The sequence below is a fragment of the Mycobacterium ahvazicum genome (assembly GCF_900176255.2).
Taxonomy (GTDB): domain Bacteria; phylum Actinomycetota; class Actinomycetes; order Mycobacteriales; family Mycobacteriaceae; genus Mycobacterium; species Mycobacterium ahvazicum.
The window spans coordinates 1,356,714-1,410,793 of the sequence record NZ_FXEG02000002.1; the positions used below are offsets into that span (position 1 = coordinate 1,356,714).

Consider the following 54,080-nt stretch of genomic DNA (forward strand, 5'->3'; position numbering starts at 1 on the left):
CGCGTCGACGTGGTGGACACCGACCAGTAGGTCACCAACTCATGGAGCTGCTCGTCGGGCGCGTCGTGAAAGCGCACGGCATCACCGGCGAGGTGGTCGTGGAGGTTCACACCGACGACCCTGCCGATCGCTTCGCGTCGGGTATTACCCTGCGCGCCAAGCCATCTCGCGGCCACGGAGCAGAAGGCAGCTACGTGGTCGCCGGTGCGCGCGAACACGGCGGCCGGCTGTTGGTGCGGTTGGCCGGTGTGGACGACCGCGACGCCGCCGACGCGCTGCGCGGCAGCCTGTTCGTGGTGGACTCCGGCGACCTGCCGCCGATCGACGAGCCGGACACCTACTACGACCATCAGCTCGAGGGACTGCGGGTGCGGACCACCGCGGGGGAGGATCTCGGCGTCGTTGCCGAGGTGCTGCACACCGCCGCCGGGGAACTACTGGCGGTGCACCGCAGTGACGGCGGCGAAACCCGGGAGGTACTGGTGCCGTTCGTGAATGCGATCGTCACGTCGGTGTCGCTGGACGACCGGATGGTCGAAATCGATCCGCCCGAGGGCCTGCTGGATCTGGGATAGCCGGTGCGCATAGACGTCGTGACGATCTTTCCGGCCTACCTGGATCCGCTGCGGCAATCGTTGCCCGGCAAGGCAATTGCGTCGGGCCTGGTCGACCTTCGGGTGCACGACCTGCGGGCGTGGACTCACGACGTGCACCACTCGGTGGACGACTCGCCCTACGGCGGCGGCCCGGGAATGGTGATGAAGGCGCCGGTGTGGGGCGACGCGCTGGATGAAATCTGTTCTGGCGAAACGCTATTGGTCGTTCCCACGCCGGCCGGCGCACTGTTCAAGCAATCCACCGCCCAGCGCTGGAGCGCCGAGCAGCATCTGGTGTTCGCCTGCGGCCGCTACGAGGGCATCGACCACCGCGTCGTCGAGGACGCCGCGCGACGGATGCGGGTCGAGGAAGTCTCGATCGGCGACTATGTGCTGCCGGGCGGTGAGTCGGCGGCCGTCGTGATGATCGAATCCGTGCTGCGGCTGCTGACCGGGGTGCTGGGCAATCCCGCGTCCCATCGCGAGGATTCGCACTCCGACGTGCTGGGCGGCCTTTTGGAGGGGCCCAGCTACACCCGGCCGCCGAGCTGGCGGGGGCTCGACGTCCCCGAGGTGCTGCTGTCAGGCGATCACGCCCGCATCGCGGCCTGGCGCCGGGAGGTTTCGCTGCGGCGTACGCGCGAGCGCCGGCCCGATCTCGGGCCGGGCGATTCGCCCTAGAAGGTCGTCGGCCCGATCCGGCCGTTGGGGAACATCGTCTTGACGGCCTGCGTGATCGTGTCGCGCGCCGTCGCGTCGTCGGAGGACTGCAGGGACTCCACCACCACGATGTAGCGGCGGTCCGCGCCCACCACGCCGGTCGACAGATGCATCCACTCCGTGCCGATGCAGCACATCCAGCCTTGCTTGACGGCCACCGGCTCCGCGAACAGCCCGTCGGGGATGCCGAAGCGCTGCGGGTACCCGTCGACGCCGTTCGGGGTGGAATGGGCCAGGTCGTTGACGATGATCTTGGCCCGGTCCGCCGAGAGCCCGCCGGAACCGTCGAGCAGCTTCTCGTAGTAGTGGATCAGGTCGGTCAGCGAGCTCGTCGTGTTCCACCAGCGCCCGTCCGAGGGCGGAGCGGTGGACGACAGCCCGTAGCGGCCCGCCACCTGCGTGATGATGTTGTCGCCGCCGTCCTGACCCCAGAACCTCTCGGCGGCGCCGTCGTCGGACGACTGCAGCATCAGGTCGAGTGCCTGACGGTCGTCGGGGGACAGGGCGGTCCGGCCCTGGGATTCGGCCAGCAGCAGGTCGTCGGCGATGAACAGCTTGGCCACCGAGGCCGTGCCGATGATCTGGCTGTTGCCGTTGGAGATCAGCTCGTGGGTCTTGCGGTCCAGGATGCCCACCGAGAGGGTGGCCCCGCTGGCGGCGGCCTGCTCGGTGGCCTGCTGAATGCGGGCCTGCAACCCGCCCCATCCGGCGCCGGGCAGCGCGTCCAGCGTCTTGGGCGGTGCCGCCGGCAACCCGGATGTGTCGATGGTGTCCAGCAGCAGCTGAATGAGCTGCGGTTGGTGATCGGGCGCGCCGGAGGCGTTGCTGGACGCCTTAACCTGGGATTTTGCCGCTAGTCGTGCCTCGTCGCACCCGGCCAGCACCAGCGTCACCGCCGCGACGGCGGCGAGTGCGGTGCGCGGGCGTACACGCATCTGTTCTTCTCCCAAGTCCTCTGACGTAAACCTGTGTGGGCGCCGTACCGCAATCTGCCCGGGCGTCTTCGAGTTCGGGTAGTGACTAGCGTGTGCTGACCCCAGTCATATGTACCATTCACCGGTGCCTCAGGCGCGCCATGAATCGCAGCGTTTACATGTGATTTTCAATGCACGCGGGGTGTCTGGCACAATTGACCAGTTGTCTCCAGCGGCACCCGGCCGGCCGGGCCGCATTCCGCCCGCTGCGAGATGCCACCCAAAGCCCGAATCGGCTTAACGACCACCCCTGCGTGCGGGCAGTTTCCGCACGCCGCGACCTCAAGGAAGTGTCTCCACATGAACAGGCTGGACTTCGTCGATCAGGCGTCGCTGCGCGACGGCATCCCGGCCTTCAGCCCGGGCGACACCATCAATGTGCACGTGAAGGTCATCGAGGGCGCCAAGGAGCGTATCCAGGTGTTCAAGGGCGTGGTGCTGCGCCGGCAGGGCGGTGGCGTCCGCGAGACCTTCACCGTGCGCAAGGAGAGCTACGGCGTCGGCGTCGAGCGGACCTTCCCGGTGCACTCGCCGAACATCGACCACATCGAGGTGGTCACCCGTGGCGATGTCCGCCGCGCGAAGCTCTACTACCTGCGCGAACTCCGCGGCAAGAAGGCCAAGATCAAGGAAAAGCGCTGACCGCGCGCGTCTCGACGATCACTGCGGCACGCGCGTTCGGTTTCGAAGACGCTTTACGGTCACCCACACCGCGCTGGCTACTCTGATCTCGTGACGGATTCCACGGACTCGCCCGAGCCCCAGTCCGAGCCTGGTCAGTCGGAGCCGAAGGTCTCCACTCGCGTCCCAGACGCGCCCACGAACGAACGGGCCGACGCGGTCGAGCCCACCGCCGCGCCCGAACCGGGTGCTGAGTCGCACGACGCGGACGAGCCGGAACCCAAGAAGAAGTCCGCGCTGCGCGAGCTGACGATCCTGGCGGTTACCGCGATCGTCCTCTACTACGTGATGTTGACATTCGTGGCGCGTCCGTACCTGATTCCGTCCGAGTCCATGGAGCCCACGCTGCACGGCTGCTCGGGTTGTGTCGGCGACCGGATCATGGTCGACAAGCTCACTTACCGGTTCGGGTCGCCGCACCCCGGCGACGTGATCGTCTTCAAGGGACCGCCGAACTGGAACACCGGATACAAGTCGATCCGGTCTCCCAACACCGCGCTGCGATGGCTGCAGAACACGTTGTCGTTCATCGGTTTTGTGCCCCCCGACGAGAACGATCTGGTGAAGCGGGTGATCGCGGTCGGCGGGCAGACCGTGCAATGCCGGGCCGATACCGGGCTGACGGTCGACGGCAAGCCGCTCAAGGAGCCGTACCTGAAGCCGGCCACGATGATGGCCGACCCGTCCGTATACCCCTGCCTGGGCAGCGAATTCGGTCCGGTCACCGTCCCGGACGGGCGGTTGTGGGTGATGGGCGACAACCGCACCCACTCGGCGGATTCGCGTGCCCACTGCACGAGCACTCCGACCGACGCACTCAAAGGCATTCTGTGCACCGGTGATCCGATGTCGGGGACGGTGCCGGTGGCCAACGTCATCGGCAAGGCCAGGTTCATCGTCTGGCCGCCGACGCGATGGGGTGGAGTGGGTTCGGTGAACCCCCAGCAAGGCCAGTAGTCGTGGCTCGGAAATGACCCTGACGTGGCCGCCGCGGACGGTGATCCGCAAATCGACCGGACTGCGCACCCTGGAGTCCGCGCTGCATCGCAGCGGCCTGGGGCCGGTCGCCGGAGTGGACGAGGTCGGCCGTGGCGCCTGCGCCGGGCCGCTGGTGGTGGCGGCCTGTGTGCTGGGACCGAATCGCCTGGAAAGCCTTGCTGCCCTTGATGATTCGAAGAAGCTCACCGAGAAGATGCGGGAGAAGTTGTTCCCGCTGATCTGCCGCTACGCGGTGGCCTATCACGTGGTGTTCATCCCGTCGGTCGAAGTCGACCGGCGCGGGGTGCACGTCGCCAATATCGAAGGCATGCGGCGCGCGGTGGCGGGGCTGTCGGTGCGCCCCGGCTACGTGCTGAGCGACGGCTTTCGCGTGCCCGGGCTGCCGATGCCGTCGTTGCCGGTGGTCGGCGGGGACGCGGCCGCGGCCTGCATCGCCGCGGCCAGCGTGCTGGCCAAGGTCAGCCGCGACCGGCTGATGGTCGCGATGGACGTCGATCACCCCGGCTACGGTTTCGCGGACCACAAGGGCTACAGCACGCCCGCGCACAGCTCGGCGCTGACGCGGCTGGGGCCTTGCGCGGAGCACCGCTATTCCTTCATCAACGTCCGGCGGGTGGCCTCGCCGACCGGGGACGGCTCCCGCACCCGGTTGGTAGCCGAATGCAAACCGGACCCTCCGGGCGAGCGTGGCGAACGCCCGTGAGGAAAGATAGATGCGGACTGCTCACCCGGCGACCGAGCTGTTGGGAACGGGGAGTCAGGAAAACGGGCAGGGAAAAGGACGTCTGAGCAGATGAGTGCCGAAGATCTCGAAAAGTACGAAACCGAGATGGAGCTCTCGCTCTACCGCGAATACAAGGACATCGTCGGCCAGTTCAGCTACGTCGTGGAAACCGAACGGCGCTTCTACCTGGCCAACAGCGTCGAGATGGTGCCGCGCAACGCCGACGGCGAGGTCTACTTCGAGCTACGGCTGTCGGACGCCTGGGTCTGGGACATGTACCGCCCGGCCCGGTTCGTCAAGCAGGTGCGGGTGGTCACCTTCAAAGACGTCAACATCGAAGAGGTCGAGAAGCCCGAGCTGCGGCTCCCCGAATAGCTATTTGTCGGACGGCAGCTCTTGCTCGCCGTTGGACGGCAGGCCACCGCGCCGCTCGATGACCTCACGCGCGACGTCGGCCAACTTGATGTTGAGCGCCTGTGAGTGCCGCCGGAGCAGGTCGAACGCCTCGTCTTCGGTCAGGTCGTGCAGCAGCATCAGCATGCCGACGGCCTTGCCGATTTCGCGGTTGCTGAGCAGGCCCCGCCGCAGGCTGGCGGCGTCCTCACCCTTCGCCACCGCGTTGATGGCCACGCTGGCGAACGAGGCCAGCACCGCCGCGCGCCCAGCCGACTCGGCGTCGAACATGTTCGCAGTGTCGCTGAACAGGTTCAGCGCGGCCCCCTTGCGCTTGTTGACCTGCAGCCGAAACCCCATGGCACCGCGCACCGGGGTCTCCTCGAGCAGCCGGGCCGCCAGCTTGGGCCAATGCGACGGCGTGGTCAGATCCGCATCGATCTGCGGCGTCTCCTCCTCGATCGCGTCCAGGCAGGGGCCGTCGCCGGCTTCCAGTTCCATCTGGTCGATCCGCTGGGCGAGCGCGTCGCTCGCGCCGACGGTGACATAACGATCGTTTTCGAGCATCAACAGGCTGGCGTGGTCGCAGCCGCGGATGGCCAGGGTCGCCGCGACGCAGATGGCGGCGTACATCTCTTTGGCATCCGAGCCCTGATAGATGATTTCGGCGAGGGCGGCGAACACCGTCGCCGGATCGGCCTTCTCCCCGCCCGGCATCGACGCGTCGCCTGGTGTTTCAGCTGCCATGTTGTGCCTCATTATGTCCGCGGTATCGACGACGTGATTCTTACGCCGGTCGTTACCACCTTCTCCCCATACCCGCCTATTACAGACCTGCGCAGGTGCGGTGCACTGCTCAGGCGCGACGAGCCATGTCGACACTAGAGCAATCGCGACGGCACGGTGTCGGAATGGCCGCACGTCGGACGTCTTCCGGGCGGCCGATCGCCGCATGGGCGGCGGGCCGCGGGCCAATGTAGTTTGGCTTGATGAGGTTTCAGCGCTCGGCCGGAGTTCCGATCCCGTGGGGAACGTAACCGCACGCCGGCGCGCCACACACGTCAACGCAGGTCAGGCCGTCGTCCGGCCGGAGACCCTGGCCGTCGAGGAGCCGCTGGAGATCCGCGTCAACGGCACACCGGTCACCGTGACGATGCGGACGCCGGGCGCGGATATCGAACTTGCGCAAGGCTTTCTGCTCACCGAAGGCGTGATCGTGCGCCGCGACGACGTGCAGACCATCCGCTACTGCGGCGGCCGCGGCGACGACGGCGCCAACACGTACAACGTGCTCGACGTGACACTGGCCCCCGGGGTGAACCCGCCCGACCTCGACGTGACCCGCAACTTCTACACCACCTCCTCGTGCGGGGTATGCGGCAAGGCATCACTGGATGCGGTCCGGGTGATCAGCCGCTTCACGCCCGGCGCGGATCCGGTCACCGTCGGCCCGGCCACGCTCAAGGCCATGCCCGGCCAACTGCGCAGTGCGCAAAAGGTTTTCGACAGCACCGGTGGGCTGCACGCCGCGGCGCTGTTCGACGGCGACGGCATGATGCTGGTGGTCCGCGAGGACATCGGCAGGCACAACGCCGTCGACAAGGTCGTCGGCTGGGCCCTGGAACACGAGCGGATACCGCTGGCCGGTTCGGTGCTGTTGGTCAGCGGGCGGGCGTCGTTCGAGATCACGCAGAAGGCCGTGCTGGCCGGGATTCCCGTGCTGGCCGCGGTGTCGGCGCCGTCGTCGCTGGCGGTTTCCCTGGCCGAGGAATCCGGGCTCACGCTGATCGCGTTCCTGCGGGAGGACTCGATGAACGTCTACACCCGCGCGGACCGCGTCACGTAGCCGATTTCGCTGCGCGGCAAACCAGTTCCGCCGTTGCGCTGTGGATGAACACCCCGCTGGGGATAACCGGCCGTGATAGCGGGCGCTCGGCGTCCGTCGCGGCACGCCGTGTCGGGCGCGTCGGCCAGATTGGCCGCATGACGATCGCAAAGACACGCATTGAGCTGGGCGCGATGGGTGAGGCCCTCGCCGTGGAATACCTGACGCGGATGGGGTTACGCGTCGTGGACCGCAATTGGCGCTCCCGCTACGGCGAACTCGACGTGATCGCGGCCGACGACGCCACCCGCACGGTGGTGTTCGTAGAGGTCAAGACCCGTACCGGCGACGGGTATGGGGGCTTGGCGCACGCGGTCACACCCCGCAAGGTCCGGCGGCTGCGCCGGCTGGCGGGGCTGTGGCTGGCCGCGCAGGACGGGCGCTGGGCGGCGGTCCGCATCGATGTGATCGGGATCCGTGTCGGGAACCGGCGCACCCCGGAGATCTCGCATCTGCAGGGAATCGGCTGATGGCGCTGGGACGTGCGTTCTCGGTCGCGGTGCGCGGACTGGACGGTCATATCGTGGAGATCGAGGCCGACATCACCTCGGGTCTGCCCGGCGTCCACCTCGTCGGCCTGCCCGACGCCGCGCTGCAGGAGTCGCGGGACCGGGTGCGTGCGGCCGTCACCAACTGCACAAACAGCTGGCCGCAGGCCAGACTCACGCTTGCGCTGTCCCCGGCGACGCTGCCGAAAATGGGTTCGGTCTACGACATTGCGCTCGCGGCGGCGGTGCTGTCGGCGCAGCGAAAGAACCCGTGGGAACGCCTGGAGAAGACGGTGCTGCTGGGCGAGTTGTCGCTGGACGGCCGCATCCGGCCGGTGCGCGGGGTGCTGCCCGCGGTGCTGGCCGCCAAACGCGACGGGTGGCCCGCCGTCGTGGTGCCGGTGGACAACCTGGCCGAGGCCAGCCTGATCGACGGCATCGATGTCTGGGGCGTCCGCACGCTGGGGCAGCTGCGGAGCTGGCTCAATGGGTCGGCCCGGTTGGCCGAGCGGATCAGCGCGACGGCCACCGGCCCGGAGCCGGTAGGGGATCTGGCCGACGTGGTGGGACAGGCGCAGGCACGGTTCGCGGTCGAGGTGGCCGCCGCGGGGGCGCATCACCTGATGTTGACCGGACCGCCTGGTGTGGGCAAAACGATGCTGGCGCAACGCCTTCCGGGATTGCTGCCCAGCCTGACCGACAGTGAGGCCTTGGAGGTCACCGCGATCCACTCGGTGGCCGGGTTGTTGTCCGGGGACACACCGCTGATCACGGCGCCGCCGTTTGTGGCGCCGCACCACAGCTCCAGCGTTGCCGCACTGGTCGGGGGAGGCTCGGGGATGGCCCGCCCGGGCGCCGTGAGCCGGGCGCACCGCGGTGTGCTGTTCCTCGACGAATGCGCCGAGATCAGCGTCAGCGCTCTGGAGGCATTGCGAACACCGTTGGAGGACGGCCTCATTCGTCTGGCGCGCCGCGACGGGGTGGCGTGCTACCCGGCCCGGTTTCAGCTGGTGTTGGCCGCCAACCTGTGCCCCTGCGCGCCGGCCGATCCGCAGGATTGCATCTGCCCGGCCGCGACGAAACGCCGCTATCTGGGCAAGCTTTCGGGCCCGTTGCTGGATCGGGTGGACCTGCGGGTACAGATGCACCCGGTGCGGACCGGGGCCTTCGCCACCGTCGAGGGTGAATCCTCCGCACAGGTGCGCGATCGGGTGGCGCGGGCCCGCGCCAAGGCCGCGGCCCGGTGGCGCCCGCACGGTTTCAGCACCAACGCCGAAGTGAGCGGGACGCTGTTGCGGCGCAAGTTTCGGCTCAGTAGTCAAGCCATGCATCCGCTGCGCCTGGCGGTGGAGCGTGGGCTGCTCAGCATCCGCGGGCTCGATCGCACGCTTCGCGTCGCGTGGAGCCTGGCCGACTTGGCCGGCCGCGGCTCGCCCGGCCTGGACGAGGTGGCCGCCGCGCTGAGCTTCCGGCAGCCGGGAGAACAACGATGACCGCGGTGTTCCACGATCCCGCCTGGCCGGCCTGGGCGTACCTGTCGCGGGTGGCCGAGCCGCCCTGCCCGGAGCTCGCGGCCCTGGTGGGATGCGTGGGCCCGGTCGAGGCGGCCGACCGCGTCCGGCGTGGGCTGGTCAGCGAGGAGCTGGTACGGCACACCGCCGCCAGGCGGGAGATAGACCGGGCCGCAGCGGATCTCGAGGTGCTCGCTCGTCGCGGCGGCCGGTTGATCACGCCCGATTGCCCGGAGTGGCCGCTGGTCGCGTTCTCGGCATTCGCCGGCGCCGGGTGCAGGCCGCGCGGCGGGCCGCCGATGGTGTTGTGGGCGTTGGGTCCGATGCGTCTGGACGAGATCGCCCGGCGCGCTGCGGCGGTGGTCGGCACCCGTGCGGCCACGGCCTACGGCGAACAGGTGACCGCGGATCTGGCGTCCGGTCTGGCCGAGCGCGACGTCGCGGTCGTTTCGGGAGGCGCCTACGGAATCGACGGTGCGGCCCATCGCGCGGCGCTGGCCAGCGACGGAATCACGGTGGCGGTGCTGGCCGGCGGCATCGACATCCCTTATCCGGCCGGGCACTCGGCGTTGCTGCATCGCATCGCCTCGCATGGCTTGTTGATCAGCGAATATCCGCCTGGCCTGCGGCCCGCTCGGCATCGGTTCCTGACCCGCAATCGTCTGGTCGCCGCGGTCGCAGGGGCCGTCGTGGTGGTGGAGGCGGGTCTGCGCAGCGGCGCCGCGAACACCGCCGCCTGGGCGGGGTCGTTGGGCCGGGTGGTGGCCGCGGTGCCCGGACCGATCACCTCATCAGCGTCGGCGGGTTGTCACGCGCTGCTGCGCAACGGGGCCGAGCTGGTCACCCGGGCCGACGACATCGTGGAATTCGTGGGACACATCGGTGAACTCGCCGTCGAAGAGGCCCGGCCCGCGACGGCGTTGGACGGGCTGGGCGAGCCCGAGCGTCAGGTGTACGAGGCGTTGCCCGGGCGAGGTGCCGCAACGGTCGACGAGATCGCCGTCTCCTCCGGGCTGATGCCCGAGCAGGTGCTGGGACCGTTGGCGATCCTCGAGGTGACCGGACTGGCCGAGCGTGACGGCGGACGGTGGCGCCTCGTTCGCCGGGGAACGCGTCCCGTCGCGGGCGGCCGACCTGCGACGACGGCCCCGGCTCGTATAGTCGGCTGGGGCCGGGTCTGAACAGGAGGACACGTGGCAGGTCGACCACTCCAACGTTTTGAAGTCGTCGGTACCCAACAACTCGCACCGCACATGAAGCGTGTGACGCTGGGGAGCAATCAGTTCGACACGTTCGTGCCGAGCAACTTCACCGACTCCTACGTCAAGTTGGTATTCGTCGCCGCCGACATCGACGTAGCCGCGTTGCCCCAGCCCCTGACCCAGGACAGCTTCGCCGTGCTGCCCCCGGAGAAACGGCCGGCCGTGCGGACCATCACCGTTCGCAAGGTCGACGCCGCGGCCCGCCAGATCTCGCTGGACATCGTGGTGCACGGCGAACACGGCGTGGCGGGAGTCTGGGCGGCCCACGCCCAACCCGGACAGGTGATCTATCTGATGGGTCCCGGCGGGGCGTATACGCCCGACCCCGCGGCAGACTGGCATTTGCTGGCCGGAGACGAGTCGGCGCTGCCGGCCATCGCCACCGCGTTGGAAGCATTGCCTCCCAACGCAATCGGCAAGGCTTTCATCGAAGTGGCCGGGCCCGACGACCAAATCGAGTTGACCGCGCCCGAAGGCATGCAGGTGAACTGGGTTTATCGCGGCGCCCGCGCGGACCTTGCCTCCGATGATCGCGCCGGCGATTTCGCGCCGCTGATCGAGGCCGTCACCACCACGCTGTGGCTGCCCGGGCAGGTGCACGTCTTCATCCACGGCGAGGCCCAAGCCGTCATGCACAATTTGCGGCCCTACATCCGCAAAGAGCGTGCAGTGGACGCGAAGTGGGCGTCGTCGATCTCCGGCTACTGGCGGCGCGGCCGCACCGAAGAGACATTCCGGCAGTGGAAGAAGGAACTAGCCGAGGCGGAGTCGGCAAGCTCGTCAGCCTGACGGCCGGCTGGCATTCTCTATCCCATGGCATTCGGCGCTTACCAGAACGAGATCTACTTCCAGGGCCTGGCGGGGGTCGTACCCGCGCTGCCGATGGCCTTCGCAGAGTTGGAGGCCCGCGCCGAGAAGGCGATGCCGCCGTCGGTGTGGTCCTACGTCGCCGGGGGCGCCGGCGACGAACGCACCCAGCGGGCCAACCGCGAGGCGTTCGATCGCTGGGGCCTGATCCCGCGCATGTTCGTCGGGGCCGCCGAGCGCGACCTGTCGGTGCAGATGTTCGGCATGAACCTCCCGTCGCCGTTGTTCATGGCGCCGATCGGTGTGATCGGCATCTGCGCTCAAGACGGCCACGGCGACCTGGCCACCGCCCGTGCGGCCGCGGCGACCGGGGTCCCGATGGTGGTTTCCACCCTGACCGCGGACCCGATGGAAGAGGTCGCCGCGCAGTTCGGCGGCACCCCCGGCTTCTTCCAGCTGTACACGCCGAAGGATCGCGACTTGGCCGCCAGCCTGGTGCAGCGGGCCGAAGCAGCCGGCTACCAGGGCATCATCGTCACCCTGGACACCTGGATCCCCGGCTGGCGACCGCGCGACCTCAGCACGGCCAACTTCCCCCAGCTGCGGGGGCACTGTCTGAGCAACTACACCAGCGATCCGGTCTTTCGCGCCAGCCTGCAACGCCCGCCCGAAGAGGACCCGCAGGGCACGGTGCTGCAGTGGATTACGACGTTCGGCAACCCGCTGACCTGGGATGACCTGCCCTGGCTGCGGTCGCTGACCGACCTGCCGATGATCATCAAGGGCATCTGCCATCCCGACGACGCCCGGCGCGCCAGGGACGGCGGCGTCGACGGCATCTACTGCTCCACCCACGGCGGGCGCCAGGCCAACGGCGGTCTGCCCGCGCTGGACTGCCTGCCCGGCGTGATCGAGGCGGCCGAAGGCTTGCCGGTTCTGTTCGACTCGGGGATCCGCAGCGGCGCCGATATCGTCAAGGCGCTGGCCATGGGCGCGACCGCCGTCGGGGTCGGTCGCCCGTATGCCTACGGTCTGGCGCTCGGCGGCGTCGACGGAATCGTGCACGTGCTGCGCAGCCTGCTGGCCGAAGCGGATCTGATCATGGCCGTCGACGGCTATCCGACCCGCAAAGATCTCACCCCGGACACGCTTCGGCGCGTCGGCTAAGGGGCAGCGGGCCGGGCCTGCGACCGTGGGGGAGTGCAGGCGATTCTCGACGAGTTCGACGAGTACCTGGATCTTCAGTGCGGGCGTTCGGCGCATACCCGGCGCGCGTATCTGGGCGACCTGCGCTCGTTGTTCGCCTTCCTCGACGAGCGCGGGGTGGCGCTGGACGCGCTGAGCCTGCCGCTGCTGCGGACCTGGCTGTCCAGCGGGGCAGTGGCCGGGGCCGCGCGTACCACGCTGGCGCGGCGCACCTCGTCGATCAAGGCGTTCACCGCGTGGGCGGTGCGGCGCGGCCTGCTGAGCGTCGATCCCGCCGCACGGCTGCAGGTGCCCAAGGCGCACCGCACGCTGCCCGCCGTGCTGCGTCAGGATCAGGCGCGCGACGCCATGGCCGCCGCGAAATCCGGTGCCGAGCAAGGAGACCCGCTCGCCCTGCGGGACCGGCTGATCGTCGAGATGCTGTACGCGACCGGGATTCGGGTGAGCGAGCTGTGCGGCCTGGACATCGACGACGTGGACGCCGGTCACCGGGTGGTGCGGGTGCTGGGCAAGGGCAACAAGCAGCGCAGCGCGCCGTTCGGGGTGCCGGCCGCGGACGCGCTGCGGGCGTGGCTGGACGACGGGCGTCCCGCCCTGGCGAACGCGGATTCCGGGCCGGCGCTGCTGCTGGGCGCGCGGGGCCGCCGCCTCGATGTGCGCCAGGCCCGCACCGTCGTACACCAGACGATCGCCGCGGTGGACGGCGCGCCCGACCTGGGCCCGCACGGGCTACGGCACAGCGCGGCCACCCATCTGCTGGAAGGCGGCGCTGACCTGCGCGTCGTCCAGGAGTTGCTGGGACATTCCAGCCTGGCGACCACCCAGCTCTACACCCATGTCGCGGTGTCGCGGCTGCGGGCGGTGCACGACCAGGCCCACCCGCGCGCCTAGCCGCCGCCCGACTCGTGGCGGCCCCGGGTGCGGCGCAGCAACCGCCCTCGCTTGATGTCCTTGCGGTCCGCGGCTTCTTTCTTTTCCACCTCGCGCGTGTCTTTGGGCGGAAGCTGCAGCTCCCGTTCGGCGGCAATGCCGGCCTGCAGCTGGCGCCCCCGCTCGAGTTCGGCGTCCAACTCCGCCCCGAACAACAGGGCCAGGTTGGTTATCCAGAGCCATAACAGGAAGACGATGACGCCGCCCAGCGCGCCGTAGGTCGTGTCGTAGCTGCCGAAATCGCGGACGTAGAAGCCGAATCCGACGGAGGCGAGCGCCCAGACCACGATGGCGATCGCCGAACCGATGCTGAGCCAGCGAAACCGCGGCTGCTGCACATTTGGGGTGACGTAGTACAGGATCGCCACGACCAGCGTGACCAACAACAGGATCAGCGGCCATTTCGCGATCGACCAGGCCAGCTGTGCGCCCTCGCCGAGTCCGATCACCCTGCCGATCACCCGAGTCAGCGGACCACTGGTCGCCAGCATGAAAGCCACCGCCGCCGCCAAGATCAGTGCGGCCATGGTGAGCAGCAGCTGCAGTGGGCGCAGCTTCCAGAAAGGCCGCCCCTCGACGATCCCGTAGACCCGGTTCATGGCGCGTCCGAATGCGCCGATGTATCCCGACGCCGACCACAATGCCGCCAGGACGCTGAGGATCAGCGCCGAACCAGCGGAACGGTTGTCGACCAGTTGCTTGATCGGCTGGCGCAGGATGTCGAGCGCGGATGCGGGGACGAGACTTGCCGCCGCGTCGAGTAGCGCATTGGTGGTGTGCGCGCCGTCGCCGACCACACCGAGCAGCGAGACCATCACCAGCAGCGCGGGAAATACGGATAGCACGGCGTAGTAGGTCAGTGCGGCGGCCAGGTCGGTGCACTGGTCATCGGTGAATTCGCGGGCGGTCTTTCGCAGCACGTACCGCCACGAGGCTTTGGTCAAGTCGTCCGGGGAATCGGGTTTGCTCGGGTCGTCAGGAGCGGGCGCGGCCTTCCGGTGCTCGGTCGGCGCATCGTCGGTCTCTGCTGCGGTCATACCCAACGATTCCCGTGAATCGGCCAGTCCACACTGCACACTCAACCCCCCAGCGGCTTGAGCCGGACCGGGGTCGACGCCAGCAGGCCCAGCGGGTCGACGTACCGAGCACCCGACGACGGCCCCCACATCGCGCCCCAGTGCAGGCACGCCGACGCCCGGCACCCGCCATGCCCGGTGATCAGCTCGCCGATCACCGTCTGCTCGCTCACCTGCTGACCGACCCGGACCGCGGCCCGGACCGGCTCGTAGCTGGTGTGCAATCCGCCCGGATGAGCCAGGGCGACCACCGGCCGTCCCGCCAGCAACCCGGCGAACACCACGGTCGCGCTGCCGGCGGCGTACACCGGCTGACCTGCGCGTCCGGCCAGGTCGACGCCGCGATGCCCCGGCTGCCAGTTGGGCGACGGCGCGTCGAACGTACGCACGACGGCCGGAGCCGGCCGCAGCGGCCAATCCAGCCGGACGTCCCCGGCGGCCGCCGGGACCGCGCTGAACAGCGTCATACCCACGACCAGCGCCGCCCACCGCACCCCATGAGTTCAGCGTGGCGTCGACGACACGGCCACCCGCGTTTGCCCAATCTGTGCACGCGGACCGCACTGTGGACATGTGCTGGAAAAATCACCAGCTGAGTCGGTGTAAACTGCTCGTCGCAGCTCGTTCGCGGGCTGACTTCGCGCGTCTGCCTCGCGTCTCCCGTTCCACTAGGAGTTCGCAGCGCATGCCGGGCGGTCCCGTAACAGGGTCCGGCAGCGCAGCAGGCGCCAGGGCCTGGCCTCACCCGATGCCAGGCGACAACCGACATAAAGGAATGGCATCACCATGGCCGTCGTGACCATGAAACAGCTGCTCGACAGCGGCACCCACTTCGGGCACCAGACCCGTCGCTGGAATCCCAAGATGAAGCGGTTCATCTTCACCGACCGCAACGGCATCTACATCATCGACCTGCAGCAGACGCTGACCTTCATCGACCAGGCGTACGAGTTCGTCAAAGAGACCGTCGCTCACGGTGGCAGCGTGCTGTTCGTCGGCACCAAGAAGCAGGCGCAGGAGTCCGTCGCCGCCGAGGCCACCCGCGTCGGCATGCCGTACGTGAACCAGCGCTGGCTGGGTGGCATGCTCACCAACTTCTCCACCGTGCACAAGCGCCTGCAGCGCCTCAAGGAGCTCGAGGCGATGGAGCAGACCGGTGGCTTCGAGGGCCGCACCAAGAAGGAAATCTTGATGCTGACCCGCGAGAAGAACAAACTTGACCGCAGCCTCGGCGGTATCCGCGACATGTCCAAGGTGCCCTCGGCGATCTGGGTCGTCGACACCAATAAGGAGCACATCGCCGTCGGTGAGGCCCGCAAGCTCGGAATCCCGGTCATCGCGATCCTGGACACCAACTGCGACCCCGACGAGGTCGATTACCCGATCCCGGGCAACGACGACGCGATCCGCTCGGCGGCGCTGCTGACCAAGGTGATCGCCTCCGCGGTCGCCGAGGGCCTGCAGGCGCGTGCCGGTGTCGGTCGCGGCGACGGCAAGCCCGAGCCTGGAGACTCGATGTCCGCCGAGCCGCTCGCCGAGTGGGAGCAGGAGCTGCTGGCTTCCGCGACTACCGGGGCGACCACGACCGCGACCACCACAGCCACCACCGACGCCGCTGGAGCTGCAACCGAAACAAGCACGGAAGGCTGATATGGCGAACTTCACCGCTGCCGACGTCAAGCGTCTTCGTGAGCTCACCGGTGCCGGCATGCTCGATTGCAAGAACGCACTGGCCGAAAGCGACGGCGATTTCGACAAGGCCGTCGAGGCACTCCGGATCAAGGGCGCAAAGGACGTCGGCAAGCGCGCCGAGCGTGCCACGGCCGAAGGTCTGGTAGCGGCCAAGGACGGCGCGCTGATCGAGCTGAACAGCGAGACCGACTTCGTCGCCAAGAACGCCGAGTTTCAGCAGCTCGCCGACGAAATCGTCGCCGCCGCAGCCCAATCCAAGGCCGCCGACGTCGACGCGCTCAAGGCCGCTTCGGCGGGTGAGAAGACGGTCGAGCAGGCTGTCGCCGACCTGTCCGCCAAGATCGGCGAGAAGCTGGAGCTGCGCCGGGCCGCCTTCTTCGACGGCACCGTCGAGACCTACCTGCACAAGCGTGCCGCAGACCTGCCCCCGGCGGTCGGCGTGCTCGTCGAGTACGGTCCGGGTGCCGACCCGGACACCAGCTCAGCGGCCGCGCACGGGGTCGCGTTGCAGATCGCCGCGCTCAAGGCGCGCTACCTGACCCGCGAGGACGTGCCCGAGGACGTGGTGGCCAGCGAGCGTCGCATCGCCGAGGAGACCGCGAAAGAAGAAGGCAAGCCGGAGCAGGCGCTGCCCAAAATCGTCGAGGGCCGGCTGAACGGCTTCTTCAAGGACGTGGTGTTGCTCGAGCAGCCGTCGGTGTCGGACAACAAGAAGACCGTCAAGGCGCTGCTCGACGAGGCCGGCGTCACGGTGACCCGGTTCGTTCGCTTCGAGGTAGGCCAGGCCTAGCCGACAAACCCGAGCGGCTAGCGTCAGTCCTATGCGACGCGTGCACGCTTTCGGTGACGACGCCCTCGGTGATCTCGACGCCACCGGCCTGGCCGAGGCCCTCCGGGCCGGCCGGGTCGGCAGAACTGAGGTGGTCGAAGCGGCGATCGCTCGCACCGAGGCCGTCAACCCCGCGCTGAACGGCTTGGCGTACAAGGCATTCGAGCAGGCACGGGCGACCGCGTCGGCCAATCCCGCGAGCGATCGGTTTTTCGAGGGCGTCCCGACGTTCCTGAAGGACAACGTCGACGTCGCGGGGCAACCGACGATGCGCGGTGCCGACGCGTGGGCGCCGCGCAATGCCGTCGCCGACGGCGAGTTCACCGCGGTGTATCTGGCCACCGGGCCGACGTCGCTGGGCAAAACGCAGATGTCGGAGTTCGGTTTCAGCGCGGCCGCCGAGCATCCCCGCCTCGGGCCGGTGCGCAACCCCTGGGACACCGATTACACGGCCGGGGCCTCCTCGTCGGGCTCGGGTGCGTTCGTCGCCGCTGGGGTGGTGCCGATCGCACACGCCAACGACGGTGGCGGCTCGATTCGAATTCCGGCCGCCTGCAACGGGATTGTCGGTCTCAAGCCGTCGCGCGGTCGGCTGCCGCTGGACGCCGAATTGCGCCGGATGCCGGTGGGCATCGTCGCCAACGGCGTGCTGAGCCGCTCCGTGCGCGACACCGCGGCGTTCTATCGGGAAGCCGAACGCATCTGGCGCAACGCCAAGCTGGCACCCATCGGAGACGTCACCGGGCCCGGCCGGCAGCGGTTGCGGATCGCGGTGGCCACCGGCTCGGTGCGGCGCGAGTGCGGCCCGGAACTGCGGGAGCTGACCCTCAAGACCGCCGGGGTGCTCGAAGAGCTGGGGCACCGCGTCGAACACATCGACCATCATCCGGTGCCGGACAGCTTCGTCGATGACTTCATCTTGTACTGGGGATTTCTCGCGCTGATGCAGGTGCGCACCGGGCGGCGCGTGTTCGGCAACACCTTCGACCGCACCCGGCTGGACGCCTTGACGCTGGGCCTGGAGCGCCACACCGGCCGCAACCTGCACCGGCTGCCGGCCGTGATCATGCGGCTGCGCAGAATGCGGCGGCGCAGCGCCGAGTTCTACCAGACCTATGACGCACTGCTCACCCCGACGCTCGCCGACCCGACGCCGCGAGTCGGTCACCTGGCGCCCACCGATTACCAGCAGGTAATGGACCGCCTGATCGACTGGGTGGCGTTCACGCCGCTGCAGAACGTCACCGGAGATCCGGCGATTTCGTTGCCGCTGGCCCAGTCCGCGGACGGCATGCCCGTCGGCATGATGTTCGCGGCCGACCTGGGCCAGGATGCGCTGCTACTGGAACTGGCTTACGAACTCGAACAGGCGCGGCCCTGGGCCCGGATTCAAGCGGCCGGCTAGTCAGTCGGAGCCGAGTTTTTCCAGCATTCGCTTGAATTCGCGCTGCTGTGTCGCGGTGAGCTTGGCCAGGATGCGGTCATCGGCGTTGCGGACCGCGGTTTCCGCGCGTTTCAGCATCGTGCGCCCCTGACTGGTCAGGGTGGCCGGCAGCGCGCGTCCGGAGGACACCGACGCCGGCCGTTCCACCGCGCCAATCTCTTCCAGCCTGCGCAGCACCGTGTTCATCGCCTGCGGCGTGACGTTGGTGTTGCGGGACAGCTCGGCACTGGACAGCCCCGGCGACATGGAAAGCATTCTCAGACAAACGAATTCGGGCAGCGTCAGGCCAATGGGACTCAATACGGCCGAAACTTCGGGTCGCAGCACGGCTCCCACCCGGTAGAGCAGATAGCCAAGCGGAGCATCTTCGGTCGCACCCATGTCAGCGATACTGACATATCCCGCCGGCGGGCCGGCGTAAGCACGGCCAGAGGATGGGCGATTGCATGCGGCGAATGCGAAGTAACAGGCGCTTGAACGTCGCGACAATTCGGCGCTCACAGCGCGCCGCGTCGTTTAGCGTGCGGACGCCGATGGGTAACGCCTGTTGTCGGAGGGAACACGAGTTACCAAGGGGATCACAATGACACTTACCAGGACGACAGTGAAAGCGGCTCTGAGCGCTGTGGGGATTGCGGGCGCGAGCATCTTGATGGCGCCCATGGCCGCTGCCAACGTCCAGAGCTACGGAGCCACCGAACGGGCCGTCGATGGCCCACTGATCACCGACTACACCGTCAGCAATCTGGCGCCGACCGACGTGACGATTCCCGGATACCAACCGGCTGGGCAGCTGTACCGGGCCGATGTGACGGCGAAATCGGTTGCCGGAAACGTCCAGCCCCAGATGTCCCGCTTCATGGCCAGGGCGTTCAACGGCACGGTTTACCCCGTGCTCAACACCAGGCCGGTGCCCGACGGCCTTGACCCTCGTCCGATCGATCAGGGCCAACAGACGTCCGGCGAACTGTACTTCGACGTAACTGGCGAGCGGCCGGTCGGCTTGGTGTACACCGACAAGGACGACGATTTCCTGGTCTGGACGCGCCACGTTTAGCCCGCTCGAACTGCGAATTCGCGAGAAGTTCCCCGCGCTGTTTACGCGCGGGGAACTTTGTTTTGCGCGGTGGAACTCAACTGTGGCATTTGGGGCTGAACTTATGCTTTGAGGTTTGTGCGCATTCTGTGGCGAATTGATTTGCGCCGACGAATTACGACGTTTCTGCAGTTCATTGCTTTGATGTTTGGGGCTGACAAGGATTGGATATGCGGCAGAGGTGCGGTGATAACCCGTGCCGGAGGGAAATCATCGCGACGAAACAATGGTAAAGATTGAATTGAGAGGTATTTAGCAATGAAGTTCACTTCAAATGCTATGAAATCGGTGATCGGAGCCGCCGGTATTGCTGCTGTCAGCGCTTTCACCGCGGCCACCGCGTCCGCGGCGCCCAACATCCAGGGCTTCGGCACTAGCCAGCAGCTGGTCGCGGGGCCGCTGATCACCAACTACACGGTGAGCAACCTGCAGCCAAGCAATGTGGCGATCCCGGGGTACACGCCGAAGGGCACGCTCTACCAGGCGGACGTCACGGCCCGGTCGGACGGCGGCCTGGTCACCCCGATGGTCAACGACTTCATTGCCCGTGGGCCCAACGGCCAGAACTACCGGGTGATCGACAAGGTCGGGGCCCCGGGCAGTCTGAACCCGGCGCCGATTCCGCAGGGCAGCGAGTCGACCGGCACGCTGTACTTCGACGTGACCGGCGCACCGCCGAACGGCGTGGTCTACAACGAGGGCACCCAGGACATCCTGATCTGGACGTCGAACATGCAGGGAGGCTCGGAGCCGGGTGCGGCGCCGAACGCCACCCCGGCGCCCGGTCAGCCGCCGGCCCCGGCGCCGAACGCGCGCGCGAACACCTAAGGCTGGTACAGGCCTAGTCGCTGACGAACTCCCCGCGCCACTCACCGTGGCGCGGGGAGTTCTGCGTTGACAGTGATTGCCCAGGTTTATTCACCGGGTGATTCACCGAATTGCCGGCGGCTCAATGGGGTACCCGGCAGAAATGAGTTACACAGATCACAGGCCGGCCGCGGTGCGCGAACAAGCTCAAGAACACGCCGAACAGGCCCGCGAGATGATGGAGGAAAAGCGCGACGCGCTGCGCGGGGGATTGAGCGGCTGGGTGGCGCAGCAGGCCGCCCGCTGGGATCTGCGCGGCCAAGACGAATCCACTCTGCAACGCCAGAAGTTTGTGTGGAATCTGTTGGTCGACTATTGGTTTCGCATGGAGATCGACGGCTGGGAGAACATCCCCGAGCCCCCGGCGCTGCTGGTCGGGATCCACTCCGGCGCCCCGTTCGTCTGGGACGCGTGGACGGTCGGTCTGCAATGGTGGCGGCGCTTCGGCCCGGACCGCACGTTGCACGGCACCGCTCACGACGCGTTGATGGCGATCCCGCTTTTCGGCCGTTACTTCCGTTCGATGGGTGTGCTTCCGGCCGCTCCCGACGCCATCGCCACCGCGCTGGCCGAGGGGCGAGACGTCGCGCTATGGCCTGGCGGAGAAGTGGATTCGCTGCGTCCCTGGGCCGAACGCGACCGCGCCAACCTGGCGGGGCGCACAGGCTTCGTGAAGATGGCGATTCGCGCCGGGGTGCCGATAGTGCCGATCGCCACGGTCGGCGGCGCGGACGCGATGCCGGTGCTGATCCGCGGTGACGGCCTGTCCAAGGCATTGCGACTGGATCGGCTGTTGCGGCTCAAGGTCTTTCCGCTGGCGGTCTCGCTGCCGTGGGGCATCGCGCCGGCCGCACTTCCGCAGCTGCCGTTACCCGCCAAGATCAGGACGCGGTTCATGCCGGCGGTGGAGCTGGATCACGATCCCGCGCGTGCCGAGGACGACGATTACGTCGACGCGAAGTACCGGGAGGTGCAAGACGCCATCCAGCAAGGTATGGATGCGCTGGCGCGCAAGCGGGCGCTACCGCTGTTCGCGTGAGGTTCGAATGTGATTGAACCCCAACGCGGTTCAGTGCTGGCCGCGGCCGTTGAGCTCTGGGCTCCCCGCGGCGTCGTTGACGACCCACTGCGGGTGCGGTGGCGTCACCGCCATGTAACCCACGCCGCGGACGGTGTCGACCATCGATTCGTGTTCGGGCCCGAGCTTCGCGCGTAGCCGCCGCACGTGAACGTCGACGGTGCGCACGCGTCCATTGGCGTCGTATCCCCATACCTCGTGCATCAGCCGCGTGCGGCTGAACGCCCGACCGGCATGTTGCACAAGGAAATTCAGCAATTTGAATTCGGTAACCGTCAGGCTGAGATCCTTGCCGTCCAGGGATCCGGCGAAACTCGACGGGTGCAAGATGAGGTCACCGAACTTCAAGCAGCCGTCCACCGCGCTGCGGCGGCGCTTGATCGCCAGACGCAATCGCGCCTCGAGCTCGTCGGCACCGGTGGCAGGCAACATCACATCGTCGATGCGCCAGTCAACGTCCACCGACGCGAAGTGCGCGGGGGCGACGACCGCGACCACCGCGAGGGCCGGCGTGTGGGCCGTCAGGCCGCGGCAGGTACTGCGGGCCGCCGCCAAGTCGGTGCGTGCGTCGATGATCGCGACGTCAGCGCTGTCATGATGCCCGTCGAGCTGGTCGGAGAGTGGCGCGCGGCGAATCGTCTGGGTCAACGACTCGAGGGTGGGTAATGCCGACGCGAAATCGTCGGCATTGGAAAGCAGTAGCACGTCCACAGACATCTCCAAACCTCATGAGGGTCTGTCGTCGCCCCCGACCGCCTCGGCACCTCAACCGGATGTCCACCAGCGCAGCGCTGAGTACCCCATTCGGGAGTTAACTATGCCTTCTCTATTGCTCACTGGTCGGGCAATTGCCCGTTGAAGTGGGCGGTTACCGGAGCTGGCTTCGTCTGGATGGGGCCCACAACAGCCCGGAAAACAGCCCGGAAAGTCGACGGGCCCGGCCCGTCAACACGGGCCGGACCCATCCTTCAAACAAGCTATTGATTGGCCTTCTGGCGCTCCTCGGCCACCTTCGCGGAGCCGCGTGCGGCCTCCGCTTCGGCTTCCTTCTTGGCCGCGTCACGCTGGGCTTCGGCCTTGTCCTGCTGGGCTTGGCCTTCGCGGGTGAGGTCCTCGCGACCGGCCAACGCGCCGACGGCCTCCTTGGCCTTGCCCTTGACGTCTTCGACGACGCCCTTGACGGCTTCCGCGGGACCAGAGTTTTCGTTGTCCGCCATGAATCAATTCCTCCTCATAGGCGTACGAGGGGTGAGCGACTGACGCGCTCGCGCGATCGCTTCCGGCATACGGCGTGATTCGGCCCTGCTTCTCAAGACCGCAGATTTCCCCACCGAGTGGTGCGGATTCCCAGGCCGGCGCGAGCTCAAACATCCGGCACCGGAAGCAAAGTCGCGACGCCAGCACATCCGGGCGTGACCTGCGCCGACGGTGCGCCGCTGCGGTGTGGCTCGCCGCCCGCGCAAATAATCCACCCCGCTGGCGCCAGATTGTGCTGCGATGGGGCAGGATGTGAACTGCCGTTCCGGGTGGGAAGCCACCGTGCTGCCGAGCTCGGGATGGCACTGTCATGCGAGGAGTCTGATGACGCAGCCCGAGCCCACCAGCGCTAACGGCGTGCCGACATCTTCATCCGGCCACGGACAACCCGCCAGCCAGCCGCGCGCGAAGTATTCGCGTGTGTTGCTGAAGCTCGGCGGCGAGATGTTCGGCGGCGGTCAGGTCGGGCTCGATCCCGATGTGGTGGCCCAGGTCGCCCGCCAGATCGCCGAGGTGGTCCGCGACGGCGTGCAGGTCGCCGTCGTGATCGGTGGCGGCAACTTCTTCCGGGGTGCACAACTGCAGCAGCGCGGCATGGAGCGCACTCGCTCGGACTACATGGGCATGCTCGGCACCGTGATGAACAGCCTTGCGCTGCAGGACTTCTTGCAGAAGGAGGGCATCGACACCCGCGTCCAGACAGCGATCACGATGGGCCAGGTCGCCGAGCCCTACATCCCACTGCGGGCCGTCCGTCATCTGGAGAAGGGCCGCGTGGTCATCTTCGGGGCCGGCATGGGGCTGCCGTACTTCTCCACCGACACCACGGCCGCGCAGCGCGCGCTGGAAATCGGCGCCGATGTGGTCTTGATGGCCAAGGCGGTCGACGGCGTGTTCACCGAGGATCCGCGGGTGAATCCCGACGCCGAGCTACTCGCCGCGATCAGCCACCGCGAAGTCATCGACCGGGGGCTGCGGGTGGCCGATGCCACCGCGTTCAGCCTGTGTATGGACAATGGCATGCCAATCCTGGTGTTCAACCTGCTGACTGACGGCAATATCGCTCGGGCGGTCGCTGGTGAGAAGATCGGAACGCTAGTCACCACTTGAGGGGAAGACGCAGATGATCCGCGACTGCGACGATGCGAGGCGCAGCGATGTGGGGGTACCACCCGCTTGCGGGGGAGAGGAGTGGCGCAGATGATCGATGAGGCTCTCTTCGACGCCGAAGAGAAAATGGAGAAGGCCGTGTCGGTGGCCCGTGACGACTTGTCAACCATCCGGACCGGCCGCGCCAATCCGGGCATGTTCTCCCGGATTGTCATCGACTACTACGGCACGACCACTCCGATCACCCAGCTGGCCAGTATCAACGTCCCGGAGGCGCGACTGGTCGTGATCAAGCCGTACGAAGCCAGCCAGCTGCACGCGATCGAAACGGCGATTCGTAACTCCGACCTCGGGGTGAACCCCAGCAACGACGGCACCCTGATCCGGGTGGCGGTACCCCAGCTGACCGAGGAACGCCGCCGCGAGCTGGTCAAACAGGCCAAGGGCAAGGGCGAAGATGCGAAGGTCTCGGTGCGCAACATCCGCCGTAAGTCGATGGAAGAACTGCACCGGATTCGTAAGGACGGCGAGGCCGGCGAGGATGAGGTCGGCCGCGCCGAAAAAGACCTGGACAAAACCACCCAGCAGTACGTCAACCAGATCGACGAGCTGGTCAAGCACAAAGAAGGCGAGCTGCTGGAGGTCTAGGGGCCGCTCAGCAACCGAGTCAGTGGCAACCTCCGATGCCGGCACAGGCACCCCGCCCGACGAGCCGGCGCGGGGGGTGAAAGACACCCTGCAGAAACCCGTCAAGAAGACGTCGAGGGCCGGACGCGATCTGCCCGCGGCGATCGCGGTCGGTGCGGCGATCGGCGGGCTGCTCGTCGCGACGCTGGTCTTCGCTCCGCGCTTCTGGGTGCTCATCGTCGCGATCGCGATTCTCGTTGCCACCCACGAGGTGGTGCGCCGGCTGCGCGAAGCCGGGTACGTCATCGCGGTCATCCCGTTGCTGGTCGGTGGCCAGGTCACCGTCTGGCTGACCTGGCCGTACCACGCCGCCGGCGCGCTGGCCGGCTTCGCCGCCACCGTGGTGGTCTGCAATGTCTGGCGGTTGTTCATGCCGGATCCCAGCCGCAGTCCGTCACCCGCCGGCTCGTCGTCGAACTACCTGCGCGACGCGTCGGCCACCGTCTTCCTGGCCGCCTGGGTCCCGCTGTTCGCCTCCTTCGGCGTCCTGCTCGTCTATCCCCACGACGGCGCGGGACGGGTGTTTTGCCTGATGGTTACCGTCGTCGCTTCCGACACCGGCGGATATGCCGTCGGGGCGCTCTTCGGCAAGCATCCGCTGGTCCCGACGATCAGCCCGAAGAAGTCCTGGGAGGGATTCACCGGCTCGCTGGTCTTCGGAATTTCCGCGGCGATCCTGACCGCGACCCTCCTGGCCGGCAAACCAGCGTGGATCGGCGCGCTGCTGGGTCTCATCCTGGTGCTTACCTGCACGCTCGGTGACCTGGTGGAGTCGCAGGTCAAGCGGGACCTCGGCATCAAGGACATGGGCCGGCTGCTGCCCGGCCACGGCGGGCTGATGGACCGGCTCGACGGAGTGCTGCCGTCGGCCGTCGCAGCCTGGATCGTGCTGACCTTGGTCCCCTAGGCCGCTAGCCGATACTGGACAGAGCATGGCCCAACAACTGGTGTTCGAAGAGCCGCGAGCGGGAAAGCCGCCGCGGCATCTCGCCGACCTCGACGCGGGTGGCCGGGCGTCGGCCGTCGAGGAGCTCGGCTTGCCGGCGTTTCGGGCCAAGCAGCTCGCGCATCAGTACTACGGCCGGCTGATCGCCGATCCGCGGCAGATGACCGACCTTCCGGCGGCCGTGCGCGACGTGATCGCCGAGACGATGTTCCCGAACCTGCTCAGCGTCGCCCGGGAAATCACCTGCGACGCCGGGCAGACGCGAAAGACGTTGTGGCGGGCCGTTAACGACCCTGCTGGCACCACCTTCGAGTCGGTCCTGATGCGCTATCCACAGCGCAACACCGTCTGCATCTCGTCGCAGGCGGGTTGCGGCATGGCATGTCCGTTCTGTGCGACCGGCCAGGGCGGATTGACGCGCAACCTGTCGACCGCCGAGATCATCGAACAGGTGCGCGCCGCGGCGGTGGCGCTGCGCGACGAGTTCGGTGACCGGCTGTCGAACGTGGTGTTCATGGGGATGGGGGAGCCGCTGGCCAACTACGCACGGGCGGTGGCCGCGGTGCGGCGCATCACGGAGGCGCCGCCGGACGGCTTCGGCATCTCGGCCCGTTCGGTGACCGTCTCGACGGTCGGCCTGGCTCCGGCCATCCGCAAGCTGGCCGACGAACGGCTGGGCGTGACGCTGGCGTTGTCGCTGCACGCGCCGGACGACGAGCTGCGCGACACGCTGGTTCCGGTCAACAACCGCTGGAAGATCAGCGAGGCGCTGGACGCCGCGCGATACTACGGCGACGTCACGGGCCGGCGGGTGTCGATCGAGTACGCGCTGATTCGCGACGTCAACGACCAGCCCTGGCGCGCCGACCTGCTGGGCAAGCGACTGCACGGCACGCTCGGGCCGCTGGCACACGTGAACCTGATCCCGCTCAACCCGACCCCGGGCAGCGATTGGGACGCCAGCCCCAAGGACGCCGAGCGCGAGTTCGTCCGGCGGGTCCGGGCGAAAGGCGTGTCCTGCACGGTCCGCGACACCCGTGGCCGCGAGATCAGTGCGGCATGCGGACAACTTGCCTTCGAACAGGGTTAGTGGCGTGCTGAACCGGGCACGACCCTAGTCCGTGTTGTGAATTAGTAGTCCAGCAAAAGGGGTTGGCATGACGATTCGCTTTTTCTCGCGCTTCAAGTTGTTTGCCGCGGCCATCATGACGGGCCTTGTCGCGGCGGTCCTGGTATCGGCCGGCGCACCACGGGCACAGGCTGCCGACGATCGGCTGCAGTTCACCGGAACGACGCTGAGCGGGGCACCGTTCAACGGTGCCAGCCTGCAGGGGAAACCGGCGGTGCTGTGGTTCTGGGCGCCGTTCTGCCCGTTCTGCAACGCCGAAGCTCCCGGGGTGGCCCAGGTCGCGGCCGCTAATCCCGGTGTCACCTTCGTCGGGATCGCCGGGCACTCCGACCCCGGCGCGGAGCAGGCCTTCGTCTCCAAATACGGCCTGAACTTCACCAACCTCAACGACGCCGACGGCTCGATCTGGGCCCGCTACAACGTGCCCTGGCAGCCGGCCTACGTGTTCTACCGGGCGGACGGCAGCTCGACGTTCGTCAACAACCCCACCTCGGCGATGCCCCAGCAGGAACTGGCCAATCGGGTGGCCGCGCTGAAGTGAACCAGGGCCTCGTCGGTCTGGCATTCGCTGCCGGGTTGGTGGCCGCGGTGAACCCGTGCGGGTTCGCGATGCTGCCCGCCTACCTGCTGCTGGTGGTGCGCGGCCAGTACAACGGGCAACGCCCAAGCCCGGCGGCCGGGGTGGGACGCGCGCTGGCCGCCACCGCCGGGATGGCGCTCGGGTTCCTGACGGTGTTCGGATTGTTCGGCGCGCTGACCATCTCGGCGGCCACCACGGTGCAGCGCTACCTGCCATACGCGACCGTCATGATCGGCATTGTGCTTGTCGCCCTTGGCATTTGGTTGCTCTCGGGCCGGGAGCTGACCGCGCTGACGCCACGCGCGCTGGGACCGCGGTGGGCGCCCACGCGCCTGGCCGGCATGTACGGCTACGGCATCAGCTACGCGATCGCCTCGCTGTCGTGCACGATCGGGCCGTTTCTGGCGGTCACTGCCGCCGGCCTGCGCGGCGGGTCGCTCGTCACGGGCGTGTCCATCTATCTGGCCTACGTCGCGGGCCTGACCCTGGTCGTCGGTGTGCTCGCGATCGCCGCCGCGACCGCCAGCTCGGCGCTGGCCGATCGGCTGCGTCGCATTCTGCCGTTCGTCAACCGGATCGGCGGCGCGCTGCTGGTGCTGGTCGGGCTGTACGTCGGCTACTACGGCCGTTACGAGTTGCGGCTGCTGGACGCCGCGGCGGACCCCCGGGATGCGGTGATTCTCGCGGCCGGGCGGCTACAGGGCGTGCTGGCCGGCTGGGTGCACCAGCACGGCGTCTGGCCCTGGCTGCTGGCGTTGGTCGCGCTGGTGGGCGTCGCGGTGGTGAGCGCCTGGCACCGACGCACGCGGCGCGCAGCGGCTAGCGGATCCAGCCGCGCCGGCGGCCCCACATGTCGCGGATCAGGATGAACAGAGACAGGACCGCGAAACCGATCAGGAAGTTGTCCTCGACGTGGCCGACGTGGTTACCGCGCAGCATGGCCAGCAAGAAGATCACGGCGAAGATGCCGACGCCGTGCCAGGTGCGGATGTTGATCTTGCTCCATCCCCACGCGGCGGACGGCACCTCGGCCGGGTCGACACCGTTGTAGAGCTCCACCTCGGTACTGGCCACGGCGATTCCCTTCGGGTCGGATCGTCTTCTGATCACAGATTCTGGCATACCCGCCGTGCCGCAGCCCTTCGTAGCCTCGGGTTGGTGACCTACCGGCCGGAGCCGGTGGGCCACCAACCCGATTGCCACTCGCCTACGAGGGCGGCATCAGCACGGTGTCGATCATGTACACCGTCGCGTTCGCGGTCGGCACCCCTCCGCAAACCACGCTCGCATTGTTGACTTTGAGGTCGTTTCCCTGGCCGGTCACTGTCACGCCGGCACCTTGCAGTGTGACGTGGGTGCCGTCGACTTTCGCCGGACTCAGCTGACCCGGTACCACGTGGTAGGTCAGGATGCTCTTCAGCATCGCCGCGTTCGTCTTCAGCTGGCCGATGGTGGACTCGGGCAGCTTGCTGAACGCGGCGTCAGTGGGCGCGAACACCGTGTACTGGCCGTTGTTCAGGGTGTCCACCAGATTCACCTGCGGATTGAGCTGGCCCGACAGCGCCGAAGTCAGGGTGGTCAGCATCGGGTTGTTGGACGCCGCTACGGCGACGGGCGCCTGAGACATCCCGTCCACCGAGGCCGGACCGTTGGGGTGGGCCGCCGCGTAATCGGTGCATCCCGGACCCACCAAATCAGCGGCGCCCGCGCTCGGAGACACTGCGATTCCGAGGCCAACGATTCCTGCGGCAGCGAAGCTGGTTGCCGCCATTTTCCTCAATGCATTCATGCGATTCGCTCCCTTCATAGGCCGCGAGCATTCACCCCGTCTGGCTGAAGTCCCGGCATCTCTGATTCGGAGCCGCTCCGCTTGTGGATTGATCGCGACCGCAATATCAGCCATAGGTGAACGAAAACACCTGCAACCCCCTGCCGGGGCGCACCTCGAGCGTGCCGGGTGCCACCTGATCGCCGCCGACGATCTGGTGGGACGTGGGAGGCCCACTGATCGGCACCGTTGTGGTTTTTCCGTCGCGCACCACCGCGAGGGTGCCGGTGCCGGCGACCACGATGTACACGTTTTTCGCGTGGTAACTGAGCTTGATGGCGGAGTCGTCGCCGTCCGCCGTCGCGCCTTGATAGTCGAGCGACCAGGGGCCGCGCAAGGCGAATTTGTCGGCCGCGAGCTCCGGTGGGTAATCGAACGTCGCCGTCCCTTCGTCGTACATTCCGGCCCCGCCGAAGTTGACGACTTTGCCGACCCCGAAATAGGTCTCCGGTGTCAGAGCGGCCTTCGGGGTGGTGTCGGCCGCGTCCACCGGTTTGCCGAGCTTGACCCCGGGCCGGGCGTCGGTGAGCAGCTGCCTGATCAGGCTCTCGGTGACGTCGTAGTCGCCTTCACCGAACTTGATGTGCCGCACCGTGCCGCTGGCGTCGATCAGATATTCGGCGGGCCAGTAGCGGTTGCGATAGTTGGTCCAGGTGGAGTAACCGTTGTCCAGCGCGATCGGATAGGTGATGCCCAGATCCGCCGCCCCCTTGGCGACGTTGTCCGGCACTCTCTCGAACGCGTACTCCGGAGTGTGCACGCCGATGACCACCAGACCGCCGTCCTGGTATGCCTTTTGCCAGCCGACGACGTGTGGGATGGCGCGTTGGCAATTGATGCAGGAATAGGCCCAGAAGTCGACCAGCACCACCTTGCCGCGCAACGAGTCGAGGGTGATCGGCTGGCCGCCGGGGGTGTTCAGCCATCCGGCTATGCCTTTGAGATCGGGTGCGGGACCGCAGTTCTCGAGTTTTGTGCCGCCATTGCTGCAGTTCGACAGCTGTGCGTTCTGGTCGTTGACGATACCGCCGAGGTTCAGTTTTTCCCGTACCTGCTCGGAGTCACCGATTCTCTGTTGCAGCGACCCGGCGTAGTCGGGAATCGCCCGCTGCAGCGCGGCCGGCAGGTCGAACACCAGCGCCACCGCGAGCAGAAGTGTCACGACGCCCGCGGCCACCCGGATCTCGCGCTGCCGGCTCCGGAAAGCCTTCACCCGCTCGGCCACCCGCTGACCGGCCAGCGCGAAGAACAGCAGCGGCAGGGCGGCGCCGACCGCGAACGCGCCGGTCAGCACCACCGTCGCCACGCCGATCGTCGCCGTCGCCCCGGCCACCACGATCGCGGCGAGCACCGGACCCGCGCAGGGTACGTACAACACACCAAGCGCCAGGCCCAGTCCGAAACCGCCTCCGCGAGTGGCGATTTGCTTCTGCGGGATGCGGGAGAACGGCCGCTCCAGCAGCTGTTCGAAGCGCGGAAAGATCAGGCCGATGCCGATCGCCACCAGCGCGACCAGGGCGACCCAACGGATGGTGTCCTGCGGCAGGCGCAGCACCGACAGCAGTGCCGAGCCGAGCAGGGTGACCACACTGAAGCTGAGCACCAGGCCGCCGATCACCCGGTACGGCCGCAATGTCGCGGACAGCTTGCGCTTTTCCGCGACCGCGACGGCACCTTCGGTTGCGGGCGACTGCTCGGCAGAGACTTGCGTTCCCGAGAAGAACACCACCGGCAGGACCGGCAGAATGCAGGGGGAGATGCCGGTGATGAGGCCGCCGAGTAAGCCGACCAGCGCGAGCGTCAACATGCTTGGTATTCGTTGCCGTCTCGGTGATGGATTGGTCTGAGAGCCAAGGAGTTTCGCGATCACATAAGAATGGCTGGGCAGCCCATTATCTCGGCTGCCCAGCCATTCCTTGCACCTGAAGGGCTACTGATTCGGCGGCATCAGCACCGTGTCGATCATGTACACGGTCGCGTTGGCGGTGTGCACCCCGCCGCACACCAGGCCCGCGTCGTTGACCTTCAGGTCGTTTCCTTGGCCGGTCACCGTAGCGCTGGCGCCCTGCAGTGTGACGTGGGCGCCGTCGACCTTCGCCGGACTCAGCTGACCCTGCACCACGTGGTAGGTCAGGATGCTCTTGAGCAGGGCGGCGTCGGTCTTCAGCTTGTCAATAGTGGCCGCCGGAAGCTTGTCGAACGCGGCGTTCGTCGGGGCGAACACCGTGTACTGGCCGTTGTTGAGGGTGTCGACCAGGTTCACCTGTGGGTTGAGCTTGCCCGACAGCGCCGACGTCAGGGTGGTCAGCATCGGGTTGTTCGATGCCGCCGTCGCGACGGGGTCCTGCGCCATCCCGGCGACCGACCCGGGGCCGTTGGGGTTCTGCGAGGCGTACGCCGAGCACCCCGACCCGATCAGGTCCGCCGCCGGGTCGGCGGCCGCCGCGGATGTGGTCATCGGTGCCGTTGTGCTGCTGGTCGCAACGGTCGCGCTGGTCGAGCTTTGCGCTGCGGGTTTGTTGCTCGAACAGCCCGAGAAACCCACGATCGCGATCGCCGCCAGGCTGGCCGCCGCGACTGTCTTGGCCTGAACATTCGTCATTGCGCTTCGATTCCTTTGTTACGACGGCCGCAGCCGCCACCTCTGGGATGAACGCCAGTGATTCGGAGTGCGGACGGTCACGGATGGGTCCAATCGGACGGCCATGGCGCGGGCTCGCCGCCCTGAGCGCACCCTCAAGCCGCCGTGGCCCGCGACGGCCACCGGCGGCACAATGAGTGAGTGAGTTCCCCGAGGAACCAAGTGCGGGCCGACGGCCCGATCCGCGTGCTCGTGCTGGGCAGCACCGGCTCCATCGGCACCCAGGCGCTGGAAGTCATCGCCGCCAACCCGGACCGCTTCGAGGTGGTTGGGCTGGCGGCGGGCGGCTCCAACCCGGACATCTTGGCGCGCCAGCGCGCCGAGACCGGAGTGACCAACATCGCCGTCGCCGACGAGCGGGCGGCCGACACGCTAGGCGACGTCACCTTTCACGGCCCGGATGCGGTTACCCGGCTGGTCGAGGAAACCGAAGCCGACGTCGTGCTCAATGCCCTGGTCGGGGCGCTGGGCCTGCGACCGACGCTGGCGGCGCTGCACTCGGGCGCCCGGCTGGCGCTGGCCAACAAGGAATCGCTGATCGCCGGCGGCCCGCTGGTCCTGGCGGCGGCGCGACCCGGGCAGATCGTGCCGGTGGATTCCGAGCACTCCGCGCTGGCCCAGTGCCTGCGCGGCGGCGAGCCCGACGAGGTCGCCAAGCTGGTGCTGACCGCCTCGGGCGGACCGTTTCGCGGCTGGGCCGCCGCCGACCTCGAGGCCGTCACCCCCGAGCAGGCCGGCGCCCATCCGACCTGGTCAATGGGGCCGATGAACACGCTGAACTCGGCGTCTCTGGTGAATAAGGGACTCGAGCTCATCGAAACCCACCTGCTGTTCGGCGTCGCCTACGACCGCATCGAGGTCGTCGTGCACCCCCAGTCGATTGTTCATTCAATGGTCACGTTCACCGATGGCTCGACGATCGCGCAGGCCAGCCCGCCGGACATGAAGCTACCCATCTCGCTGGCGTTGGGCTGGCCGCGGCGGGTGCCGGGAGCGGCCGCGCACTGTGACTTCACCACCGCGTCCACCTGGGAATTCGAGCCGTTGGACAGCGACGTTTTCCCGGCCGTCGAGCTGGCCCGGCAGGCCGGCGAGACCGGCGGCTGCATGACCGCGGTCTACAACGCCGCCAACGAGGAGGCCGCGGCGGCCTTCCTGGACGGCCGCATCAGCTTTCCGACCATCGTCAGAACAATCGCCGACGTGCTGAGCGCCGCCGACCAATGGGCCGTAACACCCGCTAACGTGGATGAGGTACTAGACGCGCAGCGCTGGGCGCGGGAGCGAGCGCAGCGCGCGGTCACAACTGCAAGCCCCGCCGAAGTCTCGGGAATGGTCTTAGAAAGGTCCTAGCGGCTGATGATGTTCGGAATCGGCATTGCGCTGTTCGCGCTGGCCATCCTGATCTCGGTGGCCCTGCACGAATGCGGCCACATGTGGGTCGCGCGTGCCACCGGCATGAAGGTGCGCCGCTATTTCGTCGGGTTCGGCCCCACGCTGTGGTCGACGCGGCGCGGCGAGACCGAGTACGGCCTCAAGGCCGTTCCGCTGGGCGGCTTCTGTGACATCGCCGGGATGACCCCGGTGGAGGACCTGGCGCCCGACGAGTCCGACCGGGCCATGTACAAGCAGAAGACATGGAAGCGGGTCGCGGTGCTGTTCGCCGGCCCGGGCATGAATTTCATCATCTGCGTGGTCCTGATCTACGTGATCGCACTCATCTGGGGGCTGCCCAACCTGCACCCGCCCACCCAGGCGATCGTCGGCGAAACCGCTTGCATCGCACCAGAAGTCGCTCCGGGCAAGCTCGGGGAGTGCACCGGTCCCGGTCCGGCCGCCCTGGCCGGCATCCGCCCCGGCGACGTGGTGGTCAAGGTCGGCGACACCAAGGTGTCCACCTTCGACGACATGGCCGCCGCGATCCGCAAGCTGCACGGCACCGTCCCGGTCGTCGTCGAACGTGACGGCACCCCGATCACCGCCTACGTCGACATCACGCAAACGCAGCGATACGTGGGCAACGGACAGGACGGCAAGCCCGCCCCCGCGACAGTCGGCGCCATGGGCGTCGGCGGCGTCAAACAGTCGCCCACGCACTACGGCGTGCTCGGCGCCATCCCGGCCACGTTCGCCTTCACCGGCGACCTGACGGCCGAGGTGGGCAAGGCGCTGGTCGCGATCCCCGGCAAGGTCGGCGCGCTGGTGCACGCGATCGGCGGCGGGCAGCGCGACCCGCAGACGCCGATGAGCGTCGTCGGGGCCAGCATCATCGGCGGCGACACCGTCGACCACGGACTGTGGGTGGCGTTCTGGTTCTTCCTGGCCCAGCTGAACCTGATCCTGGGCGCGATCAACCTGTTGCCGTTGCTGCCGTTCGACGGCGGCCACATCGCCGTCGCGGTGTTCGAAAAGATCCGCAACCTGTTCCGCTCCGCGCGGGGAATGGTCGCGGCGGCCCCGGTCAACTACCTCAAGCTGATGCCCGCGACCTATGTGGTCCTGGTGTTCGTGGTCGGCTACATGCTGCTGACCGTGACCGCGGATCTGGTCAACCCGATCAGGTTGTTTCAATGACCGGCCTCGGCATGCCGGAAGCGCCGCCGCCCACGCTTGCGCCCCGGCGTAAAACGCGCCAATTGATGGTCCGCGACGTCGGGGTGGGCAGCGATTCCCCGATTTCGGTGCAATCGATGTGCACCACCAAAACGCACGACGTCAATACGACGCTGCAGCAGATCGCCGAGCTGACGGCCGCAGGCTGTGACATCGTCCGGGTGGCCTGCCCGCGGCAGGAGGACGCCGACGCGCTGGCCGAGATCGCCCGGCACAGCCAGATCCCGGTGATCGCCGACATCCACTTCCAGCCGAAGTACATCTTCGCCGCGATCGACGCCGGATGTGCTGCGGTGCGGGTCAATCCGGGCAACATCAAGGAGTTCGACGGGCGCGTCGGCGAGGTCGCCAAGGCGGCCGCCGCGGCCGGCATCCCGATCCGCATCGGCGTCAACGCCGGCTCGCTGGACAAGCGGTTCATGGAGAAGTACGGCAAGGCCACCCCGGAGGCGCTGGTCGAGTCGGCGCTGTGGGAGGCCTCGCTGTTCGAGGAGCACGGCTTCGGCGACATCAAGATCAGCGTCAAGCACAACGACCCCGTTGTGATGGTCGCCGCCTACGAGCAGCTGGCCGCGGCGTGCGACTATCCGCTGCACCTCGGTGTAACCGAGGCCGGGCCGGCCTTCCAGGGCACGATCAAGTCGGCGGTGGCCTTCGGCGCCCTGCTGTCCCGCGGCATCGGCGACACAATCCGGGTGTCCCTGTCGGCGCCACCGGTCGAGGAAGTCAAGGTCGGCATTCAGATTCTCGAATCGCTGAACCTGCGCCCGCGCGGGCTGGAGATCGTCTCGTGCCCGTCGTGTGGCCGCGCGCAGGTCGACGTCTACACCCTGGCCAACGCGGTGTCCGCGGGCCTGGACGGGCTCGACGTGCCGCTGCGGGTCGCGGTGATGGGGTGCGTCGTCAACGGCCCGGGGGAGGCCCGCGAGGCCGATCTCGGCGTTGCCTCCGGAAATGGCAAGGGGCAGATCTTCGTTCGCGGCGAGGTGATCAAGACCGTTCCCGAAGCTCAGATCGTTGAGACGCTGATCGAAGAGGCGATGCGGCTGGCTTCGGACATGGCCGGTGATAACGGTCCTGGCACAACAGGCAGCGGGACGCCGGTTGTCACCGTAAGCTGATAAGACCAGTTCTCTCTTACTGGTCCCGTCGTTCGCACCACGGAGAGTTCGCCAGATGTCGGCTCCGCCCCTGTTTCGCCTCGTTGGCGATAGACGGGTGTCCGTGGTGCGCGACGCCGCCGCGGTGTGGCGAGTATTCGACGAAGACCCGATCGGGGCGTGCATGGTCGCCTCCCGCGTCGCCGATCACGGCATCGACCCCGGCGCGATCGGCGGGGAGCTGTGGACCCGCCGCGGCGCGGACGAGTCGCTGTGTTTCGCCGGTGCCAACCTGATCCCGTTGCGGGGGCTGCCGGCCGACCTGAACGCGTTCGCCGACGAGGCGATGAGCGGGACGCGGCGCTGTTCGTCCCTGGTCGGGCGGGCGAGTCTGGTCCTGCCGATGTGGGAGCGGCTGGAGACCGCCTGGGGGCCGGCCCGTGACGTGCGGGAACGCCAGCCGCTGATGGCGCTGGCCAAACACCCGATGTGTGACCTCGACCCCGAGGTGCGTCAGGTGCGGCCGGAGGAGCTGGACGCCTACCTGGTGGCCGCGGTCGACATGTTCATCGGCGAGGTCGGCATCGACCCGCGGCTGGGCGACGGCGGTCGCGGCTACCGCCGCCGGGTGGCCAGCCTGATCGCCGCCGGGCGCGCCTGGGCCCGGTTCGAGCAGGGCCAGGTCGTCTTCAAGGCCGAGGTGGGGTCGCAATCGCCCGCGGTCGGCCAGATCCAGGGCGTCTGGGTGCATCCGGAGTGGCGCGGCCTGGGGCTGGGTGCTCGGGGCACCGCGATGCTGGCCGCCGTGATCGTCGGCAGCGGGCGGATCGCCAGCCTGTACGTGAACGACTTCAATGAGGTGGCCCGGGCTGCCTACGCCCGGGTGGGCTTCGCCGAGGTCGGCACCTTCGCCACCGTCCTGCTGGACTAGCCGGTCCGTCGCCCGGAACCGCCGGAGCGCTCCTCGGTGCGGCGCCGGCGTATCCACTCGGGGCCTTCGAGGTGGTCGGGAATCAGCCAGAAGCCGAGGCCGAAGTTGTAGCAGAACACCGCGGCCCACCACAGGATGGCCGTCGGCGTGAATCCCATCGGTCCCGGAGAGTGATGAACACCGGCCACCGCGGCCACGAACACGAAGCCGAGCGCGATCACACTCACGACGGCACAGAACAGCAACGCCAGGCGTCGATGGATCGTCGATAGGGCCGCGGCCGCGGCGAGGCCCAGCATCACGCAGCTCAGCGTCGCGGTCACGGGTACGCCGACCAGCGACAGCCCGACGCGGGTGGGTGCGATGAGAAACATCGCTACCAAGCCGGTTACGCCGATCGCGGCGGCGACCACGGCTTCGCCAGCCAGTAGCCATCGGCCCTGGCGCCAACGTGGCGGGTTGAGGCTGACCCGGCGCAGATTTTCCGTCGCGTTCGGTCCTCTCGTGTCTCGCGCCATTGCCGCCTCCTGAACATCGATGCTTTGAAGTCGAGATACCCGGAAATCGCGGGAGCACGCCCCGCCGGCGGCCTTTCCTCGACCTGACCGAGGCCCGCCGCGTGAACCCCCCACATAACGGTGAGGTCTCGGTGTGTCGGCGCCGGTGCACCCGCCTATGTTCTTAACATCAGTAACGATGGCCACAAAAACCTCATCAGTATCAATTGTTTCGGCGGCGGCGGCCCTGCTGCTCGTCGCGGCTGCCGCGCTGTCGGGATGCACGCCGCGGCCCGACGGCCCGGGCCCTGCCGCGGAGAAGTTCTTCCGCGCCTTGGCCATTGGCGACACCGCGACGGCCGCTCAACTCAGCGACAACCCCAACGAGGCCCGCGAGGCGCTCAACGCGGCCTGGGCCGGGCTGCAGGCCACCCATTTGGACGCGCAGATCCTCAGCTCGAAGTACGCCGAGGACACCGGCACGGTCGACTATCGGTTCAGCTGGCACCTGCCGAAGAACCGGGTGTGGAGCTACGACGGCCAGCTGAAGATGGCCCGCTACGAGGGCCGCTGGGAGGTCCGCTGGGCGCCCAACGGGCTGCACCCCAAGCTGGGGGAGCACCAGACATTCGCGTTGCGCGCCGATCAGCCGCGGCGCGCCTCGGTGAACGAACTCGGCGGCAGCGACGTGCTGGCGCCGGGCTACCGCTATCACTACACGCTGGACGCCACCAAGGCCGGCCCGCCGCAGTCGCTGAGCTTCACCACCCACTCGATCGTCGACGTGCTGCGGCCGTTCAACGACACGCTGACCGACCCGCAGCTGCTCGCCGAGCGGGCCAGCTCGACACCTAACCAGGTGGACCTGGGCGTCACGCTGCTTCCCGCCGACAACGACAAGGTCTTTCCGCTGATCGGCCACCTGCCCGGGATCGTGGTCACTCCGCAGGCCGACATGCTGGCCACGGACCCGCATTTCGCGCCCGCCGTCATCGCCGAGGTCAAGAAGGCCGTGATCGACCAACTCGACGGCCAGGCGGGCTGGCGGGTGGTCAGCGTCAACCAGAACAACGTCGACGTCGCGGTGCTGCAAGAGGTCGAAGGAGCGCCGGCCCCGTCGGTGTCGATCACCCTGGATCGGGTCGTGCAGAACGCCGCCCAGCGGGCGGTGGACAACAAGGGCGGCAAGGCGATGATCGTCGCGATCAAGCCGTCGACGGGGGAGATCCTCGCGATCGCCCAGAACGGCGCGGCCGATGCCGACGGCCTGCCCGCCACCAACGGCCTGTTCCCGCCCGGGTCGACGTTCAAGATGGTCACCGCCGGCGCCGCCGTCGACCGCGACATGGCCACGCCCAACTCGATGGTCGGCTGCCCGGGTCATCTCGACATCGGCCACCGCACCATTCCCAATTACGGCGGCTTCGACCTCGGCGTGGTCTCGATGTCGCGCGCGTTCGCCAGTTCGTGCAACACCACGTTCGCCGAGTTGAGCAGCAAGATGCCGCCGCGGGGCCTGACGCAGACGGCCTCCCAATACGGGATCGGGCTCGACTACACGGTCGACGGCATCACCACCGTGACCGGGTCGGTGCCGCCGACGGTCGACCTGGCCGAGCGCACCGAGGACGGCTTCGGCCAGGGCCGGGTGCTGGCCAGCCCGTTCGGCATGGCGCTGGTGGCGGCCACCGTCGCGGCCGGGAAAACCCCTGTGCCGCAATTGATCGCGGGCCGGCCGACGACGGTCGAGGGTGACAGCACCCCGATCAGCCCGAAGATGATCGACGCGCTGCGCCCGATGATGCGGCTGGTGGTGACCAATGGGACCGCCAAGGAGATCAACGGCTGTGGCGAGATCTACGGGAAGACCGGTGAGGCCGAGTTCCCGGGCGGGTCACACTCGTGGTTCGCCGGCTACCGCGGCGATCTGGCCTTCGCGGCGCTGATCGTCGGGGGCGGCAGCTCGGAATGGGCGGTCCGGATGACCAAATTCATGTTCGAGTCGCTCCCGCCGGGCTATCTGACCTGAAGCATGGCGGCCCCCGAACCCGTAACGGCGTACATTGCGGGCATGACGGATAGCGGCGGGGACATGGTGACGCTGCGCGTCTCCGATGCGGACCGCAACGGCACGATGCGGCGACTGCACAATGCGGTTGCGCTCGGCCTGATCGATATCGACGAATTCGAGCAGCGCTCGTCGCGGGTGTCCTACGCGCGCACCCAGGGCGAGCTGGACGGCCTGGTCGGCGACCTGCCCGGGCCGGGCGCGATCGTCACCTCGGCGGCGGATCGGATCGAGCTGCGGGGCTGGGCCGGCTCGCTGCGCCGGCACGGCGAATGGACGGTGCCCACCCGGTTGGCGTTGGTGCGGCGCCTCGGTTCGGTCAAACTCGAGCTCACCAAGGCCCGGTTCGCCGGCCCGGTGGTGGTCGTCGAGCTCGACGTGCGGTTCGGCTCGGTCGACATCTGGCTGCCGGAGGGCGCCAGCGCCTCGATCGACGACGTCGAGGTGTACGTCGGCAGTGCTCGCGACCGTCGCAAGGATGCGCCCGGCGAGGGCAGGCCGCATGTAGTGCTGACCGGCCGGGTGGTGTGCGGCTCGGTGACCATTCACGGCCCCCGCCGCTCGCTGCTGCACCGCCGCAAGCCCTGATGCCGGCGCCGGCGGCTCTGCAGGCACACCCAAGCCCGCTGCCTGCGATTAAGCTAGCGAGCATGTCTGTTCGCACCGCGCTTTCGCCCGGAGTGTTGTCCCCGACGCTGCCGGTGCCCAACCGCATCCCGCGGCCGGAGTACGCGTGGCAGCCCACCGCCAAGGAGGGCACCGAGCCGTGGGTGCAGACGCCTGAGGTGATCGAGAAGATGCGCGTCGCGGGCCGGATTGCGGCCGGTGCGCTGGAGGAGGCGGGCAAGGCGGTCGCGCCCGGCGTGACGACCGACGAGCTGGACCGCATCGCGCACGAGTACATGGTGGACAACGGCGCCTATCCGTCGACCCTGGGCTATAAGGGCTACCCCAAGTCCTGCTGCACCTCGCTCAACGAGGTGATCTGCCACGGCATCCCCGACTCGACGGTGGTCGAAGACGGCGACATCGTCAACATCGACGTCACCGCCTACATCGACGGCGTGCACGGCGACACCAACGCGACGTTTCTGGCCGGCGACGTGTCCGAGGAACACCGGTTGCTGGTCGAGCGGACACGTGAGGCGACGATGCGGGCGATCAACGCCGTCAAACCCGGACGCGCGCTGTCCGTCGTCGGACGCGTCATCGAGGCATACGCAAACCGGTTCGGGTACAACGTGGTTCGCGACTTCACCGGTCACGGCATCGGCACCACGTTTCACAACGGGCTGGTCGTGCTGCACTACGACCAGCCGTCGGTCACCACCGAGATCCAACCGGGAATGACGTTCACGATCGAACCGATGATCAATCTCGGCTCGCTGGACTACGAGATCTGGGACGACGGCTGGACCGTGGTCACCAAGGATCGAAAGTGGACCGCACAGTTCGAGCACACCCTGCTGGTCACCGACACCGGTGCCGAAATCCTGACCCAGGTATAGCAAGCCGTGAGCGCTTGAACGGCGCGCTGCTGGTCGCGGGTACCAGCTCCGATGCCGGCAAATCGGTGGTCGTCGCGGGCCTGTGCCGGCTGCTGGCCCGCACCGGGGTCAGGGTCGCGCCGTTCAAGGCGCAGAACATGTCCAACAATTCCGCGGTCACCGTCGAGGGCGGCGAAATCGGCCGGGCCCAGGCCATTCAGGCCCGGGCGGCGGGACTGCAGCCCAGCGTGCGGTTCAACCCGATCCTGCTCAAGCCGGGCAGCGACCGGACGTCGCAGCTGGTGATCCGGGGGCGTGTTGCCGAATCAGTGACTGCGGCAAGCTATTTCGAGCATCGCGACCGGCTCGCGGAAGTCGTCGCCGACGAGCTGGCTTCGCTGCGTGATGAATTCGACGTGGTGATCTGTGAAGGGGCCGGATCACCATCCGAAATAAACTTGCGTGCAACGGATTTGGCGAACATGGGTCTGGCCCGGGCCGCGAACCTGCCCGTCGTCGTGGTCGGCGACATCGACCGCGGCGGTGTGCTGGCGCATCTGTTCGGCACCCTCGCCGTGCTCGACCCCGACGACCAGGCACTGATCGCGGGCTTCATCGTCAACAAGTTTCGCGGCGACCCCGCGCTGCTGGAGCCCGGACTGCGGCAACTCCTCGACCTGACCGGCCGCCCGACCTACGGGGTGTTGCCCTACGCCGACGACCTCTGGCTGGATGCCGAGGACTCGCTGTCGGTGCTCGCACATCGCGTCATCGGCAGGCCGGCGCCGCCGCGCGGTGACGAGTGGCTCCAGGTCGCCGCCGTCCGGCTGCCGCGGATCTCCAACTCGACCGACATCGAGGCGCTGGCCTGCGAGCCCGGTGTGCTGGTGCGCTGGACCAGCGACCCGGCCGACCTCGCCGACGCCGACCTGGTGGTGCTTCCCGGGAGCAAGGCGACCGTCGCCGATCTGCACTGGCTACGCGACCAGGGCCTGGCCGCCGCGATCACCGAGCACGCCGGGGCCGGCAAGCCGTTGTTGGGGATTTGCGGGGGATTCCAGATGCTGTGCCGGCGCATCCAGGACACGGTGGAATCCGGTAGCGGGGAAGTGGCGGGGCTCGGGCTGCTGGACGCCGACATCGTGTTCGCGCAAGCCAAGGTGCTGCGGCGCTGGGAGCGGCCGCTCGCCGGCTACGAAATCCACCATGGCCGGCTGGCCCGTTACCGCAACGAGCCGTGGTTCCAGGCGGGCGACGATCTGCACGGCCTGGCCCACGGCGCGGTCTTCGGCACGCATTGGCACGGCCTACTGGACAACGACGACTTTCGCCGCGACTGGCTGACCGAGGTGGCCGCGGCCGCCGGACGGACAAGGTTCGTCGTCGCCGACGACACCGACGTCGCGGCGCGACGCGACGCCCAACTGGACGCGGCCGCCGAATTGCTGGCGTCGCACCTCGACATGGACGCTGTCCTCGGCCTGCTCGACGGCCCGCCGCCGCGGCCACAGCTCGTGAGCCGGCTGCGGCCGTAGCGCCCGCGGCTCGCGCTGGCGCCGGGAGAAACCTCGCGCGGTGCCAATATTGGCTGTAGCGTGCGTAAGTGCCCTCGATGATGACCACGCTCGACGGGTTTCCCGTCCCGGTGGGCGTGTCCGGTCCGGAGAAGGGTGTCGTCGTCGTCATCCTCTGCGATGAACAGCGAGAGTTAGCCGCATATGACGCGGTCTGTGAGCGCCTCCACACCGCGTCGCTGCGCACCATCGTCATCGGCCTCGACCCGCGGTTGACCCCGAAGTCGGTGATCGGCATCCTCGACGGCCTGGGTATCGGCTGGGCCGTCGTGGTGGGAGACCGCGCCGGCGGCGACATCGCCTGGGAGCTCGCGGCGACCAAGTTGGGCCGGTTCGTCGGGCTGGTCGTCGTGGATCGCGGGCATCCGTGCGTGGCCGACGTCAACGGCGTGGTCCGCGACGAGCACTGTCCTCCGGTCGAGATCGGCACCACGGTGCTGGTCAGTACGCCGGGCGGACGGACGGTCGCCCGCAACAGCCAGCGGTTCGTGTACGCCGACTACCGCAGCGTGGACATGCTCGGACGGCGCAACGCCCAGGAGTCGACCGCCCAATTGGCGGCCGAGATCGTCTTGCGTACCAGCACCTGGTAGGACTGTCCGGCCGGCATACGTTTGGCGACAGCGTGGTCGCGTAGTCAAGGAAAGGACGCCGCGGCGTGAACGCCTCTGGAATGCGTCGGCCGGTCATCGGCCTGACCAGCTATCTCGAGCAAGTGCAGTCCGACGGCTGGGACATCCCGGCGGGATATCTGGGCGCCAACTACTTCGAGGGCGTCATCAAGGCGGGCGGCATCGCGGTGCTGCTGCCGCCCCAGCCGGCGGATCCCGGGGTCGCCGAGAGCGTGCTCGACCACCTCGACGGGCTGATCGTCACCGGGGGATACGACGTCGACCCGGCCGCCTATGGCCAGCAACCGCATCCGAAGACCGACGCGCCCCGCACGGTCCGCGACCAGTTTGAGTTCGCGCTGTTGCGGGCCGCACTGGACCGCGGCCTTCCGGTGCTGGGCATCTGCCGCGGCACGCAGATGCTCAATGTCGCATTCGGTGGAACCCTGCATCAGCATCTGCCCGACGTGCTCGGCCACCGCGGGCATCACGCGGGCTATGGGCGCTTCACCAAGTTGCCGGTCACCACGGTTGCCGGGACCAGGCTCGCCGAGCTACTCGGCGAGTCCGCCTACGCCTGGTGCTACCACCACCAGGCCGTCGACAAGGTCGGTGACGGCCTGATCGTCAGTGCCTGGGACGCTGACGGCGTCGTCGAGGGGCTGGAGGTACCCGGGGACAACTTCGTGGTCTCCGTGCAGTGGCATCCCGAGCAGTTCCTCGAGGATCTGCGGCTGTTTACGGCGATCGTCGACGCCGCGAGCTCCTACGCGTCCGGCACGAGGGTCGCCTAACGGGTCTGTGGCCATTGCGGCGGTTCACCGTTGTTGACCAAATGCATTGGTTCGTAACCCCACTCGCGTTGCGGGGGTGGCGTCTGGGCCAGCCAGCCTTGCGGCACGGTCAGCATCCCGACCGATGCCGCGCGCCCGAAGTCCGCCGCCCGAGCGCGGATCGGTAACCCGGACAACAACGTCGCCGCTCTTTGCAGTGCCGCGTTCTTGTTCCGCGAATTCAGGTGGTTGATCGCGAAGTCCGACGGCGCACACAGTGAGCCAAGGTTCGACAGCGACGCGGTCACCGGCGAGAGGAACGTGTCGAAAACCGTCGAGGGCTTTCCGGACGACGTAGCCAGTGCATCGAGAGCGTCGGGTATCGCCGAGATCACCTGGCGGCCAGCCGAGATGACGACCGGCGCGTGCGGCGTGCGGCTGTCCTGGTCGGGATCCACACCGGCCAGTGGCGGCGACGCGAACGGCGTCACCGCCGCGGCGTCGGCGCAGGCCTGCGCGTAGGTGTGCATCGCGTCGACGTCCTGGGCCCACATCTGGTCGTAGTCGCTCTCGGCGTCCGCGATGGCCGCACTCGCCTGGCCCAGACAGTTCGTCTCGGCCAGCCACGTCCACAGCATGCGGTTGGCCTGGACTGCCGCAGGGGCCACCGTCGCCGCCAGCGCCAACTCGTAGGCATTCGCGGCCGAGGTAGCCCGGGCGGCCGTCTGCTCGGCTTGTGCCGCAACGTCGTTCAGCCATTGGGCGTGGGTGGTCATCACGGGCTCCGCGGTCGACGAATTATATTGTGCCGCAGCGTTATATAGGCGATCAGCGAGCACGCTCCATGCCGTGGCGGCATCCGTCATCGATCGTGAGCCGGGGCCCGAATGCAGCAGCCCCGAGTTGATTTCGGGCGGTAGAGTTGCGAAATCCATTGCAAACATGGACGTTCCCTTCAAGACATAGATGCGAACAAGAACGCCGCCACGGACGCTCGCGTTTCGCTCCTGCGGAAGTTGTAATAGGCCTCACAACGCATCTCACGGTCGAAAGTGAGGCGGGCCACAGCCTGGTGCTGTCCGCTCAGCGGCGAGCAACGCAGAGCAGCGCCAATATCTCCTGCTTGTCGCATTCGGGTGCGGGGGTGCCGGCGGACACGCCGCCGATGCGAAAACCGGTGCCGGGAAAAGAAACCGGCAGCACGGACAGTAACGAGTGCGCCGATATGCGCGTCCAGACGTCCGGGCGGTCGTGCGTCATCCACATGCTGTGGAACGGTTTCTTGTTCACCGGGGACGCATCCCATGAACTGGCCTGTTGCAGGTGGATCGCCGCGAAGAATGCGCTATCGGATTGCGGATGACCGGAATTCGGTGTCGAGTGCGACCACGCCGCGGGCTCGGGCAGGGTGGCCGCCGAAAATTGGGACCGCAACGCAGAACCGGCGATGAGGCTGGCAAACAGACTCAGCGCCGCGATAACGGCGATGGCCGCCTGCCGCCGCCGAGTGTGACTTGCGCACCGGACGTTCACAGTGGCCCGACTGTACAGGACGAAGCTGGTCGTCGGCGGTCGCCAGCTGTGAGGTGGATCGGAGTCTGTTGTGCATTTCGCTCATAGGGCGAAAACGATGAGCGGTATCGCCATTTCGACCGCGGTGGCCCCGCCGTGAAACCCGATGAGGCGGGCCGCCTCGGCAGGCTCGCGCTTGGTGGCCAGCACCGCGGTGTCGCCGGGGCAGATCACAACGACGTCGCCGATGCGCGCCAGATGCCCCGGATCGACCGGCCCGAACATCCCGGTGGCCACCGCCTGGTCGCGACTGTAAACCTGGGCCCGGCCGTCCAGCAGCGCGCTCCAGGTGGCCTGCACATCGACCGCGGCGCCCGGCTCGGTGTGCAGGTAGCGCACCCGCGGTTCACCCGCGACCACCCGGATGCCCGCACTCAGCCGGGCGTCGGTGTCCATGTCGACGCGGGCCTGCGGCGGCACGTTGAGGCCGCCGTGATCGGCGGTCACCAGCAGCGCGGCGTTGGCCGGCAGGGCATCGACCAGGCGTGTCAGCAGCGCGTCGACCCCTGCGGCCGCGTCATGCCACTGCGGCGATCCGATGCCGAACACGTGCGCGGCGGTGTCCAGTTCGGCGGTGTAGCCGTAGACCAGGCCGGGTGCCGCGCGCAGCTCGTCGATGACCAGCTGGGCGTAGTCGTCGCCGGGGTTGCTGGGCCGAAAGTCGGCGCCGCGATACGCCGAATCCGTCAGTCCGCTGCCCACGAACAACGCCGGCAGCACCGCCCGCGCGGCGACCCCGCATCGGTGCAGCCGCTCGAACCAGGTGGGCAACGGCTGCCACTGCGCCGGCGGCGGGGCCCAGGGTGAATCCGAGCGCCAGTAGATGTGGGTCAGCACCCGCTCGGTGCCCGGGACGTTGAGGGTGAAGCCGAGGATGCCGTGTTCGCCGGGCTGCGCGCCGGTGCCCAGCGACACCAGGCTGCTCGGCGTGGTCGACGGGAAGGTGCACGTGAGTTGGGTCATCCGCCCCGCCCCGCCGGCCAGCACCGAGGCCAGCAGCGGCGCGCTGCCCGCCAACTCCGGTAGCAGGTGCCAGCCCAGTCCGTCCACCAGCACGACGGCGATTCGATCAACCTGCCCGGCAACCGATTCGGTGACCGCCAACCGGTCGACGGCATCCGGCACGCCGAGCAGTGCGGCCGCCGCCGGCAGCACATCGCACAGGGAGCCGGGCGTGGGAGCAGACATGGCCCCAGTCTGGCACGGCTAAACGTGGGCCAGCCGTTGACTGGTCACCCGCAGTTGCCGGTCCGTGCTCTGCGCCAGCGCGCGCTGCTGCTGCGGGTCCAGCCGGCCACACAGCCGGCCCCAGTGCACCGCGACCTCGTCACCGACGGCCACGTCGGGCACCGCGCTGTACCCGTCGGCCCAGATGTCGAGCAATCGCAGCGACGGCTCGCCCAGTGTGAGCGCCCGCCCATCGTAGATCAGCCGCCGGCAGCTCACCTCGACGTCGTCACCGGTTCGGGAAACGACTGTGCCCCAGGTGATTCGGCAGTTGTCCAACACACCTAGCGGATGTTCGTCCATGCCGCGGCCGAGAAATCGTGTCCACGGGTACACGCCGAACACATGGAAGCAGTGGTTGCCGGCCGCTTCGCGCGACAGCTCCGGTGTCAGGTGTGACCAGTAGCGCCCGGCCTGCGGGCCGATGATCGCCAGCAACGCGTCGTAGAAGTCCCGCGCATCGATGCCGGCGCCGATTCCGCCGCCGAGCCAATACGATTCGACCAGGCGGTGATCCAGCGGATCGGCGATACCCGCCAGCGCGGCCAGCACCCGCAGATACGGCCAGGCCCCGGAGAACTTCGACGCCGCGGCGCGCACATCGGCTACCGAGCCGGCACGCAGCGTGGCGCCCAGCGGTGGCCCGCAGTAGCCCAGTGCGTTGGGTGCATACGCGTAGCGGGCGAACATCTCGACGCCCCTCTGATTCAAGACCGCGCCACCAATTTGACGGCGTCACGGTGCATGCGGCCGAAGTTGTAATAGGCCGCGCAGGCCCCCTCGGGCGACACCATGCACGTTCCGATCGGCGTCTCCGGCGTGCACGCCGTGCCGAAAACCTTGCACTCCCAAGGCTTCAGCACACCCTTGAGCACCTCGCCGCATTGACAAGCCTTCGGGTCGGCGACCCGCACACCGGGCATCGCGAACCGCAGCTCGGCGTCGAACTCCGCGAAGTCGTCGTGCAGCCGCAGTGCGCTTTGCGAAATGAAGCCCAGCCCTCGCCATTCGAAATGCGGGCGTAGCGCGAACACCGCGCCCAGCAGCGCCAGCGCGGCCGGGTTGCCGTGCTCGGGCACCACCCGCTTGTACTGGTTCTCCACCTCGCAGCGGCCCTCGCGGATCTGACGCAGCAGCATCGCGACCGCGGCCAGGATGTCCAGGGGCTCGAATCCAGCCACCACCAACGGCTTTCGATACACATCGGGGACGAATCGATACGGCCGGTTGCCGACCACCGTCGACACGTGACCGGGACCGATGAATCCCGACAGCCGCAGATCCGGCGATTCCAGGATCGCCTTGATCGGCGGCACGATCGTGACGTGGTTGCAGAACACGGAGAAGTTCGGCAGCCCCAGCTCGCGTGCCCGCACCAGTGTGACCGCGGTGGACGGCGCGGTGGTTTCAAAGCCGATCGCGAAGAACACGACGTGGCGGTCCGGGTTGTCCATCGCGACCTTGCACGCGTCCAGCGGTGAATAGACGAAACGCACGTCGGCGCCCCGGGCCTTGGCGTCCAACAGGCTTCCGTTCGAACCGGGCACCCGCATCATGTCGCCGAAGCAGGTGAAGATCACATCGGGCTGACCGGCCAGCCACATCGCGTCGTCGATGCGGCCCATCGGGATCACGCAGACCGGACAGCCCGGGCCGTGCACCAATTCGACGTTGTCGGGCAACAGATGCTCGATGCCGTGCCGATAGATGGTGTGGGTGTGCCCGCCGCACACCTCCATGAACTTGAACTGCTCAGCACCGCTGCCGGCCAGGTGCTCGATCGCGCCCAGCAGCTTGCGGGCCGCGGCCGGATCGCGGAATTCGTCAACGAATTTCATTGCCGTCCCCCTTTCAGACGATGGCCGACGAGTCGAAGGCTTCCATTTCGGTGGTGTAGGCCTCGCCGAGCTTTTTGATCGCGGCCAAGGTGAGCAGCGCCTCGGTTTCGTCGATCTTGGCCATCGCGAACCCGACGTGGACCAGCACCCACTCGTCGGGCTCGGGCATGTCGTCCTCCAGCAGGCGCACGCTGATGTTGCGCTGCACGCCGCTGACGTCGACCTTCGCTAAATAGTTTGCGGGGTCGGTGATTTCAACGATCCGGCCCGGAATTCCGAGGCACATGTCAGCGAGCTCCTTTTCGTCAGCAGATTCTTGGTAACGGATCCCCGACGAGCATGTCGACGATGCGGGTCCCGCCGAATCCGGTGCGCAGTACCACGGCGTCCGCGGGTTCGGTGACGATTTCCCCGACCTGCGCCGCCTGCGTGCCGAGCGGGTGCGACCGCAACGCGGCCAGGCCGGCTTCGGCCTCCTGCGGCGCGACGACGGCGACGAACTTGCCCTCGTTGGCGACATAGAGCGGATCGATGCCGAGCAACTCGCACGCGCCATTGACGTGTGCCTGCAACGGGAGTCGCTGCTCGTCGAGCACCACCCCGAGACCGCAGGCCTGGGCCAGTTCGTTGCATACCGTGCCGACGCCGCCGCGGGTGGCGTCGCGCAGCCAGCGAGTGGCGGGTGCCGCGGCCATCAGCAATTCGACCAGCGGGCTGACGCAGGCGGTGTCGGAGGCGATGTCGGCCTCGATGGCCAGGTCGCCGCGGGCCAGCATGACGGCCATGCCGTGGTCGCCCATCGACCCGGACAGCAGCAGTTTGTCGCCGACGCGCACCGAATCCGCCGACAGGGTGCGCCCGGCCGGGATGACGCCGGCCCCCGCGGTGGTGATGAACAGCCCGTCGGCCGCGCCTCTGGGCACCACCTTGGTGTCGCCGGTGACGATCTGCACACCGGCCTTGGCGGCGGCCGCGGCCATATCGGCGGCGATCTCTTTCAACTCGGCGATCGCAAAGCCCTCTTCGAGCACGAACGCCGCCGATATCCAGGCCGGCACGGCACCGGTCATCGCCAGGTCATTGCAGGTGCCATTGACGGCGAGCTCACCGACGGAGCCGCCCGGAAAACGCCTGGGCTGCACCACAAACGAGTCGGTGGACATCGCCAGTCGCTCGCCGCCGGGCAACGTGAGCACCGCGCCGTCGCCGAGTGACTCCAGCGCCGGGTTGCGAAACGCCTCCATGAACACCGCGTCGAGCAGTGCCGCCGACGCTTTGCCGCCGGCGCCATGCGCCAGCGTCACGTGGTCGTCGAGTAACCGGGGGCGGCGCCGGCGGAACGACTCGACCCGCTCGATCACCTCACCCTCGGCGAAGCGCGGTCCCGACGAAAGATACTTGTTCATGCGGCCCCCACACCTTGGTCGCCGGACCGTTCGTGAACAGCTAGCCACAGTTGATAGCCCAGCAGCGCTTGAGATTCCTGGATCCGGTGCACACTTTGTGATCGAACGACGAAGCAGGCGTTCACATTTGGATTGTTCACGAAGGCACCGCCGTCGTAACCGGCGAAACCGATGGTGTACAGGCCGCGTTGGTGCGCCTCGGCCAGCGCGGTGAGCAGATTCGGCGAGTTGCCGCTGGTCGACATCGCGACGGCGATGTCACCGGCGTTGGCGCGGGCGATCAGCTGACGGGCGAATACCAGCTCGAACCCGACATCGTTGCCCAGCGCCGTCACGATGGCCTGGTCGGCGGTCAACGACCAGGCCGGCAGCGACGTGCCGATCGGCGGCCGGGCGAACAAGGTGGCAAGGGTCGTGGAATCGGTGCAGCGGCCGCCGTTTCCGAAGGTGAACATCCGCCCGCCCGCGGCGAACCGGCGTGCCGTCTCGGTGGCGGCCACCTGCAGCAGCTCGGCGTTGGCGTCCAGCGTGGCGCGCCGCAAGGCCAGGCTTTCGGCCGCTTTCGCCCGCGCCGACGCGGCCAGGTCGGCGAGCAGCGAGGTGGGGTCGTCCTCCTGCGCGTCGATGAACGGATAGAGAAAGTTGGTGGGTTCGTCGCGGCTCATCGCGTGTCCTCGATTCGGCTGATCGCGGTGCCGGCATGCACGAGCACCAGATCGCCGGTGGCAACGGGACCCACGAGCGTGGTCACGACGTTCTCGACGCCGCGTGCGGTGCGCACGGTGGCCGTCTCGTCGGCGGCGGCGGCCCTCACCTCGCCCAGGCGGCCCTCGTCGCCGCACGTCACGCAGACGTCTTCGGCGCATTCGGGTTTGAGCAGTCCGGCGTGCTCGAAGCAGACGTGCGTGAGCTCCCACAGCAGGTGATAGAACAACACGAAGCCACCGGTCGCGGGCACCCGCGGATCCGGATCGTCCAGCCACAGCACGTGATCGGCCATCCCCGCCTGCGGTCGTTCGCCGCTGCCGATCCACAGCGTGGTGGCACCCCATGCGGGGCCGCGTCGCATCACCGAGCAGACGTCCGCGTCCCGCGCACCGGAGACCGCGATCACGATGTCGCCGGGGCGCACCGAAACCCGCACCAAATCAACCAGATCGGGCCCGGTGAGTGCGACAGCGGGCAATGCTCGTTTCCCCACGATCACCGGATGGACGAACTCGACCGCGATGTGCAGCGCATGCGGCTCCCAGGACGGGGCGATGGACCACATGGTGGCACCGGCGGCGAACCGCTTGGCCAGCGTGAAGGCCGCGGCGGCCAGGTCAGTGGCCAGATCCGAGGCCAGTTCGGCGCCGAGCCCGCGGTCGATCGCCGTGAACGTCGTCATGACATCTCCTCGAGTGCGGTGAGCATCGAGATCGCGGCCTGGCCCAACGCCAGCCCGCCGTCGTTGGGCGGAACGGTGTGATGGGTCAGCACCTCAAAACCATTGTGCTGCAGCAGCTCACGACAAGCGCGCAAGAGCAGCACATTCTGGAAAACACCGCCGGTCAGGCCCACCAGCCGGATCGGGCCGGCCACCTGCGCGACCACCTTGGCGACCGCGACCGCGATGGCCCGGTGAAACGCGGCCGCCAGCAGCGCCGCCGATGTGCCCGCGTAGAGTGCCGACACCATGGTCTGCACGCAGGTGGCCGGGTCGATCACCCCGTCGGCCCGCACGGTCAGCGGCAGCGCGGGACCGGGGCCCGCGGCGCGCTCGGCCAGCGCCTCCAGCTCGATGGCGGCCTGGCCTTCGTAGTCGATACGGTGCCGCACCCCCAACAGCGAGGCGATCGCGTCGAACAATCGGCCCATGCTGGAACACCGCACACATCCGGTGCTGCTCTCCAATTGCGAACGGGTGAGCCGCAATTCCTCCGCCGAAGCCGCGGCGACCGGCGCCAGTTGCGGGGTCCAGTCGATGCCGGCCATCCACAACTGGGACAGCGCGATGCGCCACGGGTTGCGAACGGCGGCGTCGCCGCCCGGCAGCGGCACCGGCAACAGATGGCCGGCCCGCACGAAGCGGTGGCTGTCGCGACCGAGGACAAGGATCTCCCCGCCCCAGATCGTGTCGTCACAACCGTACCCGGTGCCGTCGAAGGCGACGCCGACCACGGGTTCACCGAGGCGGCCGTGTTCGGCCAGCAGCGAGACCACATGCGCGTGATGGTGCTGGACGAGATCCAGAGGTCGATCACCGGCGCGACGCTCGGCCCAGCTGCGGGTGTGATACCCCGGGTGTAAGTCGGCAGCCAATCGGGCTGGTTCACAATGGAGTTCGCTGAGTTGATGCACCGCACGCTCGAACGCCCGCAGCGTCTCCCAGCTGGCCATGTCGCCGATGTGGCCGGACAGGTAGGCGTGCGAACCGTCGGCGAGGCAGAACGTGTTCTTCAGCTCGCCGCCCACCGCGAGCACCGCCGGGCCGTGGCGGCCCAGATCGATCGGCAGTGGGGCAAAACCGCGCGACCGTCGGATCGGGAGCTCCCTACCGTCGACCACGCGCACCACCGAGTCGTCACACGGCACGTGGATGGGCCGGTCGTGGTCGAGGATCGCGTCGCAGAGTCCCGGGAGCCGGGACACGACATCGTCGTCGGTGAAGCAGATGGGTTCCTCGGTCCGGTTGGCGCTGGTGAACACCAGCGCATCGGGTGCGGAAGTCAGCAGCAGATGGTGGACGGGGGAGTACGGCAGCATCAGCCCCAGCAGCGGGCTGCCGGGGGCAACGGCCGCAGCGACCGGCGCGTCCGGGCGGCGCCGCAACAACACGATCGGGCGCGCGGGACTCGACAGCACTGCGGCCTCGTCGTCGTCGATCTCGGCGTAGCGGCGCGCGACATCCACGTCGCGGACCAGCATGGCGAACGGCTTGGCGCCGCGGGCTTTTCGTGCCCGCAATGCCCCGACGGCCGTTTCGTCGTCGACGGCACAGGCCAGGTGGTAGCCGCCGATGCCCTTGATGGCGACCACCGCGCCCGCCGTCAGCGCCCGTTGGGCGGCCGCCAGCGCCGCATCCGACCCCGTGACCCGCCCGTCCTGCGCGCACAACCACAGCGAGGGACCGCATTCGGGGCAGGCGATCGGCTGGGCGTGGAACCGGCGATTCGCGGGATCGTGGTATTCGGCCGCACATCGCGCGCACATCGGAAACGCGGCCATCGTGGTGGCTGGGCGGTCGTACGGTAATTCGCGGATGATGGTGAACCGCGGTCCACAGTTGGTGCACGTGACGAACGGGTGGCGGTAGCGCCGATCGTGGGGGTCGAACAGTTCGGCGACACAGTCGTCGCACACCGCGATGTCGGGCGGAATCGGGGTGGTGGCACCGGTGATCGTCCGACTCGCCACGATCCGGAACTCGTGCCCGCAACTGGTATCCGCGGTCAGGTCCGCCACGCCGACGGCGGCGATGCGGGCCAGCGGCGGGGCCTGGTCACGTAGCCGGTGACCGAACTCCGCCACGCGTGCCGGCTCGCCCTGCACCTCGAGAAATACCGCGCCGGAGTCGTTTCCGACGAAGCCGGCCAGGCCGAGCTCGCCGGCGATCCGGTGCACGAACGGCCGGAAGCCGACCCCTTGAACGACACCGGTCACAGTGAAGCGCCGCCGCACCTGCGGGTGGGAGACGTCGGACCGAAGCAGCGGGGGCCCCGACAAGGAGAAGCCGGTCATCTCAACCGCCCTCCGGGCCGCCGCGGCCCATCAGTTCCAGACCGGCCATCGCCTGCTCGGCGCCGGCGCGATCGGTCTTCTCGACCACGAAGCCCATGTGGATGATCACCCAGTCGCCGCGCTCGAATGTCTCTTCGGGCAGCATGCCGACGTTGACCTTGCGCTGCTCGCCGGTGACCTCGACCAGCGCCAGCTGGCCCTCGTAACCGTCCAGCATCCTGATCACCTGACCGGGAATCCCCAAACACATCTCAGCACTCCTCGCGCACCGCGCAGGCCGTCGGGGTCTGCAGCGCGGCGACGATCTCCTCGATCGCATGAACGGCCCGCGGAACGGCTTTGGCGACCGGTTCGGTGAGACCGATGCCCTCTTCGACGCAGCCGGCCTCACACCCGACCACCACCGTGTACGGCGGATTGCCGCCGAGCGCGCGCAGGCTGGCGAACACCGCGGCCGGGTCCATGCTGTGGCCATCGAAACCGACTGTGGTGCAAGTGGAGTCATGGTCAGCCTGGAACACGTGCAGGGTTCCCGGGTGGCCGCGGCTGGGTACCGCATCGACGAGGACCAGCGTGTCCCAGTCCTCGAGCAGGTCATACGCGAGGTGCATGCCCGCGATGCCGTAGTCGGTCACGCGGACACTGTGATTGTGGTGTGGCAGCGCGGCGTTGCGGACTACTTCGGAACCGAATCCGTCGTCGCCCAGGAAGATGTTGCCGATCCCGGCCACCAGGATGCGCGCGGTCATGGCCGTCTCCGACGCGGCTACATCCGCCTCAACTTCAGGTAGCGGCGGGCGTCGGGCAGCGACACCACCCCCAGTACTACCGCGATCCCGACCACCAGCGCGATGACAGCGATGAATACCCAACCTACGACTTCCATGTCGAACTCCTTTCCCGGGTGTTGGTTTCTGTTTGCAGAGGCTCGACTTCGTCGGGGGAGAAGTACAGGTAGCGGCCGTACCAGTCGTGCAGTTCGGCGGCCGGGTCGTCCTCGACCACGACGCCGACATGCTTGTTGCCCTCGACGTCCTCGTGCACCGACGTGACACGGGCGGTCTTGCCGGCGACGAAGATGTCCTGGGCGTCGGCGTTGCGTCGCGGTCGCAACCGAACCCGGTTGCCCCGCGCGACCCGGATACCGTTCACCAGCACCGCGTCGATCTCGGGGCGAACGGCGTTGTCGGCCAGCGGATCCCACCAGTGGATGCCGTCGGGAAT

The 54,080-nt window shown here is 68.0% G+C and carries 61 protein-coding genes and 1 pseudogene (2 of these 62 cut by a window edge); 36 read left to right on the forward strand and 26 right to left on the reverse strand.

Translation table 11 applies throughout. From position 1 onward, the window contains the following. The 3 genes in view from MAAFP003_RS08580 to trmD are tightly spaced (at most 11 nt apart) and all read left to right on the forward strand, a layout consistent with a single transcriptional unit that may run on beyond the window. Nucleotides 1-30, forward strand: the 3' end of a protein-coding gene (locus MAAFP003_RS08580) for an RNA-binding protein (protein WP_025736282.1). 213 nt of this gene lie to the left of the window's left edge; 30 of the gene's 243 nt are visible here — the last part of the coding sequence; the start codon falls outside the window, past its left edge; its stop codon occupies nt 28-30. A gap of 11 nt (nt 31-41) precedes the next feature. Next, on the forward strand, nt 42-575 hold the full coding sequence (gene rimM / locus MAAFP003_RS08585; protein WP_096286083.1) for a ribosome maturation factor RimM: 534 nt from the start codon (nt 42-44) through the stop codon (nt 573-575). A gap of 3 nt (nt 576-578) precedes the next feature. After that, nucleotides 579-1,277: a tRNA (guanosine(37)-N1)-methyltransferase TrmD gene (trmD, locus tag MAAFP003_RS08590; protein WP_096286085.1), complete on the forward strand. Its 699-nt coding sequence runs from the start codon at nt 579-581 to the stop codon at nt 1,275-1,277. On the opposite strand, the gene MAAFP003_RS08595 is transcribed toward trmD, so the two are convergent. Next, a complete protein-coding gene (locus MAAFP003_RS08595; protein ID WP_096286087.1) occupies nt 1,274-2,251 on the reverse strand; it encodes a serine hydrolase in 978 nt (325 codons plus the stop codon). The two genes, trmD and MAAFP003_RS08595, sit on opposite strands and share 4 nt — an antisense overlap. A 339-nt stretch (nt 2,252-2,590) precedes the next feature. Between MAAFP003_RS08595 and rplS the strand changes: the two genes are divergently transcribed. The 4 genes from rplS to MAAFP003_RS08615 all read left to right on the forward strand — a co-directional run bounded on the left by rplS (nt 2,591) and on the right by MAAFP003_RS08615 (nt 5,069). Further along, the gene (gene rplS / locus MAAFP003_RS08600) at nt 2,591-2,932 is read left to right on the forward strand and encodes a 50S ribosomal protein L19 (protein WP_096286089.1); all 342 of its coding nucleotides are present in this window, start codon (nt 2,591-2,593) and stop codon (nt 2,930-2,932) included. A gap of 90 nt (nt 2,933-3,022) precedes the next feature. Continuing rightward, a complete protein-coding gene (gene lepB / locus MAAFP003_RS08605) occupies nt 3,023-3,928 on the forward strand; it encodes a signal peptidase I (protein ID WP_096286091.1) in 906 nt (301 codons plus the stop codon). A 13-nt stretch (nt 3,929-3,941) separates the two neighbouring features. Continuing rightward, nucleotides 3,942-4,673 carry a ribonuclease HII gene (locus tag MAAFP003_RS08610; RefSeq protein ID WP_103175404.1) on the forward strand — a complete coding sequence of 244 codons (732 nt, stop codon included), beginning with the start codon at nt 3,942-3,944 and terminating at the stop codon, nt 4,671-4,673. Between the two features lie 90 nt (nt 4,674-4,763). Beyond that, complete coding sequence (locus MAAFP003_RS08615) at nt 4,764-5,069, forward strand: DUF2469 domain-containing protein (RefSeq protein WP_007171389.1); 306 nt, start codon at nt 4,764-4,766, stop codon at nt 5,067-5,069. On the opposite strand, the gene MAAFP003_RS08620 is transcribed toward MAAFP003_RS08615, so the two are convergent. Continuing rightward, complete coding sequence (locus MAAFP003_RS08620) at nt 5,070-5,834, reverse strand: GAF and ANTAR domain-containing protein (RefSeq protein ID WP_096286093.1); 765 nt, start codon at nt 5,832-5,834, stop codon at nt 5,070-5,072. 277 nt (nt 5,835-6,111) lie between these two features. Between MAAFP003_RS08620 and fdhD the strand changes: the two genes are divergently transcribed. The 7 genes from fdhD to MAAFP003_RS08655 all read left to right on the forward strand — a co-directional run bounded on the left by fdhD (nt 6,112) and on the right by MAAFP003_RS08655 (nt 13,137). Next, the gene (gene fdhD, locus MAAFP003_RS08625; RefSeq protein ID WP_096286095.1) at nt 6,112-6,933 is read left to right on the forward strand and encodes a formate dehydrogenase accessory sulfurtransferase FdhD; all 822 of its coding nucleotides are present in this window, start codon (nt 6,112-6,114) and stop codon (nt 6,931-6,933) included. A gap of 137 nt (nt 6,934-7,070) precedes the next feature. Next, nucleotides 7,071-7,442 (forward strand): YraN family protein, encoded by a 372-nt coding sequence (locus MAAFP003_RS08630; RefSeq protein ID WP_096290984.1) that lies wholly within the window; start codon nt 7,071-7,073, stop codon nt 7,440-7,442. Continuing rightward, nucleotides 7,442-8,953, forward strand: a complete 1,512-nt coding sequence (locus tag MAAFP003_RS08635; protein WP_096286097.1) for a YifB family Mg chelatase-like AAA ATPase — start codon at nt 7,442-7,444, stop codon at nt 8,951-8,953. The genes MAAFP003_RS08630 and MAAFP003_RS08635 overlap by 1 nt, the downstream gene beginning before the upstream one ends. Further along, entirely contained in the window at nt 8,950-10,152 is a 1,203-nt protein-coding gene (dprA, locus tag MAAFP003_RS08640; protein ID WP_096286099.1) for a DNA-processing protein DprA, read from the forward strand. Before MAAFP003_RS08635 ends, dprA begins: the two co-directional genes overlap by 4 nt. Before the next feature lie 12 nt (nt 10,153-10,164). After that, a complete protein-coding gene (locus MAAFP003_RS08645; RefSeq protein WP_096286101.1) occupies nt 10,165-11,022 on the forward strand; it encodes a siderophore-interacting protein in 858 nt (285 codons plus the stop codon). A gap of 24 nt (nt 11,023-11,046) precedes the next feature. Then, nucleotides 11,047-12,207 carry a lactate 2-monooxygenase gene (locus MAAFP003_RS08650; protein WP_096286103.1) on the forward strand — a complete coding sequence of 387 codons (1,161 nt, stop codon included), beginning with the start codon at nt 11,047-11,049 and terminating at the stop codon, nt 12,205-12,207. Between the two features lie 33 nt (nt 12,208-12,240). Next, nucleotides 12,241-13,137, forward strand: a complete 897-nt coding sequence (locus tag MAAFP003_RS08655) for a tyrosine recombinase XerC (RefSeq protein WP_096286104.1) — start codon at nt 12,241-12,243, stop codon at nt 13,135-13,137. Here the strand turns inward: MAAFP003_RS08655 and MAAFP003_RS08660 are convergent. Both MAAFP003_RS08660 and MAAFP003_RS08665 read right to left on the reverse strand, forming a co-directional pair. Next, nucleotides 13,134-14,213: a YihY/virulence factor BrkB family protein gene (locus tag MAAFP003_RS08660; protein WP_096290985.1), complete on the reverse strand. Its 1,080-nt coding sequence runs from the start codon at nt 14,211-14,213 to the stop codon at nt 13,134-13,136. The genes MAAFP003_RS08655 and MAAFP003_RS08660 overlap by 4 nt on opposite strands. 50 nt (nt 14,214-14,263) lie before the next feature. Then, nucleotides 14,264-14,707: pseudogene (locus MAAFP003_RS08665) on the reverse strand (M23 family metallopeptidase); the annotation flags it as partial. A gap of 331 nt (nt 14,708-15,038) precedes the next feature. On the opposite strand from MAAFP003_RS08665, the gene rpsB reads away from it, so the two are divergent. From rpsB to MAAFP003_RS08680, 3 genes are read left to right on the forward strand one after another with little or no spacing between them, the layout of a single operon-like run. After that, on the forward strand, nt 15,039-15,902 hold the full coding sequence (gene rpsB, locus MAAFP003_RS08670; protein ID WP_096286106.1) for a 30S ribosomal protein S2: 864 nt from the start codon (nt 15,039-15,041) through the stop codon (nt 15,900-15,902). Nucleotide 15,903: 1 nt separating this feature from the next. Further along, nucleotides 15,904-16,734, forward strand: a complete 831-nt coding sequence (gene tsf, locus MAAFP003_RS08675; protein WP_096286108.1) for a translation elongation factor Ts — start codon at nt 15,904-15,906, stop codon at nt 16,732-16,734. Between the two features lie 31 nt (nt 16,735-16,765). Next, a complete protein-coding gene (locus MAAFP003_RS08680) occupies nt 16,766-18,178 on the forward strand; it encodes an amidase (protein WP_096286110.1) in 1,413 nt (470 codons plus the stop codon). Here the strand turns inward: MAAFP003_RS08680 and MAAFP003_RS08685 are convergent, their stop codons facing one another. Further along, a complete protein-coding gene (locus MAAFP003_RS08685) occupies nt 18,179-18,598 on the reverse strand; it encodes a MarR family winged helix-turn-helix transcriptional regulator (RefSeq protein WP_096286112.1) in 420 nt (139 codons plus the stop codon). A 202-nt stretch (nt 18,599-18,800) separates the two neighbouring features. Between MAAFP003_RS08685 and MAAFP003_RS08690 the strand changes: the two genes are divergently transcribed. The 3 genes from MAAFP003_RS08690 (at nt 18,801) to MAAFP003_RS08700 (ending at nt 21,219) form a co-directional block, all read left to right on the forward strand. Continuing rightward, nucleotides 18,801-19,274 (forward strand): DUF1942 domain-containing protein, encoded by a 474-nt coding sequence (locus MAAFP003_RS08690; RefSeq protein ID WP_096286114.1) that lies wholly within the window; start codon nt 18,801-18,803, stop codon nt 19,272-19,274. A 297-nt stretch (nt 19,275-19,571) separates the two neighbouring features. After that, complete coding sequence (locus tag MAAFP003_RS08695) at nt 19,572-20,141, forward strand: MPT63 family protein (protein ID WP_096286116.1); 570 nt, start codon at nt 19,572-19,574, stop codon at nt 20,139-20,141. A gap of 142 nt (nt 20,142-20,283) precedes the next feature. Beyond that, entirely contained in the window at nt 20,284-21,219 is a 936-nt protein-coding gene (locus MAAFP003_RS08700; protein WP_096286118.1) for a lysophospholipid acyltransferase family protein, read from the forward strand. Nucleotides 21,220-21,249: 30 nt separating this feature from the next. On the opposite strand, the gene MAAFP003_RS08705 is transcribed toward MAAFP003_RS08700, so the two are convergent. Together MAAFP003_RS08705 and mbp1 are read right to left on the reverse strand one after the other, a co-directional pair. Then, on the reverse strand, nt 21,250-21,975 hold the full coding sequence (locus MAAFP003_RS08705; RefSeq protein WP_103175405.1) for a winged helix-turn-helix domain-containing protein: 726 nt from the start codon (nt 21,973-21,975) through the stop codon (nt 21,250-21,252). A 260-nt stretch (nt 21,976-22,235) separates the two neighbouring features. Further along, nucleotides 22,236-22,475: a microaggregate-binding protein 1 gene (gene mbp1 / locus MAAFP003_RS08710; protein ID WP_096286120.1), complete on the reverse strand. Its 240-nt coding sequence runs from the start codon at nt 22,473-22,475 to the stop codon at nt 22,236-22,238. Between the two features lie 364 nt (nt 22,476-22,839). Here mbp1 and pyrH point away from each other — a divergent pair, with 364 nt between their 5' ends. The 6 genes from pyrH (at nt 22,840) to MAAFP003_RS08740 (ending at nt 27,836) form a co-directional block, all read left to right on the forward strand. Then, entirely contained in the window at nt 22,840-23,625 is a 786-nt protein-coding gene (gene pyrH, locus MAAFP003_RS08715) for a UMP kinase (protein WP_096286122.1), read from the forward strand. A gap of 90 nt (nt 23,626-23,715) precedes the next feature. Then, entirely contained in the window at nt 23,716-24,273 is a 558-nt protein-coding gene (frr, locus tag MAAFP003_RS08720; RefSeq protein WP_036468078.1) for a ribosome recycling factor, read from the forward strand. A gap of 22 nt (nt 24,274-24,295) precedes the next feature. Next, nucleotides 24,296-25,219: a phosphatidate cytidylyltransferase gene (locus MAAFP003_RS08725; RefSeq protein WP_096286124.1), complete on the forward strand. Its 924-nt coding sequence runs from the start codon at nt 24,296-24,298 to the stop codon at nt 25,217-25,219. 25 nt (nt 25,220-25,244) lie between these two features. Further along, on the forward strand, nt 25,245-26,348 hold the full coding sequence (rlmN, locus tag MAAFP003_RS08730) for a dual-specificity RNA methyltransferase RlmN (protein ID WP_096286126.1): 1,104 nt from the start codon (nt 25,245-25,247) through the stop codon (nt 26,346-26,348). A 67-nt stretch (nt 26,349-26,415) separates the two neighbouring features. Beyond that, nucleotides 26,416-26,928, forward strand: a complete 513-nt coding sequence (gene dsbE, locus MAAFP003_RS08735) for a disulfide bond-forming protein DsbE (protein ID WP_096286128.1) — start codon at nt 26,416-26,418, stop codon at nt 26,926-26,928. Further along, nucleotides 26,925-27,836 (forward strand): cytochrome c biogenesis CcdA family protein, encoded by a 912-nt coding sequence (locus MAAFP003_RS08740; protein ID WP_096286130.1) that lies wholly within the window; start codon nt 26,925-26,927, stop codon nt 27,834-27,836. The genes dsbE and MAAFP003_RS08740 overlap by 4 nt, the downstream gene beginning before the upstream one ends. Here MAAFP003_RS08740 and MAAFP003_RS08745 read toward each other — a convergent pair. The 4 genes from MAAFP003_RS08745 to MAAFP003_RS08760 form a co-directional block, all read right to left on the reverse strand. Further along, nucleotides 27,787-28,041: a DUF2631 domain-containing protein gene (locus MAAFP003_RS08745; protein ID WP_207768489.1), complete on the reverse strand. Its 255-nt coding sequence runs from the start codon at nt 28,039-28,041 to the stop codon at nt 27,787-27,789. The genes MAAFP003_RS08740 and MAAFP003_RS08745 overlap by 50 nt on opposite strands. 133 nt (nt 28,042-28,174) lie before the next feature. Continuing rightward, nucleotides 28,175-28,756: a fasciclin domain-containing protein gene (locus tag MAAFP003_RS08750; protein ID WP_096290988.1), complete on the reverse strand. Its 582-nt coding sequence runs from the start codon at nt 28,754-28,756 to the stop codon at nt 28,175-28,177. A gap of 106 nt (nt 28,757-28,862) precedes the next feature. Then, entirely contained in the window at nt 28,863-30,602 is a 1,740-nt protein-coding gene (locus MAAFP003_RS08755; RefSeq protein WP_096286132.1) for a cytochrome c biogenesis protein DipZ, read from the reverse strand. A gap of 123 nt (nt 30,603-30,725) precedes the next feature. After that, the gene (locus tag MAAFP003_RS08760; RefSeq protein WP_096286134.1) at nt 30,726-31,397 is read right to left on the reverse strand and encodes a fasciclin domain-containing protein; all 672 of its coding nucleotides are present in this window, start codon (nt 31,395-31,397) and stop codon (nt 30,726-30,728) included. 201 nt (nt 31,398-31,598) lie between these two features. Here MAAFP003_RS08760 and dxr point away from each other — a divergent pair, with 201 nt between their 5' ends. From dxr to MAAFP003_RS08780, 4 genes are read left to right on the forward strand one after another with little or no spacing between them, the layout of a single operon-like run. Then, nucleotides 31,599-32,789, forward strand: coding sequence for a 1-deoxy-D-xylulose-5-phosphate reductoisomerase (gene dxr / locus MAAFP003_RS08765; protein ID WP_096286136.1), 1,191 nt, complete (start codon nt 31,599-31,601; stop codon nt 32,787-32,789). A 6-nt stretch (nt 32,790-32,795) separates the two neighbouring features. Beyond that, nucleotides 32,796-34,010, forward strand: a complete 1,215-nt coding sequence (locus MAAFP003_RS08770; RefSeq protein ID WP_096286138.1) for a M50 family metallopeptidase — start codon at nt 32,796-32,798, stop codon at nt 34,008-34,010. Continuing rightward, the gene (gene ispG / locus MAAFP003_RS08775) at nt 34,007-35,170 is read left to right on the forward strand and encodes a flavodoxin-dependent (E)-4-hydroxy-3-methylbut-2-enyl-diphosphate synthase (protein ID WP_096286140.1); all 1,164 of its coding nucleotides are present in this window, start codon (nt 34,007-34,009) and stop codon (nt 35,168-35,170) included. The genes MAAFP003_RS08770 and ispG overlap by 4 nt, the downstream gene beginning before the upstream one ends. A gap of 55 nt (nt 35,171-35,225) precedes the next feature. Next, a complete protein-coding gene (locus tag MAAFP003_RS08780; RefSeq protein WP_096286142.1) occupies nt 35,226-36,080 on the forward strand; it encodes a GNAT family N-acetyltransferase in 855 nt (284 codons plus the stop codon). Here the strand turns inward: MAAFP003_RS08780 and MAAFP003_RS08785 are convergent. Further along, complete coding sequence (locus MAAFP003_RS08785) at nt 36,077-36,598, reverse strand: hypothetical protein (protein ID WP_096286144.1); 522 nt, start codon at nt 36,596-36,598, stop codon at nt 36,077-36,079. The two genes, MAAFP003_RS08780 and MAAFP003_RS08785, sit on opposite strands and share 4 nt — an antisense overlap. Before the next feature lie 178 nt (nt 36,599-36,776). Between MAAFP003_RS08785 and MAAFP003_RS08790 the strand changes: the two genes are divergently transcribed. The 6 genes from MAAFP003_RS08790 to MAAFP003_RS08815 all read left to right on the forward strand — a co-directional run bounded on the left by MAAFP003_RS08790 (nt 36,777) and on the right by MAAFP003_RS08815 (nt 43,111). Continuing rightward, nucleotides 36,777-38,606, forward strand: a complete 1,830-nt coding sequence (locus MAAFP003_RS08790; RefSeq protein WP_096286146.1) for a penicillin-binding transpeptidase domain-containing protein — start codon at nt 36,777-36,779, stop codon at nt 38,604-38,606. A 42-nt stretch (nt 38,607-38,648) separates the two neighbouring features. Continuing rightward, nucleotides 38,649-39,233: a DUF1707 SHOCT-like domain-containing protein gene (locus tag MAAFP003_RS08795; protein ID WP_096290989.1), complete on the forward strand. Its 585-nt coding sequence runs from the start codon at nt 38,649-38,651 to the stop codon at nt 39,231-39,233. 62 nt (nt 39,234-39,295) lie between these two features. Then, a complete protein-coding gene (gene map, locus MAAFP003_RS08800; protein ID WP_096286148.1) occupies nt 39,296-40,153 on the forward strand; it encodes a type I methionyl aminopeptidase in 858 nt (285 codons plus the stop codon). A gap of 14 nt (nt 40,154-40,167) precedes the next feature. Beyond that, on the forward strand, nt 40,168-41,667 hold the full coding sequence (locus tag MAAFP003_RS08805; RefSeq protein ID WP_096286150.1) for a cobyric acid synthase: 1,500 nt from the start codon (nt 40,168-40,170) through the stop codon (nt 41,665-41,667). Nucleotides 41,668-41,744: 77 nt separating this feature from the next. Then, nucleotides 41,745-42,299 (forward strand): alpha/beta hydrolase, encoded by a 555-nt coding sequence (locus MAAFP003_RS08810; RefSeq protein ID WP_096286152.1) that lies wholly within the window; start codon nt 41,745-41,747, stop codon nt 42,297-42,299. An 80-nt stretch (nt 42,300-42,379) separates the two neighbouring features. Beyond that, complete coding sequence (locus tag MAAFP003_RS08815) at nt 42,380-43,111, forward strand: gamma-glutamyl-gamma-aminobutyrate hydrolase family protein (RefSeq protein WP_096286154.1); 732 nt, start codon at nt 42,380-42,382, stop codon at nt 43,109-43,111. On the opposite strand, the gene MAAFP003_RS08820 is transcribed toward MAAFP003_RS08815, so the two are convergent. The 14 genes from MAAFP003_RS08820 to MAAFP003_RS08880 form a co-directional block, all read right to left on the reverse strand. After that, a complete protein-coding gene (locus MAAFP003_RS08820) occupies nt 43,108-44,034 on the reverse strand; it encodes a PPE domain-containing protein (protein ID WP_096286156.1) in 927 nt (308 codons plus the stop codon). The genes MAAFP003_RS08815 and MAAFP003_RS08820 overlap by 4 nt on opposite strands. Before the next feature lie 139 nt (nt 44,035-44,173). After that, the gene (locus MAAFP003_RS29380; protein ID WP_133160834.1) at nt 44,174-44,524 is read right to left on the reverse strand and encodes a hypothetical protein; all 351 of its coding nucleotides are present in this window, start codon (nt 44,522-44,524) and stop codon (nt 44,174-44,176) included. Nucleotides 44,525-44,704: 180 nt separating this feature from the next. Further along, nucleotides 44,705-45,850 carry an alkaline phosphatase family protein gene (locus MAAFP003_RS08830; RefSeq protein WP_096286160.1) on the reverse strand — a complete coding sequence of 382 codons (1,146 nt, stop codon included), beginning with the start codon at nt 45,848-45,850 and terminating at the stop codon, nt 44,705-44,707. An 18-nt stretch (nt 45,851-45,868) separates the two neighbouring features. Then, nucleotides 45,869-46,600 carry a DUF6390 family protein gene (locus MAAFP003_RS08835; protein WP_279304389.1) on the reverse strand — a complete coding sequence of 244 codons (732 nt, stop codon included), beginning with the start codon at nt 46,598-46,600 and terminating at the stop codon, nt 45,869-45,871. After that, the gene (gene hypD, locus MAAFP003_RS08840) at nt 46,597-47,727 is read right to left on the reverse strand and encodes a hydrogenase formation protein HypD (protein ID WP_096286164.1); all 1,131 of its coding nucleotides are present in this window, start codon (nt 47,725-47,727) and stop codon (nt 46,597-46,599) included. The genes MAAFP003_RS08835 and hypD overlap by 4 nt, the downstream gene beginning before the upstream one ends. Before the next feature lie 13 nt (nt 47,728-47,740). Next, nucleotides 47,741-48,013 carry a HypC/HybG/HupF family hydrogenase formation chaperone gene (locus tag MAAFP003_RS08845; protein WP_096286166.1) on the reverse strand — a complete coding sequence of 91 codons (273 nt, stop codon included), beginning with the start codon at nt 48,011-48,013 and terminating at the stop codon, nt 47,741-47,743. Nucleotides 48,014-48,032: 19 nt separating this feature from the next. Continuing rightward, nucleotides 48,033-49,133, reverse strand: a complete 1,101-nt coding sequence (gene hypE / locus MAAFP003_RS08850) for a hydrogenase expression/formation protein HypE (protein ID WP_096286168.1) — start codon at nt 49,131-49,133, stop codon at nt 48,033-48,035. Further along, nucleotides 49,130-49,798 carry a D-sedoheptulose-7-phosphate isomerase gene (locus tag MAAFP003_RS08855; protein ID WP_096286170.1) on the reverse strand — a complete coding sequence of 223 codons (669 nt, stop codon included), beginning with the start codon at nt 49,796-49,798 and terminating at the stop codon, nt 49,130-49,132. The genes hypE and MAAFP003_RS08855 overlap by 4 nt, the downstream gene beginning before the upstream one ends. After that, the gene (locus tag MAAFP003_RS08860) at nt 49,795-50,523 is read right to left on the reverse strand and encodes a HypC/HybG/HupF family hydrogenase formation chaperone (protein ID WP_096286172.1); all 729 of its coding nucleotides are present in this window, start codon (nt 50,521-50,523) and stop codon (nt 49,795-49,797) included. Before MAAFP003_RS08860 ends, MAAFP003_RS08855 begins: the two co-directional genes overlap by 4 nt. Further along, entirely contained in the window at nt 50,520-52,856 is a 2,337-nt protein-coding gene (hypF, locus tag MAAFP003_RS08865) for a carbamoyltransferase HypF (RefSeq protein ID WP_207768490.1), read from the reverse strand. Before hypF ends, MAAFP003_RS08860 begins: the two co-directional genes overlap by 4 nt. 1 nt (nt 52,857) lies before the next feature. Further along, entirely contained in the window at nt 52,858-53,106 is a 249-nt protein-coding gene (locus MAAFP003_RS08870; protein WP_096286174.1) for a HypC/HybG/HupF family hydrogenase formation chaperone, read from the reverse strand. A 1-nt stretch (nt 53,107) separates the two neighbouring features. Continuing rightward, nucleotides 53,108-53,605, reverse strand: coding sequence for a hydrogenase maturation protease (locus MAAFP003_RS08875; protein ID WP_096286176.1), 498 nt, complete (start codon nt 53,603-53,605; stop codon nt 53,108-53,110). A gap of 17 nt (nt 53,606-53,622) precedes the next feature. Then, nucleotides 53,623-53,742, reverse strand: a complete 120-nt coding sequence (locus tag MAAFP003_RS30100) for a DUF6893 family small protein (RefSeq protein ID WP_096286178.1) — start codon at nt 53,740-53,742, stop codon at nt 53,623-53,625. Then, nucleotides 53,730-54,080 carry the 3' end of a hypothetical protein gene (locus MAAFP003_RS08880; protein WP_096286180.1) on the reverse strand. Its footprint extends 1,005 nt past the window's final position, so the window shows 351 of its 1,356 coding nt (coding positions 1,006-1,356); its start codon lies off the right edge, out of view — the gene reads right to left on this strand; the stop codon is at nt 53,730-53,732. Before MAAFP003_RS08880 ends, MAAFP003_RS30100 begins: the two co-directional genes overlap by 13 nt.

What these genes read in the sequence shown, in the direction of transcription:
- MAAFP003_RS08815 (WP_096286154.1), top strand. Translation starts at nt 42,380, where the DNA reads ATGCGTCGGCCGGTCATCGGCCTGACCAGCTATCTCGAGCAAGTGCAG.
- hypD (WP_096286164.1), bottom strand. Translation starts at nt 47,727, where the DNA reads ATGAAATTCGTTGACGAATTCCGCGATCCGGCCGCGGCCCGCAAGCTG.
- rplS (WP_096286089.1), top strand. Translation starts at nt 2,591, where the DNA reads ATGAACAGGCTGGACTTCGTCGATCAGGCGTCGCTGCGCGACGGCATC.
- dsbE (WP_096286128.1), top strand. Translation starts at nt 26,416, where the DNA reads ATGACGATTCGCTTTTTCTCGCGCTTCAAGTTGTTTGCCGCGGCCATC.
- MAAFP003_RS08860 (WP_096286172.1), bottom strand. Translation starts at nt 50,523, where the DNA reads ATGACGACGTTCACGGCGATCGACCGCGGGCTCGGCGCCGAACTGGCC.
- MAAFP003_RS08660 (WP_096290985.1), bottom strand. Translation starts at nt 14,213, where the DNA reads ATGACCGCAGCAGAGACCGACGATGCGCCGACCGAGCACCGGAAGGCC.
- MAAFP003_RS08795 (WP_096290989.1), top strand. Translation starts at nt 38,649, where the DNA reads ATGACGGATAGCGGCGGGGACATGGTGACGCTGCGCGTCTCCGATGCG.
- MAAFP003_RS08700 (WP_096286118.1), top strand. Translation starts at nt 20,284, where the DNA reads ATGAGTTACACAGATCACAGGCCGGCCGCGGTGCGCGAACAAGCTCAA.
- MAAFP003_RS08685 (WP_096286112.1), bottom strand. Translation starts at nt 18,598, where the DNA reads ATGGGTGCGACCGAAGATGCTCCGCTTGGCTATCTGCTCTACCGGGTG.
- hypF (WP_207768490.1), bottom strand. Translation starts at nt 52,856, where the DNA reads ATGACCGGCTTCTCCTTGTCGGGGCCCCCGCTGCTTCGGTCCGACGTC.
- MAAFP003_RS08770 (WP_096286138.1), top strand. Translation starts at nt 32,796, where the DNA reads ATGATGTTCGGAATCGGCATTGCGCTGTTCGCGCTGGCCATCCTGATC.
- MAAFP003_RS08680 (WP_096286110.1), top strand. Translation starts at nt 16,766, where the DNA reads ATGCGACGCGTGCACGCTTTCGGTGACGACGCCCTCGGTGATCTCGAC.
- rlmN (WP_096286126.1), top strand. Translation starts at nt 25,245, where the DNA reads ATGGCCCAACAACTGGTGTTCGAAGAGCCGCGAGCGGGAAAGCCGCCG.
- MAAFP003_RS08705 (WP_103175405.1), bottom strand. Translation starts at nt 21,975, where the DNA reads ATGTCTGTGGACGTGCTACTGCTTTCCAATGCCGACGATTTCGCGTCG.
- pyrH (WP_096286122.1), top strand. Translation starts at nt 22,840, where the DNA reads ATGACGCAGCCCGAGCCCACCAGCGCTAACGGCGTGCCGACATCTTCA.
- MAAFP003_RS08830 (WP_096286160.1), bottom strand. Translation starts at nt 45,850, where the DNA reads ATGTCTGCTCCCACGCCCGGCTCCCTGTGCGATGTGCTGCCGGCGGCG.
- dprA (WP_096286099.1), top strand. Translation starts at nt 8,950, where the DNA reads ATGACCGCGGTGTTCCACGATCCCGCCTGGCCGGCCTGGGCGTACCTG.
- frr (WP_036468078.1), top strand. Translation starts at nt 23,716, where the DNA reads ATGATCGATGAGGCTCTCTTCGACGCCGAAGAGAAAATGGAGAAGGCC.
- MAAFP003_RS08810 (WP_096286152.1), top strand. Translation starts at nt 41,745, where the DNA reads ATGATGACCACGCTCGACGGGTTTCCCGTCCCGGTGGGCGTGTCCGGT.
- mbp1 (WP_096286120.1), bottom strand. Translation starts at nt 22,475, where the DNA reads ATGGCGGACAACGAAAACTCTGGTCCCGCGGAAGCCGTCAAGGGCGTC.
- MAAFP003_RS08595 (WP_096286087.1), bottom strand. Translation starts at nt 2,251, where the DNA reads ATGCGTGTACGCCCGCGCACCGCACTCGCCGCCGTCGCGGCGGTGACG.
- MAAFP003_RS08695 (WP_096286116.1), top strand. Translation starts at nt 19,572, where the DNA reads ATGAAGTTCACTTCAAATGCTATGAAATCGGTGATCGGAGCCGCCGGT.
- MAAFP003_RS08820 (WP_096286156.1), bottom strand. Translation starts at nt 44,034, where the DNA reads ATGTTTGCAATGGATTTCGCAACTCTACCGCCCGAAATCAACTCGGGG.
- MAAFP003_RS08870 (WP_096286174.1), bottom strand. Translation starts at nt 53,106, where the DNA reads ATGTGTTTGGGGATTCCCGGTCAGGTGATCAGGATGCTGGACGGTTAC.
- MAAFP003_RS08875 (WP_096286176.1), bottom strand. Translation starts at nt 53,605, where the DNA reads ATGACCGCGCGCATCCTGGTGGCCGGGATCGGCAACATCTTCCTGGGC.
- MAAFP003_RS08785 (WP_096286144.1), bottom strand. Translation starts at nt 36,598, where the DNA reads ATGGCGCGAGACACGAGAGGACCGAACGCGACGGAAAATCTGCGCCGG.
- ispG (WP_096286140.1), top strand. Translation starts at nt 34,007, where the DNA reads ATGACCGGCCTCGGCATGCCGGAAGCGCCGCCGCCCACGCTTGCGCCC.
- MAAFP003_RS08760 (WP_096286134.1), bottom strand. Translation starts at nt 31,397, where the DNA reads ATGACGAATGTTCAGGCCAAGACAGTCGCGGCGGCCAGCCTGGCGGCG.
- MAAFP003_RS08755 (WP_096286132.1), bottom strand. Translation starts at nt 30,602, where the DNA reads ATGTTGACGCTCGCGCTGGTCGGCTTACTCGGCGGCCTCATCACCGGC.
- MAAFP003_RS08790 (WP_096286146.1), top strand. Translation starts at nt 36,777, where the DNA reads ATGGCCACAAAAACCTCATCAGTATCAATTGTTTCGGCGGCGGCGGCC.
- MAAFP003_RS08635 (WP_096286097.1), top strand. Translation starts at nt 7,442, where the DNA reads ATGGCGCTGGGACGTGCGTTCTCGGTCGCGGTGCGCGGACTGGACGGT.
- map (WP_096286148.1), top strand. Translation starts at nt 39,296, where the DNA reads ATGTCTGTTCGCACCGCGCTTTCGCCCGGAGTGTTGTCCCCGACGCTG.
- rimM (WP_096286083.1), top strand. Translation starts at nt 42, where the DNA reads ATGGAGCTGCTCGTCGGGCGCGTCGTGAAAGCGCACGGCATCACCGGC.
- MAAFP003_RS08620 (WP_096286093.1), bottom strand. Translation starts at nt 5,834, where the DNA reads ATGGCAGCTGAAACACCAGGCGACGCGTCGATGCCGGGCGGGGAGAAG.
- MAAFP003_RS08615 (WP_007171389.1), top strand. Translation starts at nt 4,764, where the DNA reads ATGAGTGCCGAAGATCTCGAAAAGTACGAAACCGAGATGGAGCTCTCG.
- MAAFP003_RS08690 (WP_096286114.1), top strand. Translation starts at nt 18,801, where the DNA reads ATGACACTTACCAGGACGACAGTGAAAGCGGCTCTGAGCGCTGTGGGG.
- MAAFP003_RS08845 (WP_096286166.1), bottom strand. Translation starts at nt 48,013, where the DNA reads ATGTGCCTCGGAATTCCGGGCCGGATCGTTGAAATCACCGACCCCGCA.
- rpsB (WP_096286106.1), top strand. Translation starts at nt 15,039, where the DNA reads ATGGCCGTCGTGACCATGAAACAGCTGCTCGACAGCGGCACCCACTTC.
- hypE (WP_096286168.1), bottom strand. Translation starts at nt 49,133, where the DNA reads ATGAACAAGTATCTTTCGTCGGGACCGCGCTTCGCCGAGGGTGAGGTG.
- MAAFP003_RS08750 (WP_096290988.1), bottom strand. Translation starts at nt 28,756, where the DNA reads ATGAATGCATTGAGGAAAATGGCGGCAACCAGCTTCGCTGCCGCAGGA.
- MAAFP003_RS08630 (WP_096290984.1), top strand. Translation starts at nt 7,071, where the DNA reads ATGACGATCGCAAAGACACGCATTGAGCTGGGCGCGATGGGTGAGGCC.
- MAAFP003_RS08610 (WP_103175404.1), top strand. Translation starts at nt 3,942, where the DNA reads ATGACCCTGACGTGGCCGCCGCGGACGGTGATCCGCAAATCGACCGGA.
- MAAFP003_RS08855 (WP_096286170.1), bottom strand. Translation starts at nt 49,798, where the DNA reads ATGAGCCGCGACGAACCCACCAACTTTCTCTATCCGTTCATCGACGCG.
- MAAFP003_RS08650 (WP_096286103.1), top strand. Translation starts at nt 11,047, where the DNA reads ATGGCATTCGGCGCTTACCAGAACGAGATCTACTTCCAGGGCCTGGCG.
- tsf (WP_096286108.1), top strand. Translation starts at nt 15,904, where the DNA reads ATGGCGAACTTCACCGCTGCCGACGTCAAGCGTCTTCGTGAGCTCACC.
- MAAFP003_RS30100 (WP_096286178.1), bottom strand. Translation starts at nt 53,742, where the DNA reads ATGGAAGTCGTAGGTTGGGTATTCATCGCTGTCATCGCGCTGGTGGTC.
- MAAFP003_RS08780 (WP_096286142.1), top strand. Translation starts at nt 35,226, where the DNA reads ATGTCGGCTCCGCCCCTGTTTCGCCTCGTTGGCGATAGACGGGTGTCC.